Genomic DNA, 57,671 nt, shown 5'->3' on the forward strand with positions numbered 1-57,671 from the left:
CTGCATGAGAGTGATTGTGTAGCGAGTTGATTAAAACAGAATTTGCCTGGCGGCCATAGCGCGGTGGTCCCACCTGATCCCATGCCGAACTCAGAAGTGAAACGCCGTAGCGCCGATGGTAGTGTGGGGTCTCCCCATGCGAGAGTAGGACACTGCCAGGCATCAAATCAAGCCAAGACCCCATGCCGAAAGCGTGGGGTTTTTGCTATGTGCAAAATATAAAGAACATGAGCAAATATCAGTGTGTATGCATAAGTATTTGTGGATTGAGAAAAAAGTAAAAGAGAAAAGGCTACCCTGTGGGTGGCCTTTTTTCTTTTTATACTTCTGATGAGTTAGTTTTAAGCCAGTGATAAATAAATTCAGCGATCTGATCCGGCTGATTAATATCCAATTGTGTTACAAGGGTCTCTATTGGTTTATCACTTGCTAAAGCAATGACATAGCTATCAATCAAACCAGAAAAAGGTTTACCAACCGCTTCTCTATAGAGTGCTATTTTATTGATTGGCTCATGTTTAAAACCTTCAACCAAGATCAAATCAATAGTTGTGGCATCTAACCTGCTGGCAAGGTAGTGGAGATCCAGTGGTTTTTGTTCTGGGGTTTCCGTCATTAATGCCCAACGACAATCGCTAGCGACCAGAGTTTGATGTGCACCAGCCTTACGTAATTCATAGCTATCCTTCCCCGGAGTATCAATTTCCATATTGTGATGAGTATGTTTGATTAAACCGACTCGGATTTGTCGCTGTTGTAGCAAGGGAATCAGGTTCTTAAGTAATGTTGTTTTCCCTGTGCCACTGTACGCAGCGATACCTAATAGTGGCGGTACTTTTTGGCTCATCATTCCCCCTTTTTACCTCGCTCCCATAAATCACAATCTTCTTGGGTATTGAGGTTGCTAAATTGTCGACTTTTCCCGTTGAACATGACGGGTTGAGCCTCGATACTGTCCATAAATATCATTAGCTTGCGATCACCATTAGCCAGATACTGAGCCAGCAGTGGCTGCAAACTCACATGCATTAACGCCAATGTCGGGTGTGCTCGTTCACCATCATGTACGTACGATGCCAATGCCTGCTGTTTGCCTTGCCAAAGTTGAGAGACTAAATTGGTAGGCAGTGCTGGAACGTCACAGGGAGCAAATATAACCCATTCGGTAGCTGAATGGCTTAATCCTGCATGCATACCTGCCAGAGGGCCTACAAAGCCAGTAATGGCATCATTAATAACTTGAATTCCACTCTCTTGATAGCGATCTTGATTGCGATTAGCATTAATCAGAATATCGTTGACTTGGGGTTTTAATCTATCAATTACATATTGATACAACGGTTTATCGTGCAGGAGAATAAGCCCTTTATCGTTTCCTCCCATTCGAGAAGAACGACCTCCTGCAAGAAGAACGCCTGTAATATTGGGCTGCATTTCTATCACTCCGTTGTATTCAATTCGCAGATGAATTGTATCTTTAAATAGGAGGGTAGGTCAGGATTTACTTTTATTGACAATAGGCTCTCTTTCCCTGTGTGAATATCCCTGCTACTTTGTCAGCATATTTTTGAATAGGATAATTTTGTTATGAAATGCCATCGTGTTAATGAACTCATTGAGCTTTTACATCCAGCCTGGCAGCAAGAACCTGATTTAAATTTGGTGCAGTTTTTACAAAAATTGGCAGCTGAAGCGGGTTTTAAAGGTGAATTTTCAGATCTGACCGACGATATTCTTATTTACCACTTAAAAATGCGCGGTTCAGCATCGACAGAAGTGATTCCTGGTCTGAAAAAAGATTATGAAGAGGACTTTAAAACAGCCATCTTGCGCGCGCGTGGCATCATTAAAGATTAGTCATACTCCTGTCTGCGTAGATAGGGGCTTTGATGATACTATTTCTTATTCTCAGCAAGCCGCTGTCACTTATATAGACTGAATGTTGCTATGAACAGCTCTGCTTTTAATTTTCAGACGTTGTCACCTGACTTGATTATGGATGCCCTTGACGGGGCGGGGTTACGCGTGGATTCAGGGTTAACCGCGCTTAATAGCTACGAAAACCGTGTTTATCAGTTTATGGATGAAGGGCGTAAACGATGTGTGGTTAAGTTCTATCGCCCCGAGCGCTGGAGCCGTGAGCAAATTATTGAGGAGCATCAATTCTCGATTGATTTGGCGGAGTCGGAGATCCCGGTGATTGCCCCATTGCTACTTAATGGGGACACCTTACATACTCACGGCGGCTTTTTCTTTACCGTATTTCCAAGTGTTGGTGGGCGTCAGTATGAAGTAGATAACCTTGACCAGTTGGAATGGGTGGGGCGTTATCTAGGGCGGATTCATCAGGTGGGAAGTGACAGACTTTTTGTCGCCCGCCCAACGATAGGTATTGAGGAGTATCTGACAGAGCCACGTCAGTTGTTGGCCAGCAGTGAATTGGTGCCAGTAAAACAGCGAGATAAGTTCCTGGCTGCGACGGATTTACTGATAAGTACCATAAAGCAGTATTGGCATACAGACTGGCAACCATTACGGTTACATGGTGACTGTCATCCAGGTAATATCTTGTGGCGTGACGGGCCGATGTTTGTTGACTTGGATGATGCCCGAAATGGTCCTGCGGTTCAGGATCTTTGGATGTTGCTACATGGGGATCGTCGTGAACAGCTTATCCAGTTAGATATTTTGCTAGAAGCCTATGGTGAATTTGCTGATTTTGATCAGCGAGAACTCGCACTGATTGAACCTTTGCGGGCGATGCGGATGGTTTATTACCTTGCTTGGGTAGCCAGACGTTGGCAAGACCCGGCATTTCCTAGAAGTTTTCCGTGGATGGCGGAGTCTGATTTTTGGTTACAGCAGACTGCATCATTTACAGAGCAGGTTAAGCTGTTGCAGGCACCCCCTTTGCAGCTGATGCCAATGTACTAAAGCGAAGATAATGGAGATTGTTATAGTATGAAAAATGTATGGTTAGCGCTCGTTGGCATGGTGATGGCATTCAGTGTATCGGCGGCACAATTTACCGATGGTACTCAGTACCAGACGTTAAACAAGCCAGTCACTGGCGAGCCTCAGGTTTTAGAGTTTTTCTCATTCTATTGCCCGCACTGCTACCAGTTTGAAGAGATTTACCATGTTCCTCAGACAGTCAAAAAAGCACTGCCTGAAGGGGTCAAAATGACCCGTTATCATGTGGAATTCCTTGGTCCATTGGGTAAAGAACTGACCCAAGCATGGGCAGTTGCAATGGCATTGGGTGTTGAGGAGAAAGTGACTCCACTGATGTTTGAGGGTGTACAGAAAACACAGACCGTACAAACTCCGGATGATATTCGTAATGTATTTATCAAAGCGGGTGTGAGCGGCGAAGACTATGATGCAGCATTAAATAGTTTTGTCGTTAAATCACTGGTGGTTCAGCAGCAAAAAGCCGCTGAAGATTTACAATTACGTGGTGTACCAGCCATGTTTGTTAATGGCAAATATATGATTAAAAACGACGGCATAGATACCAGTTCAATGGATAACTATGTTAAGCAGTATGCTGATGTCGTTAAGTTTTTACTGACTCAAAAGTAATCGCATTAATCATATAAAAAGAGGGGCTGAATTTTATTCGCCCCTTTTTTTTATCAAATATCCGCACTGTCCTAATATGATTATCTTGTTGTCATAAATGCATCGTATTGTCTAATGTGATAGTCATACTGATGAATAATTTATTTTTATTTATTACCGTGTTGTTTATGATTTATTTATCTATTTTACTGATAGGCAAATAGTCATGTTCGTGATGCAAAAAGAGAAAATGAGGTGGGCGTAAGTAATAAAAAATTTGGGAAGATAAATTTACCATAAGTAAAATTTATTTACCTTATGCTGGTAACTGAATAAGTAATATCCACAATTTAGATAAAGAAATAATGACAGTAAAACAAAAAAACAATAACTATAACATACTGATTTTTATGGTTTTAAATATTAAGGATTTGAGAGTCATTTGACAAATATAAAATACACACGTTTTTACGCACAAAGTTATCCACAGGTTAGATCTTGAGGATCTTCATGTAAAATGCTCTCTTTCGCACAAGAATGGACGCTAAAATTCGTCTCTTGCTGCCAGCTATGGCATTCTTAGCGTTAGACCTTGCTGATTAAAGATGAAGAAACTCTATGGCCCAGATTGCAGAAAACCCATTGATCCTCGTTGACGGTTCCTCTTACCTCTATCGTGCTTATCATGCCTTTCCGCCACTCACGAACAGCAGTGGTGAGCCAACTGGCGCCATGTACGGCGTTTTGAACATGTTGCGCAGCCTCTTGCTACAGTATCGCCCAAGCCATGTGGCAGTGGTATTTGATGCTAAAGGCAAAACATTTCGTGATGAACTGTTCGCCGAATATAAATCTCATCGCCCACCGATGCCTGATGATTTACGTGCTCAAATCGAGCCACTTCATCAAATGGTTAAGGCGATGGGGCTGCCTTTATTAGTCGTTTCCGGTGTTGAAGCTGATGATGTTATTGGCACTCTGGCGCAAGAAGCCGAAAAAGCTGGCCATGCGGTATTAATTAGTACCGGTGATAAAGATATGGCGCAATTAGTTACGCCAAACATTACTCTTATCAATACAATGAATAACGCTATTTTAGGGCCACAAGAAGTGTGCGATAAATATGGCGTGCCTCCTGAATTGATTATTGATTTTCTAGCGCTAATGGGGGACTCCTCAGACAATATTCCGGGTGTTCCGGGTGTGGGTGAGAAGACTGCTCAAGCTTTATTACAAGGTTTGGGTGGGTTAGATGCGCTGTTTAGTAATTTGGATAAAATATCCACGCTGACATTCCGTGGCGCTAAAACTATGTCAGCTAAGTTAGAGCAAAATAAAGATGTTGCCTATCTCTCCTATAAATTAGCCACCATTAAAACAGATGTTGAATTAGATGTGACTTGTGACGAACTCACGGTCTCACAACCGGATGATGAGCAATTACATCAGCTCTTCAGCCGTTATGAATTTAAGCGCTGGCTGGCAGATGTTGAAGCCGGTAAGTGGTTGGATGGCAAAAAAGATCGGCCAACGGGGCAGACGAATAATAAATCTTTTATCGCCACAGAACCCGCCGCTGCGGCTGAAGTGACGGCTGTATTGTCACAAGAAAATTATCAAACCATCTTGGATGAAAAGTCGTTAGCTGACTGGATTGAACGGCTTAAAAAAGCAGAAGTTTTCGCTTTTGATACTGAGACTGACGGCCTTGATACTCTCAGTAGCAATTTAATTGGCCTTTCGTTCGCCGTTGCTCCAGGCGAGGCCGCTTATTTGCCTGTCGCACATGATTATCTGGATGCACCTGCACAACTTGATCGTGATTGGGTTCTGGCGCAGCTTAAGCCCTTATTGGAAGACGATAAGGCCCTTAAAGTGGGGCAAAATCTCAAGTTTGACCAAAGTATGTTGGCACGCTATGGCATTGATCTACGTGGTATTGCTTTTGATACGATGCTCGAGTCGTATGTTTTGGACAGTGTCGCGGGCCGACATGATATGGACAGTTTGGCGGAACGCTATCTCAATCATAAAACCATTACCTTCGAAGAGATCGCTGGTAAGGGTAAGAACCAACTGACCTTTAACCAAATTGCATTAGAACAAGCGGGGCCTTACGCGGCAGAAGATGCCGATGTCACGCTACAACTGCATTTGGCGTTGTGGCCTAAACTACAGCAAAGTGACGGTTTGAAGCGGGTATTCCAGGAAATTGAAATGCCACTGCTGCCCGTGTTATCTCGTATTGAGCGCACAGGTGTATTGATTGATCAAAATATTTTGGCGGCCCACTCTAAAGAACTCACTATCCGTCTTGATGAATTGGAGAAACAAGCGCATGAATTGGCTGAAGAGCCGTTTAATCTCGCTTCCCCTAAGCAGTTACAAGTCATTTTGTATGAAAAACAAAAACTGCCAGTTTTGAAAAAAACGCCCGGTGGCGCGGCTTCAACAAATGAAGAAGTGCTGGCCGAACTGGCATTGGACTACCCTCTGCCAAAAGTGATTCTTGAGTATCGTGGTTTAGCAAAACTCAAAAGTACCTATACCGATAAGTTACCACTGATGATTAACCCTGTGTCCGGGCGTGTTCATACCTCTTATCATCAGGCTGTCACGGCAACCGGGCGTTTATCTTCCCGTGACCCTAACTTGCAAAATATTCCGGTGCGAAATGAAGAGGGGCGTCGTATACGTCAGGCTTTTATTGCGCCAAAAGATTACCGCATTATGGCCGCTGACTATTCACAGATTGAACTGCGTATTATGGCCCATTTGTCACAGGATAAAGGTCTGTTGGCAGCTTTTGCGGCCGGAAAAGATATTCACCGTGCAACGGCGGCAGAAGTTTTTGGCCTTCCACTGGATAAAGTGACCAATGAACAGCGCCGCAGTGCTAAGGCCATTAACTTTGGTTTGATTTATGGTATGAGCGCATTTGGTTTGGCGCGGCAGCTGAACATTCCCCGCGGGGAAGCACAACGCTATATGGATCTCTATTTTGAGCGCTACCCGGGTGTGCTGGAGTATATGGAGCGCACACGCAAGCAAGCGGCGGACCAAGGTTACGTCAGCACGCTTGATGGGCGTCGCCTCTATTTACCTGATATTCATTCACGCAATGCGACTCGCCGTAAAGCGGCTGAACGTGAAGCTATCAATGCGCCGATGCAAGGGACTGCTGCTGATATCATCAAGCGCGCCATGATTGCCGTGGATGCTTGGTTACAGCAAGAAGCTGAAGCTAAGGTCCGGGTTATCATGCAGGTACACGATGAATTGGTGTTTGAGGTGCATGAAAGTGTGGTGGAAAGCGCTGAGAAGAAAATCCGTGAATTGATGGAGCAGAGCATGCAATTGGCCGTGCCATTGAAAGTTGATGTCGGTGTTGGCGAGAACTGGGATCAGGCTCACTAGTTGTGCGGGTAAGTGACGATAAATAAAGCACTTTATGTAATTAAGCTACATTTATGGGCGGAAATGCGGGGATGTTGTGCGCTGAATCGTGCCAATTTGTGTAACTATACAACAAAAAATTCTTTTGCCCTGCGAAAAAATGATGTAGAGTTACAGACGTAGGGTACAGAGGTAAGATGTTCTATCTTTCAGACCTTTTACTTCACGTAATCGGATTTGGCTGTATATTAGCCGCCCCAGTCATTTATTGACTGGGGCGTTTTTTATGGGGCTTTTGCTGACAGGTTGGAGGCGGTAGATATACCGAGAAACAGCCCTTACGGGCTGCTTAATGACGAATTTTATTCACCTTCGTCGTCATACTCATCAATCATTACTTCGGGTGGAATTTCACTGAACCAGGTATCCAGTTTCTCCCGTAACTTATCAACACCAATCTTTTTCAGTGATGAGAAAGCTTCAACCTGAATATCCCCCATAAATGGAATGATTGCTTCCCGCACCATGTTCAACTGGGCTTTACGCGCACCTGAAGCCAGTTTGTCTGCTTTGGTCAGTAATAAAAGAACAGGAGTACCGACGGCCACCGCCCAAGTAATCATCTGCTGATCCAAATCTTTCAGCGGATGGCGGATATCCATCAAAACGACTAATCCTTTCAGACAGTTACGTTTCTGTAAATATTCACCCAGTGCCCGTTGCCACTTGATTTTCATCTCTTCCGGAACTTCGGCATAACCATATCCCGGTAAGTCGACCAGGCGTACACCCTCAACGACTTCAAATAAATTAATCAGTTGAGTACGACCCGGTGTTTTACTGGTTCTGGCCAGACTTTTCTGGTTGGTTAATGTATTGAGAGCACTCGATTTACCTGCATTTGAGCGGCCAGCAAATGCCACTTCAATACCTTCATCACGCGGCAGATGGCGAATATCCGGAGCACTGATGACGAAATGAGTCATGTGATAGTTATAGTTTCTGATAGTCAAAATTTGTCGTCTCCGTGAGAGATTGCTTACATGGAGCGATTATAACTGCATCAGGCCGAAAAAAGGGGGTTTATCTTTATTCCCGCCAAACTTGACCCTAAAGAGGGGCTAACGAATCTCTTTTCCTACTTTTTCTTATGAAATTCCAATTTTTGTGAGTTGGTGGTCATTGTCGAGAAAGTTAATGGCATATTATTTATGAACTGTTAAGAAAATCTTTATTAAAAATGCGCTACTATTATTAACGATCAGTTGTTTTGTGATTTGTTATTCTTAATAAAAACAAATAACTGATTATAGTTTTAACAGTGCGGGATGCACTGGCAAGGAGCATCATCACTTAGGAAGAGTGGCCTATGCTTAAGGAATGTAATGGATATACTGTGAGCCAGGGATGAGAGAGGGAGCTTATACACCCAATAGCATTTGAGTTGTAGGTCAGCGGCAACAGAATAGACCCAAGGCGTTGAGATAATGCAATGAATTGGGTGAATGATGGCGGCTAACAACCCTACAACTTGAAAGATAATGGGTATAAAAGGATGTTTATGGACACAGGCCGGAGTGCTGGGTGAGTCGCCTTCAGGGTTGGAGGGATGGCAAGGAAGGCGTGTTGCAGGAGGGAGAAACCGGGACGTTATGTAAGTGCAGGGAGTGCGCTGTAAGGATATCCTTCCGCAGAAGGTGCGAAAAAAGGCGACAGGTTAATCTGCCGCCTTTTTTCTTTCTCTTCTTTCTGCTAGATTCCGGCCCAAATCTATACCCAATAAATTTCAAAATGCGGGAAGGCTACAAGCAAGGGAATCTCGATGAACTTACATGAATAAGTGATTTGGGCGATTGTGTGTTGCGAACACTTCTGCAAGTTGAAAGATGCCGGGTATATACTCAATCCGATCCCATACTCATTTAAGAGCACAGGTTATGAAGCAACCAAATAAAGCACCACGCGCAACTAGCGCGGCCCCGAAAGGCACCGCGACACCAAAGCGCCATAAAAAGACCCGTGTAGAGCTTGATCTTGAAGCACGCGAGCGTAAGCGTCAGAAAAGACACAGCGGCAATCGCTCTGGTGCGAGAACCAATGTTGAGGGTAGCAATAAAAAAGGCCAAACCCAGACTCAAGAGAAAGATCCACGCATTGGCAGCAAAGTGCCTGTACCTTTGGTCGTTGAGAGCAAGGTAAAAGCGAAGCCAACCACTAAGCCAGTAGCGAAAGTCGAAGCCAAGCCACGTCTGACGCCGCAAGAAGAGCTGACTAAGCTGGAAAACGATGAACGTCTGGATGCATTGCTGGATCGTCTGGACAACGACGAAGTATTAAGCAAAGAAGACCAAGCTTATGTGGATCTGACGTTAGACCGTATTGATGCCCTGATGGAGCAGTTGGGTATTGAATTAGGTGATGATGAGGACGACGAAGAGCAAGAAGAAAAACAGGAAGATATTTTAAGATTACTGAAAAGCGGTAATCCAAAAGACGCATTTTAAACCATGAGGTGGGTGATCCCGATAATAGCCCTACTACTAACATGTTATCTATTGTGGTTATTGGGTAAACTATGGCGACTGTCGCAACGTAGGTCACGATTGCGCAGCGCTACTGCGGCCAGACAACGAAAACATCTGCCCCCTAACCGGCCCGGTAAGCGAAAATATCGGAAGGAATGAACATGTCTGAGCACGCTATAGTTTGGGATCTGTCCCTGATTCAAAAATATAATTATTCAGGGCCGCGCTACACTTCGTACCCTACAGCGCTTGAGTTTAGCGAAGATTACAGTGAATCTGCTTTTCAGCAGGCGGTAAAACGTTACCCGCAGCGTCCTTTGTCGCTGTATGTGCATATCCCGTTTTGCCATAAGCTTTGTTACTTCTGTGGCTGCAATAAACTGGTGACGCGCCAGCAACATAAAGCTGATGAATATCTGGCGGTATTGGAGAAAGAGATCCGCCAGCGAGCGGTATTGTTTGCCGGACGTCAGGTTAGCCAGATGCACTGGGGCGGCGGCACGCCAACCTATCTGAATAAAAAACAAATCACTCATTTGATGAACCTGTTGCGTGAGAATTTTGATTTTCTGCCCGGAGCGGAGCAGTCAATTGAAGTTGACCCGCGTGAAATTGAGCTGGATGTGCTTGACCATCTTCGTGCTGAAGGTTTTAACCGCCTAAGCATGGGGGTGCAGGATTTCAATAAAGAAGTTCAACGACTGGTTAATCGTGAGCAAGATGAAGATTTTATCTTTGCACTCATTGCCCGCGCCAAATCCTTGGGTTTTAACTCGACCAATATTGATTTGATTTATGGTTTGCCAAAACAGACACCAGAGAGCTTTGCTTTTACCCTTAAACGGGTCGCAGAACTTAGCCCTGATCGCCTAAGTGTCTTCAATTATGCCCACTTGCCGAGTCTGTTTGCTGCGCAACGTAAAATTAAAGATGCTGATCTTCCCAGTGCCGCACAGCGGTTGGATATTTTGCAGCATACGATCAGTTTTTTAACCGAATCCGGCTATCAGTTTATTGGTATGGATCACTTTGCCCGACCAGATGATGAACTAGCGGTTGCTCAACGCGAGGGGAAATTACATCGTAATTTCCAAGGCTATACCACCCATGGTGAGAGTGACTTACTCGGTTTGGGCGTCTCAGCCATCAGTATGCTGGGTGACAGTTATGCGCAGAACGAAAAAGATTTGAAGACCTATTATGCTGTTGTGGAACAACGTGGCAATGCATTGTGGCGCGGCTTGACCATGACCGAAGATGATTGTTTACGTCGCGATGTGATTAAGACACTGATTTGTAATTTCCAAATCAGTTATCAGCCGATTGAGCAGCATTATGGTATTCGTTTTGCGGATTATTTTGCCGAAGATTTTGAGCTACTGGCACCTTTTGAGCAAGATGGGCTGGTGGAGCGGGATGACAAAGGTATTCGGGTAACACCGCGTGGGCGTTTACTTATTCGTAATATCTGTATGTGTTTCGATATTTATTTACGTAAGCAGGCACGCCGGCAGCAATTCTCCCGCGTGATTTGATGATGTTCACCTCAGTGGCTATACCCGTTATCTTGAAATCTATCGGGTATAGCCACTGAGGGGCACTTAACGTCAGAACGGCTCTATTCTTAACTACTCCATTCCCAATTCTTTCAGCTTACGCGTTAATGTATTGCGACCCCAACCTAACAGCCGAGCAGCTTCCTGCTTGTGGCCTTGAGTGTGGCGTAATGCCGTGGTTAACAGCGTTCGTTCCATTTCGGGTTGCGCTTCGGACAACAAATCCTGATGGCCAGAACGTAGTGCACGATCAGCCCATTGCGCTAGCAGCGTTGCCCAGTTATCTGGCATCCGTTGACCCGAAGCATCTGGTGTACTGGTTTCAAACAGCTCAGTCGGTAAATCCTGAATCAGCACTTCCTGCCCGGCAGCCATGACAGTCAGCCAGCGACAGGTATTTTCGAGTTGTCGCACGTTACCCTGCCAAGGTAGGCGAGTCAGCGCGACTTCCGTTTCAGGGTGCAGATTTTTGGCTTCTACCCCTAGCTCTTTCGCGGCCACTTGCAAGAAATAACGAGCCAGACGCGGAATATCCTCGCGGCGCTCACGCAGTGGTGGCAAATGAACCCGAATCACATTCAGGCGATGGAATAAATCCTCACGGAATTTGCCTTCTTGAACACGCAATTCCAGATTCTGGTGAGTAGCCGCAATGATGCGCACGTCCACTTTGACAGGGGCATATCCCCCAACCCGATAAAATTGGCCGTCAGCCAGCACGCGTAATAGGCGGGTCTGCACATCCAGCGGCATATCGCCGATTTCATCTAAAAACAGTGTGCCACCATCGGCTTGCTCAAATCGGCCTTGGCGCACTTGATTCGCGCCGGTGAAAGCCCCTTTTTCGTGGCCAAACAGCTCCGACTCGATTAAATCTTTCGGAATCGCCGCCATGTTCAATGCGATGAACGGTGCCTTGGCGCGCGGACTATGGCGGTGTAATGCATGGGCCACTAACTCTTTACCGGTGCCTGATTCACCATTGATCAACACGCTGATAGAGGAGCGCGACAAGCGACCAATGATGCGGAAAACATCCTGCATCGCTGGGGCTTCACCAATAATATCAGCAGTCGGGCCACTGGCGGGTTGGGTACGGGCGGGTTGTTGCTGCTCCTGATAATGACTGATTGCTCGCTCAACGAGTGCGACGGCCTCGTCGATATCAAAAGGTTTAGGCAGATAATCAAATGCCCCTTGCTGATAGGCGCTCACTGCAGCGTCTAAATCAGAATGTGCTGTCATTATGATGACCGGAAGCATGGGGTGGCGCTGCTTAATTTGTTTCAGCAGTGCTAATCCGTCCATGCCAGGCATACGGATATCTGATAACAACACATCTGGGGTTTGCGTTGCCAAAGCATCCAATACCTGATTGCCTGTATCGAATGTCGCACAGTTTAGACCCGCTCCAGTCAGTGCGCGCTCAAGCACCCAGCGGATGGAGCTATCGTCATCGACGATCCAGACTATCCCTCGTTGCATAGAAACCTCACTGGCGAATAGGTAGGTAAACCGAGAATTCGGTATGTCCCGGCCAACTGTTAAATTCAATTTTACCCGAATGCTGGTCGATAAGATTACGGGCAATAGATAAGCCAAGTCCGGTGCCACCCTCGCGACCACTGACCATTGGATAGAACACGGTATCTTGTAATTGCGTCGGTACGCCTGGGCCATCGTCTTCAATATCAATTCGGGCAGCTAAACGGTAGCGCATACCATGCAGTGTTATCTGAAATGCCGTACGGGTACGAAGTGTGATAGTGCCACCGGCCTCACCCAAGGCTTGTAAGGCATTGCGGGTGATATTTAGCAGCACTTGTTCAATCTGATCTGGGTCATGAGCCAATTCAGGTAAGCTTGGATCATAGTCGCGGATTAATGTCACGTTATCCGGCTTTTCCAATGAAACTAGCTGGCAAACCCGTTCAGCAACCTGATGGATGCTTTGTGTAACATGCTGACCGGGCCGCTGAGGGCCTAATAAACGGTCAACCAAATTACGTAAGCGGTCAGCTTGCTCGATGATCACTTTGGTATATTCCAGCAGGGCTGGATCGGGTAGCGCTTTTGACAATAATTGTGCCGCACCGCGTAAACCGCCCAACGGGTTCTTAATCTCATGCGCTAATCCACGCACTAAATCACGAGCGGCAACTTGTTGTGCATGCTGCAATTGTTCCTGACTTAACCGGCGCTGATTATCCATCGGTGCCATTTCCAGCAATATAAAGCCGTCCGGCAATGACTGTGCAGTTAGCGATAAAATATGTGCTCGACCATCAACGACTAATGTTACTTCGTTATCCGTAAAACCTTGTCCTGACTCTAGGCTTTCCCTCATAAGGGCAATATTCAGGGAAAAGTAGCCTAATAATTCGGGAAGCGGTGTACCAAAAAGTTTACGAGAACTTTGTGCCAGAAGTTGCTGGGCAGCGGGATTGGCATAATGAATAGCCAGAGAGTCATCCAATAGCAGAATGCTATTAATGAGAGAATTAAGGATCTGCCCAGCATCGGGCAGCGTGCCTGTTGCCATCATGCAGACTCCTGCACACTCTTAGTGCATTTATACCCATCGGTGGGTACATCCTATTGATTCAGTCGCAACTGAGCCAGAGGAATGTGACGAAAATGAAAGGTGGAGAAAAAAGCCCATCGTGAGATGGGCTAAAAGTTTCCACGGCAACAAAAAAAACGACTAACTAAAACTAAACGCTGTAATACAGTTCAAATTCAACTGGGTGCGGAGTCATACGTATGCGGTCCATCTCTTCTTTACGCAGTTCGATGTAAGCATCAATTGCGTCGTCAGTGAACACGCCACCACGGGTCAAGAACTCGCGGTCTTCACTCAGTGCCGCCAGAGCTTCGTCCAGAGAACCTGCAACTTTTGGAATTTCAGCTTCTTCTTCCGGTGGCAGGTCATACAGGTTTTTGTCCATCGCATCACCAGGGTGAATTTTGTTGATGACGCCATCAAGGCCAGCCATCAGCAGTGCTGCGAAGCACAGGTACGGGTTAGCCGCTGGATCCGGGAAGCGCGCTTCAATACGGCGGGCTTTCGGGCTAGCAACCACAGGGATACGGATTGAAGCTGAACGGTTACGTGCTGAGTAAGCCAACATGACCGGTGCTTCGTAGCCTGGGACCAAACGCTTGTAGGAGTTAGTCGTTGGGTTAGCCAAGGCGTTAATGGCTTTTGCATGTTTGATGATGCCGCCGATGTAGAACAGCGCCATTTCAGACAGGCCAGCATATTTGTCACCAGCGAACAGGTTGGTGCCATTTTTGGACAAGGACATATGGCAGTGCATGCCTGAGCCGTTGTCACCAAACATTGGTTTTGGCATAAAGGTCGCCGTTTTACCAAATGCATGGGCTACGTTGTGCACGACATATTTGTAAATCTGAATTTCGTCCGCTTTCTTGGTCATGGTATTGAAGCGGGTTGCTACTTCGTTCTGGCCAGCAGTAGCAACTTCATGGTGATGAGCTTCAACAACCAGACCCATTTCTTCCATGGTTAAACACATGGTAGAACGCAAATCCTGTGAAGAATCGACCGGAGGAACCGGGAAGTAGCCGCCTTTTACTGCTGGACGGTGGCCTTTGTTGCCGCCTTCGTATTTGGTGCTGGAGTTCCATGCACCTTCGATATCATCGATAGCGACGTGGGAACCGCGGATGCTGCTACCAAAACGAACGTCATCGAACAGGAAGAATTCTGGTTCTGGCCCGAACAGCACGGTATCGGCGATACCAGAAGATTTCAGGAAGTCTTCTGCACGTTTGGAGATAGAACGTGGGTCGCGGTCATAACCTTGCATGGTGCCTGGCTCAAGGATGTCACAACGGATAATCAGTGTGGAATCTTCGAAGAACGGATCCATAACAGCGGTGCTGGCGTCTGGCATCAGTACCATGTCGGATTCATTAATGCCTTTCCAGCCACCAATCGAGGAGCCATCAAACATTTTGCCTTCTTCGAAGAAGTCAGCGTTGACCTGATGAGCAGGGATAGTGATGTGCTGTTCTTTCCCTTTAGTATCGGTGAAGCGCAAATCAACAAATTTCACTTCGTGCTCATTCAGCATCGTCAAAACATGTTCAGCGGACATACTTATATCTCCCGGATTTGTCATAGTCGTCGTCGTGGAACGATTACCGTGTATTGCTAAGGTTTATGGTGTTCTGGCATTTTTGCCGGTAAAAACTTTTTGTTTCAATAGCCTGTAACTTCAAAAAAACCTTTTACCTGCAAGGATGCATCACTCAAAACAGTAAACTTGTGACTTTTTATTTCGTACGGTTATTCGTACTGGCGATTCATGCTAAAATACATTGCGAAATCTATGCCAACTTTCCAAATCCCCCGTTTATGCCATATCATAGGGGTCTGCTGATATTCAGTATGCACCAGGATAGTTATATTGCACTATTTTGGTGCTTCATTTGCGCCGTTGGGCACCGTATTGGTGCAAAGAGGGGCCGAGAGGCTATTTTTGCACCGTGAAAGGGATCACAAACTAACCGCCGTTAGGTTGTTTATAAGAGAAGTTTGTGATCTTGTTTAGTCCCTCGCTTAATACGTGTACAATAGCGCGCTATTTCTAAATGCCTGAGGCAAAAAAGCTGTGATCGAGAATCTGCGTAACATCGCCATTATTGCGCACGTTGACCATGGGAAAACTACCCTGGTTGATAAGTTGCTACAACAATCTGGTACTTTCGGTGAACGTACTGAAGCAACTGAACGTGTAATGGACTCCAACGATTTGGAGAAAGAGCGTGGGATAACCATCCTCGCAAAAAACACCGCCATTAATTGGAAAGACTACCGCATCAACATCGTGGATACCCCAGGACACGCCGATTTCGGTGGTGAGGTTGAGCGTGTAATGTCTATGGTTGACTCTGTGCTGCTGGTCGTCGACGCAATGGATGGCCCAATGCCGCAGACCCGTTTCGTGACCAAGAAAGCCTTTGCTAACGGTCTGAAACCTATCGTGGTAATCAACAAAGTTGACCGTCCGGGCGCACGTCCTGACTGGGTTGTCGATCAGGTATTCGACCTGTTCGTAAACTTAGATGCAACTGATGAACAACTGGACTTCCCTATCATTTATGCATCTGCATTAATGGGTATTGCGGGCGAAGACCACAACAATATGGCGGAAGACATGACTCCGCTGTATCAAGCTATCGTTGACCATGTGTCTGCGCCACAAGTTGAGCTTGAAGCACCGTTCCAGATGCAAATTTCTCAGCTGGATTACAACAACTATGTTGGTGTTATCGGCATCGGTCGTATCAAACGCGGTAAAGTTAAGCCAAACCAGCAAGTGACTATCATTGATAGCGAAGGCAAAACGCGTAACGGTAAAGTCGGTAAGGTTCTGACCCACATGGGCCTGGAGCGTATCGAAGCTGCTGTCGCTGAAGCGGGCGATATCGTTGCTATCACCGGTCTGGGCGAGTTGAACATCTCTGACACTGTCTGTGACGTTAATGCTGTTGAAGCATTGCCAGCACTGTCTGTTGATGAACCAACCGTGACCATGTATTTCTGCGTTAACACCTCTCCGTTCTGTGGTAAAGAAGGTAAGTATGTGACTTCACGTCAGATTCTTGACCGTCTGAACAAAGAGCTGATTCATAACGTAGCACTGCGTGTTGAAGAAACTGAAGATGCTGACGCATTCCGCGTATCAGGCCGTGGTGAACTTCACCTGTCGGTTCTGATCGAAAACATGCGCCGTGAAGGTTTCGAGCTGGCTGTATCTCGTCCTAAAGTTATCAACCGTATTATCGACGGTCGTAATCAAGAACCATTTGAAAGCGTAACTCTGGATATCGAAGAGCAGCACCAGGGCGCAGTTATGCAAGCCATGGGTGAGCGTAAAGGTGACGTGAAGGACATGGTTCCAGACGGCAAAGGTCGTATTCGTCTGGATTATATGATCCCAAGCCGTGGCCTGATTGGCTTCCGTACTGAGTTCATGACCATGACTTCTGGTACTGGTCTGTTGTACTCCACATTCAGTCACTATGATGATGTGCGTCCAGGCGATATCGGCCAACGTCAGAACGGCGTACTGATCTCTAACGGTCAGGGTAAAGCTGTTGCGTTCGCATTGTACAAACTGCAAGACCGCGGCAAGTTGTTCATCGGTCATGGTACAGAAGTGTATGAAGGCCAGATTATCGGTATTCACTCACGTTCTAACGACCTGACTGTAAACTGTTTGACGGGTAAGCAGCTGACCAACATGCGTGCATCGGGTACTGACGAAGCAACCACTCTGGTTCCTTTCCTGAAGAAAACTCTGGAACAGGCGCTGGAATTCATCGATGACGATGAATTGGTAGAAGTTACCCCACAATCGATCCGTATCCGTAAGCGTCATTTAACGGAAAACGATCGTAAGCGTGCCGGTCGTGGTCCTAAAGAAGGTTAATTCTTCTTTGTTCCGCTGATACTTAGGGCGCTCAAGGCGCCCTGAGTTCTCTATCCCCTTCGTTCTTGAAGTTGCTGCTGTGCTAGCGGCGTTCAGTCACCCGAATCACTTACTTGAGTCAGCGTATCGGGGCACCATCACTTGCTACCTTGCTGCAACTCCAATGTCTTTGGGGATACTTTCTGTTTCGTCATCCCGGCAAAAATATTATTTTTTCTGCTAACCCCCTCCTTTTTCTTTCTCTCTCTGTTCAGTTTTCTTTTTTCCCGTTACAGTGAAACTCACCATCTAATTGGGAGAGCGCCATGCTGTATATCTTTGATCTAGGGAATGTGATTGTTGATATCGACTTCAAACGCGTGTTGGGTGTTTGGAGTAAATTAAGCAGTGTGCCTTTGGCTACACTGAGTGAGCGTTTTACGATGGGAGAAGTTTTCCAGCAGCATGAGCGTGGTGAAATTAGCGATGAGGACTTTGCCCTCCAACTCAGTGATGAGATGGGGCTATCGCTCAGTTTTGAACAGTTTGCTGAAGGTTGGCAGGCAGTATTCGTGGCTTTACGCCCGGAAGTGATCGCGATAATGCAAAGGCTACGTCAGGAGGGGCATCGGGTCGTAGTGTTATCCAATACAAACCGTCTGCATTGTAATCACTGGCCTCAACACTACCCTGAAGTTGCCGCTGCAGCTGACCATATGTATCTATCGCAAGATTTGGGGATGCGTAAACCAGAAGCAAGAATCTATCAACATGTCCTGAGTGCGGAAAATATTCCAGCAGAACAGGCTGTGTTCTTTGATGATGTTGAAGCAAATATTGTTGCGGCCAGAATCGAGGGCATCACCTCAATCCATGTCACTGACCGAAAGGTTATCCCAGCTTATTTTTCCTGATGAGTTCTTACTCTAATCATTAATGGGTTAGCCTTAAGTTGCTAACCCTTATCACGCTGGCCTCAAAATTGTGCCTAACCGTGTTGACTGAGAGACGAACATGGCGAGTTTTCTACGATCACCACCGTTTAAACCCTGCATAACCTTTGTGCGTATGCTTTATACCCGGATTGATAAAGACGGGTTAACAATGCTGGCTGGACATTTAGCCTATGTATCATTGTTATCTCTGGTGCCACTGATAACGGTTATTTTTGCCCTGTTTGCGGCTTTTCCGATGTTTGCTGATATCAGTATCAAACTGAAAGCCTTTATATTTGCCAATTTTATGCCAGCTACAGGCGACATTATCCAAAACTATCTGGAACAGTTTGTCGCGAACTCAAATCGGATGACAGTAGTAGGCACCTGCGGATTGATTGTCACGGCACTCCTGCTGATTTACTCCGTAGATAGTGTGCTCAATATTATTTGGCGCAGTAAAACCCAGCGTTCACTGGTATTTTCATTTGCGGTTTATTGGATGGTACTCACGTTGGGGCCAATTCTGGTGGGGGCCAGCATGGTTATCAGCTCCTATCTGCTGTCATTGCAGTGGCTGGCAAACGCTCAGGTAGACAGCATGATTGATGAGGTATTGCGGCTGTTTCCGTTGCTCATCTCCTGGGTTTCGTTTTGGTTATTGTACAGTGTGGTGCCAACGGTAAGGGTCCCCGCCCGTGATGCTGTTATTGGTGCACTCGTTGCCGCTTTGCTTTTTGAGTTAGGGAAGAAAGGTTTCACGATGTATATCACGCTATTTCCCTCTTACCAGCTGATTTACGGGGTATTGGCCGTTATTCCCATTTTATTCCTCTGGGTTTATTGGAGCTGGTGCATTGTGTTACTGGGGGCAGAAATTACGGTCACCTTGAGTGAGTATCGAGCACTGCGGCGAGCCCCTAAGACCGAGGAAAGCCAGAGTCAGGAGATGTAAGGCATTATGATTGCGTTGATTCAACGGGCGCTCAGCGCCAATGTCGTGGTTGATGGGAAGATTGTTGGTGAGATTGGCCCAGGGTTGTTGATATTACTCGGTGTTGAACGAGAGGATACCGAGCAAAAAGCACAGCGCTTATGTGAGCGGGTACTTGGATATCGGATTTTTGGCGATGAGAACGACAAAATGAATCTCAACGTCCAAGAGGCGGGGGGAAGTGTGCTGGTGGTTTCACAATTTACACTGGTTGCTGATACCCAAAAGGGGATGAGGCCAAGCTTTTCTCGTGGGGCCGTTCCCGCAGAAGCTGACCGGCTTTATCAGTATTTTGTTGCCCAGTGCCGTGAGCGTGGTGTAAAAACAGAAACGGGGAAATTTGCAGCAGATATGAAAGTCAGTCTGGTTAACGATGGCCCAGTAACTTTCTGGCTGCAAGTTTAGATGCCGAATATTGCCTCAAGATTGAGGGTTATGACATAGATTTTATTGATGATTTTAAAGAGAGAATGCTCCTATGTATCACTTGCGTGTGCCCATAACAGAACAAGAACTCAAAGATTATTATCAATTCCGTTGGGAAATGTTACGCAAGCCGTTGCACCAACCTGTTGGTTCAGAAAAAGATGCCTACGACGCGATGGCCCACCATCAAATGGTCGTAGATGAACAGGGTAAGCCTGTTGCTATTGGTCGTTTGTATATCAATGCTGATAATGAAGCTGCTATTCGTTTTTTGGCGGTCGATCCCGCTGTTCGCGGTAAAGGCTTAGGGACGTTGGTCGCGATGACCTTAGAATCAGTCGCGCGCCAGGAAGGGGTAAAGCGGGTTGTGTGTAGCGCGCGTGAAGATGCCGTTGATTTCTTTGCTAAGTTGGGTTTTGTCAGTCAGGGCGAGATAACTGCCCCACAGACAACACCCGTGCGCCACTTTTTAATGATTAAACCGGTCGTGACGATGGATGACATCCTGCATCGGCCCGATTGGTGTGGTCAATTGCAACAAGCGTGGTATGACCATATCCCACTCAGTGAGAAAATGGGCGTGCGTATCAGCCAATACACTGGCCAGCGATTTGTCACGACAATGCCTGAAGCTGGTAATCAAAATCCTCACCATACCTTATTTGCAGGTAGCCTTTTCTCATTGGCGACGTTAACAGGTTGGGGGTTAATTTGGTTACTGCTGCGTGAGCGTCATTTGGGGGGCACAATTATTCTTGCTGATGCCCACATTCGCTATAAAGCGCCGATTACTGGGCGGCCAAGAGCGGTTGCTGAGCTGAGTTCACTAAGAGGAAGTCTGGATAGGCTGGCGCGTGGCCGTCGTGCTATTGTGCAACTAGATGTAAATTTATTTGGCGATGAAGACACGGGTTCTGTATTTTCTGGAACTTACATGGTCTTGCCCGTCGGTGAAGAAGATGAAGAAGTTAACTGATTTTTATACTGACTCGCTCATTGATAACAGATGAGCGGGTATTTATTTTCATCTGTTACTGTATTTTTAAACAAAATGTGGATTATTCTCTAGATATAATATCCGCGTAATGTTTATTTACGTGTTAAGTCAAATAAAAAAGAAATCTTTAAGAAATATATTCACTCATGTTTTTTATAAAGCGCGGAATAATTGCCAGTGTTATTTGCATAATAATAGCTATTGTAGTCTTCCCGTACACCATCATCACTGATGACTTGTTAATAATACTTGGTATTTTACTTCTTAAGTCCTCTTGTAATAAGCATACCATTATTTAATTGGTTATTGATAGTTTCAATTAAATTTTCAAAAACTGTACGAACAATAGTGCTTACGTAAATAGAGTAAATAATACACTAGACGATAGCCGATGATCGTTATTTAATGGCACAATAATCATTGTTAATTCCGGCTCGATGTTAATTATTCAGCTTTAATGATTATTATATTTCTTGTTATTAATAAGATATAGGAGTAAATAAAATGAATAAAGACTGGCATAGACAAGAAATTCTGGCAGCGATACGCAAGAAGAAAGGCTCTCTCTCTGCTTTATCTAGAGAAAGTGGATTATCACCCGGTACGCTCTCTAATGCACTGACACGCCCATGGCCAAAAGGTGAAATGATTATTGCAAAAGCGATAGGCATTTCTCCCGAAGAAATATGGCCTAGCAGATTTATTGATTATAGTGGATGCACCATTATAAGAAGGATAAGAAAAAATTAAATATTGAAGGAATATATAATGAAAGAAAAGCTATTAAAGTCAATTGAAATGCTAATAAGGTTTTGGGAGAACAGCTCAGAATATTGGGGGGTAAAGGATAATCAATCACGGTTTGTTTATGCAAATCGTAGAGTTAATAAATTATTTAATGTCCCTGATAAATATTGTTTAGAAGGCCGATTAGATGGTGAGATTCCAACCCCCTCAGCCGAGTTTCAAGAAGAATTTCAGGCACATGATCGCAAGGTCGAATTATTGCAAGATCGAGTAACATCCGTTGATATACAGCTATATGATGGCAACTCATATTTTACACCTTACTTCTGTGATAAATACCCACTCATAGATGAAAATGGCGTGTCACAGGGTATAATTTTTCACGGTAGACCTGTAACAGATACGATATTATCCCGTTTAAATAAGATAAAAGTCCCTACATCACTTATTTTTACCCCCCCTTCTGATCTTTTCTCAAAAAGAGAGTGGGAAGTACTATTTTATATTTTGCATTCATTTTCAAGTACAGAGATTGCTAAAAAACTCCATTTATCACCAAGAACCGTGGGTAATATCATCCAAAATATCTATAGAAAATCGGATGTTTCGAGTAAGCGGCAGATGGTCGATTATTGTTATGAAAACAAAATCAATAATTATGTACCTCAAAGTTTTTTTGAATACTCAGGATCCTTCCCACTTATGTAAGGAAAATTTAAAATTAAGAGGACAATACATGGAAAAGTCACTGTTAGACTCGCTTAAAATGCTCATCCCATTCTGGGAAAGTAGCTCAGAAGCTTGGGGAGTAAAGGACAATAAATCTGTATTCATCTATGCAAACGATAGGTTCGGTGAGTTATTAGGTTTGCCGGATAAATTTAATGTTGAAGGGAGATTAGATGGGGAGCTTCCTGCACCAACAGCAGAGTTTCAAGCTGAGTTCCAAGAGCATGACCGCCAAGCCATTTTATCGCAAGAACGCGCAACAACAATTGAAATACACGCTTTTGAACGACGAACTTATTTTCAGCCCTATTTCTGCGATAAATATCCATTAATAGATGAAAATGGCCTATCCCAAGGGCTTATTTTTCATGCCAGACCAGTACAAGATATAATATTGACTCATTTAAATAAAATAAAAGTCCCAACATCTCTTATCTTTACCCCACCATCAGAGTCATTCTCAAAAAGAGAGTGGGAAGTACTTTTTTATATTCTACATTCATTTTCAAGTAGCGAAATTGCTAATAAACTCCATTTGTCATCACGTACTGTCTGTAATATTACCCAAAAAATATACAGTAAAGCGGGTGTGACCAGTAAAAAGCAGCTAGTAGAATATTGCTATGAAAAGAAAATCAATAACTACGTTCCGCAGAGTTTCTTTGAATACTCAGGATCTTTTCCACTGATGTAGGATAAGGCGTATTTTAATTTAGGAGAGAAATATCAATGGATAAGACACTGTTAAACTCTCTCGAAACATTAATACGGTTTTGGGAGAATAGTTCTGAACCATGGGGAGCACGGGATAACCAATCAAGATTTATTTACTCAAATAAGGAGAACAATAAATTAATGGGATTACCTGATAAGTATAGTGTAGAGGGGCAGTTAGATGGCGAGCTTCCTACTCTGATATCGGAGTTTCAAACTGAATTTCAGGCACATGACCGTAAAGTTGAATTATCACAGGATCGAATAACCTCTGCTGAAATTCATAAGTGGTATGGACGTTCCTATTTTCAACCTAAGTTCTGCGATAAATACCCATTGATAGATAAAAATGGAATTTCTCAAGGGGTCATTTTCCATGTACGACCAGTGGAAGATACAATTTTAACGCATTTAGATAAAATAAAAGTACCAACATCACTGATATTTACCCCTCCATCTGATTTGTTCACTAAAAGAGAATGGGAGGTGTTGTTTTATATTTTACATACCTTTTCAAGTAAAGAGATCGCTAAAAAACTCCATTTATCATCACGAACAGTCTGTAACATTACCCAAAAAATATACAGTAAAGCGGGTGTGACCAGTAAAAAGCAGCTAGTAGAATATTGCTATGAAAAGAAAATCAATAACTACGTTCCGCAGAGTTTCTTTGAATACTCAGGATCTTTTCCACTAATGTAGGATTTTTATGCCGATTACGCATATTCTTTCACGCAATCGGCGGTTTTACTCAACACCACGTAGAAGTCAGCTAAAAGAGACTCCGCAAGCCGCTTTATTGCCCCGCTACGCTATGTACTTCACCATGTTGCATCGTTTGATTAACGTGCTGCCCGTGGCTATCTGTGGCTTCTAGAGAGCCACTAACAGTTGGTTTCAACGGTGTATCTGCGACCAAATTACCCTTTATCTGTAATTTCAGATTACCAAGCCCTTGTAGTGGTAATGCTGGCCAGCCCCAGTTTTGCAGAATATTAAGGTCAACGGAACGGCCAGTCAGCGCCAGAGATAAGTTCCGTGCTGGTGTTTGATCAATATCACCACTAGCCTCAAGTAACCCCTCTTTGGTGAAAGCACTTAAATCACTAAATGTAATTTGCTGTTCATTGGCACTCAAAGCAAGTGATGGACGGCGCACATCATTTTTATTAAATGTCGCATTTCCAGCATTCAACATCAGTGAACCAGACCACATACCCCACTGATGATTTTTTGCCAATTGTAAGTTAGATCCTGCGGCATCCAGCGACGTAATCTGGAACGGGAAGTCAGGGCTAATATCAATTAACAAGTTACGGTTAGCACTTAATTTACCAACGTATACCTCTGACAGCCAATTAGGCAGTGTCTGTTGCCATTGCTGTTTCCAATCGGCAGGCAGGGTATAAACCAACGCAACCAGCGTTAATTCATCCAGTTGTAGGCGATGGGTCTCTCGCGCCCAACTCCCCTGAGTTCTTAATAGACCATCCTGCCAGCGGGTTGAAAATTGGTTAATATTCACGCCAGCGGGTGATAAGGTAAATGTCGCAATCGGGTCAATCAGATGAACATTACCTTTAATAATATCACCGGCATTAAAGGACAATTCCCCATCATCACTTTGCCAGTCACCTTGTTTGAAGGTGATATTTTTTAGCATCAAATCTAAATCATTAAATGCCCAGTTTTTCCCTTCAACGCGCGCATCAATTAAATCGAAGCGTTTTAATGTGATTGGTGGCAGTTTTAAAAACGTATTCCAAACATCCTCTAAGGTGGCTGGTGTTTGTAGGCGAATATTACTCAAGCGCAAGCGATCGACTAACCAACTACCGTCAGCCGATTGGCTCGCATTGCCAGTGAGTTCCCCTTGTGCAATATCGGCCCCAAAATTATTCAGCGTAAGTGCATTTTGCTGTATTGAACCTTGCAGATAAAGTTGCTGGGCGGTGATGCCATTAATGTTCAACGAACCCGCACTGAATTGAAATTGGGCATTTTCGCCTAAGCTATTACCCGGCATAGGTTGCCAAGGGACAAGGCCACCATTCACTTGCTGGCCGACAACTTTCCACTGGCCAGTCGCGCTTTTTGGCTCAATTGTGGTATTCAGGGCCATATTAGTCAGCTGTAAAGTATCAGCCTGCAACGGTAATGGTGATGTGCTGTTATTCAGCGTTAAGTTGCCATTTTGCAACGTCAGGCTGAGAAGATGGCGAGGTTCGGTTAGTTGCCGCCAACTCAAACCAAAGAGGGCCTTTTGTGCAACAAGGAAAGGTGGCTGATTGGCGCGGCCCAAAGTGACATCAGTAAAACTGATTTGCCCAGGTTGGGACCATGAGTGATCTATTTTCCCCAGAGAGAGGCGATATTCGCTGTTATCACTAACCCAACGGCTGAACCAGCCAGCAGCCCAACTGGTCTGAAGTAATACGTAACACAGCACTACAGACAGCACCAGTAGCAATAATAACGTTAGCAGCACTTTCCCGAGAAATTTCATCCGGTTTTTCCACGCCTGTCGGTATACGGAACCCTGTTTATGCCGCAAATTGTCCATTAGCTCAATAGACAATCAGTTATCGGAGCATAAAAAAATGGCCGGTATCATTTACGACCGGCCATTTCAGTGATGCGTGAACGAAAAGATTATTTTTCTTGTGGGAAGAGGAGGTTAAGTACAATGGCAGTAATACCACCGGCCGCAATCCCAGAAGAAAGTAAAGTTTTGACCCAGTCAGGAGCAAATTGCAGAATCAATGGCTGTTGTGCCACACCCATGCCAACTGCCAATGATAGCGCCATAATCATAATCGCGCGGCGATTAAGGGTCTCACGTGACACGATACGCACGCCGGAGGCTGCAATGGTGCCGAACATCACGAGAGTTGCGCCGCCCAGTACAGGCTCAGGAATATGTTGCACAAATCCCGCCACTGCTGGGAATAAACCCAGAACAATTAGCATCAGTGCCACAACAAAACCGACATAACGGCTGGCAACCCCAGTCAACTGGATCACGCCATTGTTCTGACCGAAACAGGAGTTAGGGAAGGTGTTGAACACGGCTGATAACATGGAATTCAAGCCATTCGCCAAGACACCGCCTTTCAGGCGCTTCATATACAGCGGGCCATGTACCGGTTGCTCTGATACATCGGAGGTCGCCGTAATGTCTCCAATGGTTTCAAGTGAGGTCACCATGAAGATAAGCATCAGGGGGATCAGCAGATTCCAGTCAAAAGACAGGCCATAATACAGCGGTGTTGGGATAGTAATCAGAGCGGTGTCGACGACTGGGCGACTTTCCGGCAACATGCCCAGCGTCCAAGCCAACAGATACCCCACCGCCATGGCGATAACTAAAGAGGCTACACGCAGATACGGGTTGCGCTGGCGATTGAGTAAAATAATGACTAACAACACTGCGCCGGCTAATAACAGATTTTTCGGGGCACCAAAGGTATGGTCGCTCATCGCACCATAACCACCGCCAATAGATGTTAGCCCAACCTGAATTAATGACAGACCGATAATCATCACTACAATACCGGAAACCAACGGCGTGATAATTCGGCGTGCCAGATGCAGGAAGCGGGAGAGGATGATTTCAGTGCAGGATGCGACCATTAAAGTGCCGAACAACGCAGCCATCATAGTCGGGATATCTGCCCCACCATTTTTTAGTGCCAGTCCCCCCATGATCAGTGGAGAAACAAAGTTAAAGCTCGTGCCCTGAATCGATAACAAACCTGAGCCAACTGGCCCCCAGGTTTTAATTTGTAACAGTGATGCCAGACCGGATGCAAACAGCGACATACTGATAATCCGTTGGGTATCTTCCGCTGGCAATCCCAATGCCTGACAAATCAATAGGCCAGGAGTTATCACTGCGACAAACATGGCTAATAAGTGCTGGCAGGCGGCAAACAGTGTTTGGGCCAGTGGTGGGCGGTCTTCTAAGCGATAAATAAGTTCACTAGGGCGAGTTGTTGCCTGTGATGGCGTATCAAGTTCGGCGGATTGCGTAGACATGGAGTGGCATTCCCGGATCGGCAAAGAGGGCATTTTAATGATCCGCTTCACAAAAGCAATCGGTTGCGCTGTATTTTGTTAAATATTTATCTCTGGCAAGATTCTCTTTTTTTCTATTACAAAACTTGTAATTCGTGGCGTTTTTTTTTCTAATCCCCTTCTACTATTTTGGCGTTTATTAAGGAACCGTCTAACGTCATATTTTTATTCGATATTTTAATCGCATGGAGTACCAAGATGTTTCATCTCGATACCTATGGCACGCTTGTTGCGGCCTGTCTGGTTTTATTGTTAGGCCGAAAGCTCGTAAAAACCGTTCCTTTTCTCAAAAAGTACACTATTCCTGAACCGGTTGCCGGTGGGTTGCTGGTGGCTTTTATGCTGCTATTGATGCAAAAGACCCTCGGTTGGGAAATCAGTTTTGATATGTCGCTGAAAGATCCCTTGATGCTGGCATTCTTTGCAACTATTGGTCTAAATGCCAATCTGGCCAGTTTACGTGCTGGTGGAAAGGCCTTGGGCGTCTTCGTATTTGTCGTCGTCGGTTTACTCTTGATGCAGAACGCGATTGGTATTGCGCTCGCAAAATTGATGGGGTTAGACCCACTGATGGGGTTATTGGCCGGTTCAATTACGTTATCAGGTGGGCACGGCACGGGGGCTGCCTGGAGTAAAGTTTTCGTTGAGCGTTATGGCTTTGAAAATGCAACTGAAGTTGCCATGGCCTGCGCGACCTTTGGTCTCGTGCTGGGCGGATTAATTGGCGGCCCGGTTGCCCGCTATCTGGTCAAGCACTCTTCCACACCAGACGGTACACCGGAAGATAGCGAAGTGCCTTCCGCGTTTGAAAAACCTTCTGCCGGACGCATGATTACCTCGTTGGTATTGGTCGAAACCATCGCCATGATTGCCATTTGCTTAATGGTTGGCCAAGTGATTGCCAGCGGGTTGCAGGGCACAATGTTTGAATTGCCGACCTTTGTCTGTGTGTTATTTGTTGGGGTTATCCTCAGCAACACATTGTCAACAATAGGTTTTTATAAGGTTTTTGATCGCGCGGTATCAATATTAGGTAACGTCAGTTTGTCACTGTTTCTGGCGATGGCACTGATGAGCTTGAAACTGTGGGAGTTGGCCTCGCTGGCACTGCCGATGCTCGTTATCCTGTCGGTTCAGGCATTGGCAATGGCGTTGTACGCTATTTTTGTCACTTATCGGCTGATGGGTAAAAACTATGATGCAGCTGTGTTGGCGGCAGGGCATTGTGGTTTTGGTTTAGGTGCAACCCCCACCGCTATTGCCAATATGCAGGCAATAACTGACCGTTTTGGCCCGTCACATTTAGCTTTTTTGGTGGTACCAATGGTTGGCGCGTTCTTTATTGATATTGTTAACGTGATCGTGATTAAGCTTTATCTGTTGCTACCAATCTTCCCTGCAGTTGTGGGGTAATTGGCACCAAGGGCTGGTTTATTCACCAGCCCTTGACTCATTAATTAAATAGTTAGGCATTGGTATAACGGACTCGCTCCGGCAACCAACGCTCTATCAATGCCCGTGCATGTTCGGGATATTGTTGATGCAGGTGGCGAGCGACCCGCTGCACTTCGGGAATCATTGCCTGATCACGCAGTAAATCAGCCACTTTAAACTCGGCGCTGCCGGTCTGGCGTGTCCCTAATAATTCGCCGGGGCCACGAATTTCCAAATCTCGTTGTGCAATAACAAAGCCATCATTACTGTCACGTAACACTTGTAAACGCATCTGGGCAGTTTTACTCAGCGGCGTTTTGTAGAGCAACACGCAGTGTGAGGCAACAGCTCCACGCCCAACACGGCCTCGTAATTGGTGCAATTGCGCTAATCCTAAGCGTTCTGGGTTGTCGATTATCATCAGGCTGGCATTGGGGACGTCAACTCCAACCTCAATCACCGTGGTGGCAACCAGTAACTGCAATTCACCCTGTTTAAAAGCCTGCATAACAGCCTGTTTTTCTGGCCCTTTCATCCGACCATGAACTAAACCGACCCTAATTTCTGGCAGGGCTACTCTCAACTCTTCACAAGTCACTTCGGCGGCTTGTGCCTCTAACAATTCAGACTCTTCAATCAAGGTGCAAACCCAGTAGGCTTGTCGGCCCTCTTCCAAACACGCATTTTTAACTCGCTGAATAACATCACTACGGCGAGTATCAGGAATGGCCACTGTCGTGACGGGAGTTCTGCCGGGTGGGAGTTCATCAATCACTGACGTGTCGAGGTCTGCATAAGCCGTCATAGCTAACGTTCGCGGAATGGGCGTCGCCGTCATAATCAATTGGTGTGGGTGGAAGCCTTGCTCCTCACCTTTTTCCCATAATGCGAGACGCTGATGAACACCAAAACGATGTTGCTCATCAATAATTACCAGCGCTAATCCGGAAAACTGCACTTGTTCTTGAAACATGGCGTGAGTGCCGACAACCATGGAAACTTGACCGCTGGCGACAGCTTCTTGTTGTGCCAGCCGTGCTTTACCTTTTTGTTTCCCAGCCAACCAGCCAACTTCTAGACCTAATGGTTCAAGCCATTGACGAAAAGTTGACGCGTGTTGCTCCGCCAATAATTCGGTAGGTGCCATCAATGCCACTTGTTTGCCGTGAGCAATTGCCCGTAGAGCCGCCAGTGCAGCAACCAACGTCTTCCCTGACCCCACATCCCCTTGAATCAACCGCATCATGGGGAAGTTATGTGTCATATCTTGCTCGATTTCTGCCACTACCCTCTGTTGGGCGCGGGTTGGCGTGAACGGTAGGGCTGACAGGAAGCGTTGTTTTAGCTGCTCATCTGCTAACAGGGGCAGTGCTCGATAACTTTGCGCACCAGCTCTGACCGCCAGCATACTGAGATTATGGGCCAGTAACTCCTCCATAATCAGCCGCCGTTGGGCAGGGTGCTTGCCTTGCTCTAAATCAAGCAGTTGAATATCGGCTGGTGGACGATGCAGGGTATGAATAGCTTCTGGTAGGCTGATCAGAGAGCGACTCAGCTCAATGGGGAGTAACTCAGCAATAACACAGGTATCCAGCATGGCTAGTGCCTGATCGATCAGTTTACGCAAAGTGGCCTGACGAATCCCTTCCGTTGTGGGATACACGGGGGTTAGTGATTCCTGCAATTCGACGCCAATATTCTCTCCATGCACCCGATATTCAGGGTGAATGATTTCCGGCCCCGTATTACCCCGCTTGGCTTCACCATAGGCAATAACATGCTTGCCCGGAGACAAGCTGTTTTTCATTGCAGCATTGAAGTTGAAAAAACGCAGGGTAAGAACGCCAGTACCGTCGGAGATTTGGCAGGTCATCATTCTTCGACGACCAAAGCTGATATCGGAACGCAAAACCTCACCCTCGACCGTCACTGAAAGTCCGGACATCAGATCACCAATACGGTATAGGCGGGTACGGTCTTCATAACGTAGTGGCAGGTGCAGCAACAGGTCTTGAATGGTTTCCAGACCCATTTTAGCCAGTTTCGCAGCCTGACTTGCGCCAACACCGGAAAGTGTACTGAGGGGTACGGCATCCAGTAGGCGGCCTTTCATTTAAGACTCCGTGGATTGCATGGCTGACCACCATTGCGCATCGGCAATGACCTGACCTTGCTCATCAATATGGGGTCGGGGAAGCCCTTTGCGTTTAGCAACTTGTGCCAACACGGGGTAACCACCTTCAAACAAGAGTCGCTGCTGCTCATCTTCGGGTAAAACACTCTGCGTTCGCTGATACATACCTGCATTTTGCCGTTGCCGCTGTGCCTCATACAAAATCAACGCGGAGGCTACCGACACATTTAGCGATTGAACCATGCCGATCATCGGAATAATGATGTCCTGATCAGCCAGTGCCAGCGCTTCTTGAGATATGCCGGTCTTTTCCTGCCCCATTAAAATACAGGTAGGACGGGTATAGTCGATTTCACGAAAATCAACAGCTTTATCAGAAAGATGAGTGGCTAGAATTTGCATGCCTTGCGATTTTAGATGAACAATGGCATCTGCAATATGAGAATGTGTCTTAACCTGAACCCAGCTATTGCTGCCGGCAGCCGAAGAGAGCCGGGTATACATTTGAGTTGTTGGCCAAATGGCATGTACTTGATGAATTCCGACGGCATCAGCAGTACGAATAATCGCGGATACATTATGGGGTTTATGCACTTGCTCCAGACAGACCGTCAGATCCGGCTGTCTGGTCGCAAGCATTTCACAAATCCGCGCGTAGCGTTGAGGATTCATAGGCGTTAATTACGATTACGGCTGACTTTAACCACATCTGGCATGATACGAATCTTACGCATAATGTTAGCCAGATGGACTCGGTCACGAGTAGTCAGGCGAATGAAGGCGCTGTATACCCGGCCATCTTTCTCTTCAGTATTCAGACTCTGAATATTAGATTCCGCTGCATTAATTGCCGCAGTGAGATTTGCCAGAGCACCTTGCTGGTTGAACATATCGACTTTAATTTCAGCAATAAACTCTTGCTCAGTCTCTTGATCCCATTCAACCGCCATAAACTTCTCTGGTTCTTTTTGGTAACCACGAATATTGCGGCAGGATTCGTGATGGATAACCAAACCTTTACCCGGACTGATATGGGCGATAATTGGGTCACCTGGAATCGGACGGCAGCACTTGGCGAAGGTAATCAGGACGCCATCGGCCCCTTTGATTGCCAGATTACGCGTACCGGAGGAGGTGGTTGCAAGTGTTGATGGGTCACCCAACAGATTTTTAGCCACGACCACACTCATTGCATTGCCTAGACCAATTTCTGCCAGTAAATCATCCAGCGTAGCCAGCTTCATGCGATCCAGCTCTCGCTTGATATTTTCTTCTGAAATATCAGAAAGTTTTCGGCCATTCCCCAAGGCATGATTCAGTAACCGACGGCCAAGGCTGACCGACTCATCACGCTTAAGGTTTTTCAGTAATTGACGAATTTTGGCGCGCGCTTTCGAACTGACGACAAAATTCAGCCAAGCAGCATTTGGGCGCGCACCCGGAGCGGTAATGATCTCCACAGTTTGGCCGCTGCTCAGTGACTGAGAAAGTGGGTATGGCTGACGGTCAACACGAGCGCCTACACAAGCATGGCCGATATCGGTATGCACAGCATAAGCAAAGTCGACAGGCGTTGCGCCAGCAGGTAATTCAACAATGCGTCCTTCCGGGGTGAAAACATAAATCTCATCTGGGAAGAGATCAGATTTTACACTTTCAATAAATTCAAATGAGCTGCCCGCACTTTGCTGAAGTTCCAGCAAACTTTGCATCCAGCGCTGGGCGCGGATTTGTGCGGTAGTACCGGATTCACCTTGCTCTTTATAAGCCCAGTGCGCAGCAACCCCCATTTCGGCCATCTGATCCATATCTTCAGTACGGATTTGCACCTCTACCGGCACCCCATGAGGGCCGATTAATGAGGTATGCAACGATTGATAGCCGTTAGCCTTAGGGATGGCGATATAGTCTTTTACGCGGCCCGGGCGGGGTTTATACAGGCTGTGAGCCTGACCCAGTACACGGTAGCAAGTATCGACTTCTTTAACGATAACTCGAAAAGCATAGATATCCATGATGGAGTGAAAACGCTGCTCCTTCAGGTTCATCTTGCAATAGATGGAATAGAGATGCTTTTCACGACCACTGACCCGACAAGGGATGCCCGCCTCTGTAAGACGCCCTTCAATCTCCGCTAGGATTTTCTGAATCATCTCTTTGCGGTTACCGCGTGCGGCTTTCACCACTTCTTTAATGACACGGTAGCGATTGGGGTAGAGCGCTTCAAAACCCAGCTCTTCGAGCTCGGTTTTTAAATGGTGAATACCTAGCCGGTGGGCAAGGGGGCTATAGATTTCAAGGGTTTCGCGGGCAATACGACGGCGCTTATCCGGGCGTAACGAGCCCAGAGTTCGCATATTGTGTGTGCGGTCAGCCAGCTTGATCAAAATGACGCGGATATCCTGCACCATCGCCATGATCATTTTACGGAAGTTCTCCGCCTGAGCTTCTTTCTTGTCACGAAAATTCAGTTTATCGAGTTTAGAAACACCCTCGACCAGCTCGGCTACGCTTTTCCCAAACAATTGCTCCATATCTTGATATGTCGCAGGGGTATCCTCGATGACGTCATGCAACAGTGCCGCCATTAAGGTTTCGTAATCGAGCCGCATCTCCGCGAGAATACAGGCCACAGCAACCGGGTGAGTGATATAAGGCTCACCACTGGAACGTGTCTGACCCTCGTGAGCATCACGTGCGACAAGATATGCCTGTTTGAGGCGCTTAATCTGCTCCTCTGGCAGGTAACGTTGAATCAGCAGATTCAGGCTTTCAAACAGGTACAAAGCAGACTCGCTGTCTAATTAACGACGACCTTCAGCAATGGCGGTAACCGCTTGGATCTCTGCGGCTTCCTGCTCTTGCTGTTCTTGGCGTTCACGAACATCAAGAATCTGATTAGTAATCAGACCTTCTTCGATTTCACGCAGCGCAATTACAGTAACTTTATCGTTTTCTTCTGGAACCAGTGCGTCTTTGCCGCCGGACTGGATTTGACGTGCCCGACGAGCAGCGACCAACACCAGGTCAAAACGGTTACCAATTTTCTCTACAGCGTCTTGAACAGTTACGCGTGCCATAATTCTGCTACTCCACAGGTGACGAAATGACTGGGCATGATACTGAAACTCTGTTCAGTCTGCCAATAATTTGCTGATTAAAGCGTCATGCCGCTGTTTCTGGCGGCCTAAACGCAGGCGTTCTGCACGAATAATGGTTTTCAAATCAGACAATGCCAGATTGAAATCATCATTCACGATTAAATAATCATATTCTGCGTAATGGGTCATCTCCGCGACAGCTTGCGCCATTCGCTTGGCAATAACCTCTTCGCTATCTTGCCCACGGCCACGTAAACGGCGATCCAATTCTTCTTTGGATGGGGGCAAAATAAAAATACTGCGTGCGGTTGGCATTTTTGCACGAATTTGCTGCGCGCCTTGCCAGTCGATATCTAAAAACACATCGACGCCCGTTGCGAGAACCTGCTCAATGGCTAGACGTGAGGTGCCGTAGTAATTTTCAAATACTTTAGCATGCTCAAGAAAAGCATCGTCATCAATCATCTGGCAAAACTCTTCTTTAGACACAAAGAAGTAATGCTCACCGTGATTCTCCCCTGGACGTTTAGCACGTGTGGTATGAGAAATAGAAACCTGCGTGTCGTACAAAGGTTGTGTTTTCAACAAAGCCTGAATCAGGCTTGATTTCCCGGCCCCACTGGGTGCGGAAACTATATATAGCGTGCCTTGAACCATGATGACGTTTCAGTTGATTAGGTTGATTTATAGAAAGCAGAAGTGTGAATCTCCGCACAGTATACACGGCTGCTACGCGTCATGCAGCGTTACAACGCATTTCACCTGAATGTTTTGTCTATAAACAGTTCGATTTTATGTTTTTGCGGGGAGTGTTGCGTAATTTTAGTCAGTTGCAGCAAGCGTAAAAGTATTGTTGAGCAGTGCACGCATTTAAATCTTTTCACCTTCGACGAACAGAATATTTCGGGTTTTACTGCCGTAGCCAAGGAGGAGGTGTGGATGAATGTACAAAATTTGAAAATACTTATTCTGTTAATGATGGCGTTTATACATTGGGAGGTTAGGGCTGAAGCTGTCTGTCCTCAATGGCCGCAAAGCAGAATATTGCGTGAAATTAATCTATTGGAACAACAGCTAAATAAGTGGGACGTGGCTTATCACCAGCAAGGGGTTAGTTTGCTGGATGACGATATTTACGATCAATTGCGAGATAAATTGCATCAGTGGCAAACGTGTCGTGGGCGACCAGATAAGGCGAATAACATATTAATTCCGGGTAATGGGTCGTTTCCTCATCCTGTTGCTCATACTGGATTAAAAAAACTTAAAAATGAGGCTGCTCTCGTTGACTGGATGTCTGAGAGAAAAAACCTCTGGGTTCAACCCAAGGTTGACGGTGTTGCTGTTACGTTGGAGTACCGCTTTGGAAAACTGACGCAACTTCTGAGTCGAGGGAATGGCCTGCGAGGTCAGAACTGGACTGATAAAGCACCATTTATTCCTGCCATCCCACAATATATCGCCATAGCTCCCCCATTGTTGACTCTGCAAGGAGAGCTATTTCTACTAATGGAGAGTCATCAGCAAGCCCAATCCGGCGGGGTCAATGCCAGGGCATCGGTTGCCGGTGCTCTGATGCGTAAATCTTCATCATCTTTGCTAGATAAGCTGGGTATTTATATTTGGGCCTGGCCGGATGGGCCAAAAAATATGGTAGAGAAAACCACGCTATTGAAAGCTATGGGCTTCCCTCTGGTTGTTCAATACAGCAAACCTGTAGCTTCAAGTCAGGATGTCATTCAATGGCGTGATCACTGGTATCAAACACCATTGCCTTTTGTGACCGATGGCATCGTTATCCGCCAAGAGGAAGAACCGGCTGGTCGCTATTGGCAAGCAGCATCAGGAAACTGGTCAGTGGCATGGAAATACCCACCTTCACAGAAAACTACTGAAATCCAGAATGTTCATTTTACTGTCGGCCGCACGGGTAAAATGACGGTGGTTTTACAGGTTTCCCCTGTGAAAATTGATGATAAATGGATTCGACGAGTAAATATTGGGTCTGTTAGCCGTTGGCAACAGTGGAATATTACTGTTGGGGATCAAGTGACTATTGCATTAGCTGGGCAAGGTATTCCTCGGCTGGACAATGTGGTTTGGCGAGTCAGTCAACGGCATGAGATTGACCCACCTGTCGTGAATGATTTCCATCAATTGAGTTGCTTTCGTTTATTGCCTCCTGAGTGTGAACCACAGTTTCTCGCTCGTCTAACATGGCTTAGTGGTGCCAAGGGGCTGGATATGCGAGGTGTGAGCCGTGGGCTTTGGCGTGAGCTTGTCCAGCATGGATTGGTCAGTGATATGGTCGGATGGTTATCACTGAGCACAGAGCAGATTGCATCGGTTCCGGGGGTTGGCCCTGCACGAGCAGAAAAAATGTATCAACAATTTCAGCGAGCAAAGCAGAAGCCCTTTATTCAGTGGTTGCTTGCTTTGGGGTTTCCACAGGGGATACCCGTGGATTCTCAGTGGGAATCTTTACAGCAACGGAGTATTGCAGAGTGGCAGTTGATTTCAGGAATAGGGGCGGTACGAGCAAAACAAATCAATCAGTTCTTACATCACCCCGAGATACATGTGATAGCCGATTTTTTATCGCAACAGGGTATTGTGGGGTTTCAACCCGAAGCGCCATACCCGTGAACTTGGTTTAGTGTTCCGAATGTTCATACTTGAATACGGGTAAACCAAGTCGGAATCTCAATGCCAGCAAGCGCGCACTTAGCCCAGTAACGAGTGTAATGATAATAACCCAGTTGTGTGAGAGTGGCGTGTATTGCAGGGCAATGTAGATCCAGGCTGCGGCAAACGAGATACCTGCATAGATCTCTTTCTGAAATACCAAAGGGATACAGTTGCAGAACATATCACGCAGGACTCCGCCAAAGACCCCAGTTATCACGGCGGCAATGGCGGCAATGATAGTGCTGTGGCCCATATCAAGGGCAATCTGTGCGCCAATAATAGAAAAGACAATCAACCCGATAGCATCAAGTACAAGAAACAAGTGTCGCAAATGCTTCATTAATGGTGCCATCCAGGTAGTCACGATCGCGGCAATTGCAACAATGACAATGTATTCAGGGTGCTTAACCCAGCCAAGTGGATAGTGGCCTAGCAGCATATCTCTGACTGAACCGCCACCAATGGCAGTTGCAGATGCGATGATAATAACACCAAACATGTCCATTTGACGGCGGCCCGCAGCCAGTGCTCCGGTCATGGCTTCAGCTGTGATACCAATAATATAAAGAACACTGAGTAGCATAGTGGGATAAATTTCTTAAGGGCTGCAAAGGCGGCAGAGTAATCACTCAGTGAGAATGTCGCGACTGAGATTTTCTAAGTTATTCATATCGGATTATTTAATCTAATTGGAATATTAATTATCTCACTGATTTTTATAAATAAAAAAATAAAAATGTCTTTATTTGCCATTAGTAAATCTAGAGTGAAAATTAACGTGGCGATATGTCAGCAATGATTCATTTAAATTTAATCGCACACTAGCCACTTTCGGAGTGTAAAAAGAAATAAGCCAATGCAATTTCTATAATCAGCAACTGAAAAATATAATGCAGTTGAATATTTCTACGATCGTGGCTAGCCAGTAAAACTAAGGCTGCAATAGTTATTAATGCCAAGAAAAGTACAGAATTTACAGCATAAGAAATCTGTTATGGCTAAAAATTCGGCCAGCATTTTATCCATAACGGCAGATTTTTTTCATCTGAAATTCAACCTTCTTGAACATATATATTCTATTCATTCTTTAATCGTGTCCTAAATATTCTACGTGTTTAAATTTTTACTGCATTCCCCCTCATTTATCCACTGGGTGACTCACTATTTATCTGCCAGCTTAAGTTGCCGTCATTAAGGCAAATATAGCATTTCCTCAAGGAGGATAAGGCGATAGCACTATCTGTGTTCAACTAACTCATTGGATGGAATATGAATATGATTAATCTGCCTAGCTGCCGACCTTTTACTGAAGCCGGCCATTTATCTCAAATATCGGCTTATTACGAGGAAGGTCGTAATACCATGTGGATGTTACTACGTGCTCATCCGCGCCCCTGTTTTAACCTAGAATTAATTGAAAATATTATGACATTAGTGCAAGCGGCTAAAGAGTCAAATTTGCCCATTGATTTTTGGGTGACAGGCTCAGTGGTGCCCAATATGTTTAATGTAGGGGGGGATTTAAACTTTTTTGCACAAATGATAAAGAATCGTAAGCGTGAGGCACTCATGGCATATGCCCGTGCTTGTGTCGATTGTGTCCATGCGGCTGCACGTGGGTTTGATACAGGGGCGATATCTATTGCGATGATTGAAGGTAGTGCATTGGGGGGAGGATTTGAAGCGGCATTAGCACATCATTTCGTATTGGCGCAGACGACAGCCAGAATGGGGTTTCCAGAGATAGCATTTAATCTATTCCCTGGCATGGGAGGGTATTCTCTGGTTGCCAGAAAGGCGGGCATGAGAGTCGCGGAGCAATTAATTTGGACGGGGGAATCCCATGCTGCGGAATGGTATGAGAGCCGTGGATTAGTGGATAAGTTATTTCAACCGGGTGATGCTTATCTTGCGACTCGCACTTTTATTGACACAATAAAACCTAAACTAAATGGTATGAGGGCGATGGTTCGTGTTCGTCAGCGTGTTTTGCAATTAACGCGTTCTGAGTTGATGGATATTACTGAGGACTGGGTAGATTCAGCATTTGCTATTGAACCAAAAGATATTGCTTATATTGAAAGGTTAGTGATGTTGCAAGACCGGCATACTTCGGCAATGCCAAAAGCAATGTAGTCTTGTACACCTAATCCAGTAAAAGGTGAGGGTGTTGTGTGACCAGCCAATGCTCCAGTTCATCTGCGGGCATTGGTTTGGCGTAAAGAAAACCCTGTTTTTCATCGATACCAATCGCATCCAAAAATGCTTCTTCTTCTTTCGTTTCTACACCTTCGGCAATAACCTGCATTTTAAGCGCTTCTGCGACAACAATAATGGCTCGTACCAGTGACTGTGAAATGGGATTGTTATCAATATGGCGAACAAAGCTTTGGTCCAATTTAATGGCATCGATGGGGATACGAGCTAGTTGAGAAAGTGAGGAATAGCCCGTACCAAAATCATCCAAATGAACTTGAGCACCTAAATTTCTTAGTTGTTTCATTATGTTGATAGCTGCATCTTCATTATCAATTAAGCAACTTTCGGTTAGTTCAACATCCACCAAGCTCTGTTCTAGATGGCTGGCCTCAAGGGACTCAATAAAACTGGTGACGATCGCTTCATCGATTAATTGGCGAGCAGAAACATTCACGGCAACTCGCAGGTTAATTCCGCGTTTCTTCCAATCGACGGCCTGCTGCATTGATGTTTGTAGTACCCATTTTCCTAAAGGCCTAATCAACCCTGATTCTTCTGCATATGAGATAAACTCCAAAGGTGGAATTAAACCTCTTTCTGGGGATAGCCATCGGACTAATGCTTCAACACTGTGCACTTTTCCTGTTTTGGTGGAAATTTTAGGTTGATAAAAGATTTGTAGCTGATGTTGTTCTAAGCCTTTGCGTAAATTGGTATCCAACCAAACGTATTCTGAGACTTTTTTATTCATCTGCTGTGAGAAAATAGAATAGGTTTGTTTTCCATGCTCTTTCGCGGTGTACATTGCGGTATCTGCGCTGCGGATAATATTTTCCAGTGTGTCGCCATGCTCCGGACATAGCGCTATACCAATTGAGCAGCCGGTATAGACTTCGATTAACCCCACTCGGAAAGGTAATTTCATACGGTTGAGGATACGCTGGGTTGTCTTTTCAAGTGCGTTCATTGTGGCGTTTTCGACCAGTACAATAAACTCATCGCCCCCTAATCGGGCAAGCATTTCACTTTCACCCAGACAACTTAAAATAGCCAGCGAGACATCTTTTAGTAATCGATCACCAAACATATGACCATAATGGTCATTCACTTTTTTGAAGTTATCTAGATCAAGGTAAATAATCCCCACCGAGGTATCTTCGCGAGTTTGAATTGCGCTGTTAATACGTTCATGAATTGCATGGCGGTTGGGTAAACCGGTAATCATATCCGTGTTGGCCAAAATTCTGAGGCGTTCTTGAGCACGTCGTTCTTTGGTAATATCAGTACCGGAGCAGATAAGATAGCGTTCATTTTTCCCACTACCACTGTGTACAAACTTATTACGGAATAAGAAAAGGCGCTTACCTTTTACAGTATTAACCCAACGCTCAACTTCGTAAGATGCACCACGCTGGAAAAAGCCTTCAATATTTTTTCGTGATGATGCCCCTTCTTTAGCTGTCATAAACAAGTCGTAGACATTTTTGCCAATAACATCTTGTTCTTTTTTACCGGTATATTCTTCACTAAGATGGTTAAAACGTTGGACGTAACCATCTTTATCGAGAATAACAATAACTGAATTGGCTTCAGAAACGACTTGTTCCGCAAAAGAAAGGCCCATAACTAAATCACGAGCCACAGACTCAGTATCAGCATAAGCAGAAGCCGTTCCACCCCACTCTTTATCATTAATTTTACGGCCAACGAGATGTAAATGGAGAGGGTGGTCATAAATTTGAATTTCAATGTCTAAACTTGCGGTAATACCCGTTAAGCCCCGGATTTTCATTGTTTGAACAGAATTAAGGGGTATTGCAATGTTTGTTGTCTCTTTATTTGCTGATAATTCTAAAGCCTGGCTATCAAAAGCAAGTCGCCAAAATGGACTATGAGTCCCAAAATAAGTGTTAAGGATCGATGTGTCTTGGTCTTCGAACATATGCGATCCCCTAAAAGTGTATACGTGTCTGTTACTTACCTTAGCCAAAAAATTAGACAGCCTTATCCCTGGCTTGCCCAGTCATGATGGTAATTTTGGTCTCAAGAAACCGACCCCATCGATAGTGCCCAACAAATAAAGTATATGTAATTTCTTCATACCTGATCGTTGATAGTAGCGATAATCATATTAAATGCCCTTTCTACTTTTGGGCTGTGATGAAAGTTAAGCATGAAAAAAATAAAAAACACTAATTTTTTATGTTGTTATGCTCATTTAGGTAAAGTCTTAAAAAGGCTACAGCAAAGAAGATGAAGGTTTAACTCGTACAGGTGTTGAGGGAAAGTGCTGTTTTAGCGGGTTGGCAGTAAAGGTATTTAAGTGATGGGTAATCTGGGTATTCTATTTTGAATAAACATAAGAATACCCAAGACAAGTCATTATCAGGATTTTTCAGCGATTTTCTTCAGGTATTCATTGTTTTTGAAGGCGATCATAATCATCTCAAAACAAATACGAGAAGAAAGACCGCCAGCAATAATGCTGAAAAAGCCCGCGATGATACTAGTCTGTACCATTACAAATACGCCAGAGATAATGATAAGTACCAGTAAAACCCAATATAAACCGGTGAGAATTTTTGGTGTCAGCAGCGCATCAAAAAAAAGTACGTTCTTAAGCATGACAAGTTCCTTTTTATTTAAACGTTAAATTTCCGGCAGCGATTATGCATTAGCTTTAAATGGCTGACTATACGTTTACCCATACAAATGCTATGGGAATGAAATAATAGGACATTTCTCGTACTTTCCTTTATTAAGTAATAAATTTACTTAAAGTTAAGTACTACTCCGACCCCCACCTCTTCTATATTAGCCGCACTTGCCAGTGCTATTTTGGCTTTGAGATCGGTACAGTGACAGGGATATAACGCTTCAGCATTAAGTTGTTGGAAATAGTGAGATGTTCTGTTGAGAATAGATGTTTCTGTATTTAATAAATGAAATCCACCAATAACAGCTCGAACTCGTTTATCACCTGTTATTTTAATAGCATAATCGACAATATTGCAGATGCCAGAATGAGAACAACCGGTGATAATCACAATTCCCGTTGGGCTGGTATAAACTATTGCGCTGTCATCTAGAACAAAATCATCAATTTCATGACCACAACAATCGACTGTTTTCCCAATAGGATATCGCCCTTCAAAATTGTTATTGCGCTCAATCTCACCTAAAAAAAGTAAGTTATCAGTAAGATGGTAAACACCCTTTTGGTTAACCCGCTCGAAAAATGTTGGGTAGCTATCCGCCGGTAAATTAGCACCTATTGATTTATCTTCATGGTATTTAGGTTGAAAAGCATTTGGGTGGGCTACAAGCTTTATTTTCTTGGTACTAGGGTGGTTTATCCGATCAAGATATTGCGCAAGATGAGTTAAGCCCCAAGTGTGATCATTATGGCCATGAGAGATAATTACACTATCAATTTTACTAACATCAATGCCTAAAATCGCCGCATTGTGTAAAAAGACGTCAGAGTAGCCCGTATCAAAAAGAAATGTTTTTCCATCAATTCGAAGGTGATAACAGACACCGGGTTCAGCGGTAAGATATTTATCTATCAGAGTATTGTTATCAACCAAGACGGTTAACTGCATATCTTTTTCCTTGTTGACTCGTATTATCCAATCTTGTGGCTATTTTCGACTATCGAAAAGTAATTTACAGGCTAATCCAGCAAAAACTCCACTCAGCAAATAGTTAGGCCAGCGAGCTGAGTATGCTCTGGTATTAAAATGATTGCGCATATGACTGACCAGTAAGATTAAGCCACCATTAATCACTAAACCTATGGCATTGAGGATGGTCGCCAATAACAACATCTGCATAATAACTGAACCTGATTGCGGGGTGATAAATTGTGGGAATAGCGCTAAGACGAACAACGCCATTTTAGGATTCAGTAAATTAGTAAATAGCCCTTGTCGGAATGCCTTATGCACGGGAGCGGATTGTTGTATTGCTTTACCTGCCGAGTGACGAGAAGACGCTAATGTTTTCCATGCCAGATAAAGTAAATAACACGCACCGAGCATTCGTACTGCATCATAAGCTAAGGGAACGACGACAAAAAGTTGTGAAAGCCCTAATGCTGCAGCCAAGGTATGGCAATAGGTGCCCAGTTGAATACCTGCTAATGAGGCAAAACCTGAGGCTCGTCCTTGGCTGATACTGCGCGATGTGATTAGCAACATATCCGGCCCAGGTGTTGCTGCAAGAGCAATACAAGCCCCGGAAAACAGCAGTAAAGTGGATGTAGCAATCATAATTTCTCTATAGGAGTGGCTGAAAAAGAGTGGTAATGGATTTTATTTGTTCAACATACTCCAGATGACAGAGAGAAAACAGTATATGCACTTTATTGTTTGAAATCAGCCGAGGGCTTGTTGAACACGTGATAAGTCGGTGATAATTATCCTATACCGAAGAGTCACGTAAGTTTGAGGGACGAATGATAAGAAGAGCGATACCTGCGGATATCCCCCGTTTAATCGACATTTGGGAAAGTGCGGTGAGAAAAACGCATCTATTCTTAACTGAAGCAGATATTCAATTTTATTTGCCACAAGTACGGGATATCTATCTACCCGCTTTAGAGGTTTGGCTATTTGAAAATACTGAGGGAACTGTTGGGTTAATTGGTCTTGATGGACGTAAAGTTGAAATGCTGTTTGTTGATCCTGCCCTTCACAGTAGAGGTATTGGTAAAGCTTTATTGGCTCATGCACAACACTTAAAGGGAAAGTTAAGCGTTGATGTTAATGAACAAAACCCTGCCGCATTGGCTTTTTATCTGCATTGTGGATTTGTAAAAATCGGGCGTTCTGAATTAGACGGTCAGGGGAAACCTTTCCCATTGATTCATTTGGCACAGCCAGAATAATAAAACCTCCAGATTTATCTGGGGAAAGTTTATGTGGGTTTCAGGTACAGTTTCTTCACTCCTAAATATCGTACTTGCCAAATAATCGATTACGGCAAAGGTATGGTCGATCAAGGCTGGGGTGCATTATTTATCGGAATTGGATGTGAGTGATTGCGGTAGTAGCACCTTGGATTAGGTTGAGGCGAAAATCGCTAAAAAGATGCAAGAAATGAATGTATCAAGGTACAAACTCATCAGTGCTCGCATGGGCAATAAAGTGATGATGAACTCTAAAGTATATAAATAAGTAGCCCCATAAGATAACCGACATAACATGTTGTGGTGATATAATATGGATGCCATAAAAAAAGCCATTATTTACAATGGCTTTTTTCAATCTAGGGCGATTAAACACGGCTTGATATATTATTCGATATTCTGAATCTGTTTATTATTTTTGATGTAATGCATTGATATTTATTTATTTTTAATTTCATTAAATTTTTTTGGTACGCAGTTTGGTACATATAATTTTATGCTTATAATTACCTGATATTTTTGAAACAATAGAATGGCGATAGCATGAGTAGAAATTATATATCTTTATGAAAAATAAATAATTTATGGAAAGTGACTGCAAAAACACTTTCCATCTTCATGGCCACGTTCATACTAGATAAAGTCTATTCTCCTCCCAGGTTGTATCCCAATAACATTGATCTATATGCCCAATCATAGATAATTTTGATTTCAACTCACAGATACTTTCCTCATTTATATGCCCATCAATATGGAGTTTTTTCCATCCATCGGGATAAAATGTAGATAATATAAAAGCTGTGAATGCCAACGGCGTTAATACACGTTTGACTGGTATTCTCGATTCATTTTCGTAGCCTATATGTAAATGATGGGCTGGATGTGTAATAGCTTTGCGCTGATGTGGATGTTGATCTAATCTTATTGGAGTAAAACTTTTATAGTCAGAAGTGGTTTCAATAAAGCTTTCATAGGAATTTTTGAAATTCTGGGATTGTATGTAACTATTTTGTTCTTCTTCCGTGAATGAATCCCAATCACTACCTAACTCATAATTAATAAAGTCACCTATCGTAGGAATAGATATTGGACTCATTATATATCTGAAGGTGGTTTCTTCAAATAAAATAAGCCCATCATCACTCAGTTTAATGTGAAACCAAAAATTCCTTTTGTATAAGTTCCAATACTCTAAATATGGGAGTCCGCGAGCTTGTGCAACGTAATTGTAAGGTAAGTTCACAGATTCATTAAGATCACTTAGTAAACCGGCATTTTCGACCAGTGATACACAAGCTCTTATGGCTCTAATCTCTCTAAATACGTTCATTTTCTACCTTTTTTACCAGCTTGCTCATCTAGGAGTTTCTGCACATTTTCTAGACTGCCGAATTTTTGCAACATAGCCTCAAGCTCACTTAAGTCTTTTGCGGATGTTCGTTCTCCGTGCTTAATATCATGTTCAATCTGCTGAGCTTCTTTTGCGGTAGGATATGTGAATCTTATATGTGGAACGTTATTTAAAGCCATCTCAATCTCTTTTTTGAGTTGTCTTGTAAGTTCACCGATACCACTTATATATAGCCAACCTTTTGTTCTTGTCATCGCAGTAAATAATAAATTTCTATTTCTTATATTTAAGTTATGACATAAGAAGTCAGTGCCCATGATATATACAGAATAGGCTTCATTTCCTTTTGCTTTGTGAATTGTACTTAATGTTACTCTACCTTTTACCTTGAAATCATGAATTGATATTTTTTCAGCATGAACATTATTTGTATGGATATCTCTCACGGAAAGTACTTTAGTTAGTTTGTTAAAATATGGGTTACAATGGTAATCATCAGCACATATAACTAAAATATCTTCAGGAAGAAGTCCTTCCCTCATGATGTCATTCTCAATTGATGTTGCTACTTTATTAATTTCATCTTCTAAGTCTTTACATTCAAAATTATAACTTAATAGTTCTCTAGTATCTTCATGCGAGAATGTTGGAGAGTTCTTTGTTTCCCTTAAAACATCAACTAATTCTGACTCTTGGAATTCGCCATTCTCTCTTGATAAAACATTATAACCAAGATCTTCCCAATACCCGACACTTTCTATTTTTTGCACTTGATTGCCATAAACGCCTAATCCCAAAGCATGGGCACTAACCAAAATACCTAGAGGTGTTCGATAACAAACCTCAAGAAACTTATCTTTAAGAAACTCAGTGCCGTCGTCAAAGATCTCTTTTGCTGTTGGGCTTTTCTTCTGAAAAATGTTTTGAAAAATATCAGCACCAAAGCAGACTTGTTTATCACGGGCTAATTTTGTACATAGCCTCATAAAGTAAATACCATAGTCTTGGGCTTCATCAACAAATACAAAATCAAATAGAGGTTTTACTTCGACACTTTCAAGTAAGTCTTTACAAGCAAATTCGAATGGGTCCATGCCCCCTCTGCTAGCTGCTTGAGCTGCGGGATAAGTCAAAAAATCATGACCGAAAGCTTGGCATGCTTCATAGTAGACACCAGCATTTGATCTTCCTCCCCAAGAGTGCATTACTGTCAATCTATCGAGGTTCGTGGAATCATCATGAAACTCTCGATAAAATCGTTGGATAAGTCTAATTACATGCTGATAAAGGCTCTTTGTACTAAAAGTATAAAGAATAGTTGCTCTTCGAGTTTCGTCACGTAGCAATGTTTGTGCAACTTTCATTGCGAGAATTACAGTTTTACCAGACCCAGCCAACCCTCTAATACGCTGTGGACCATTAAGTGCAGGAATATATCCTTCTTGTTGATCTTTATCGAACATTAGAATTTTTGACTCAACCCCCATTATTTTTTCGGCTTTTGAACCAGGAGGAAGTTTTTCTATATTCCTGTCTTCAGGTTTTAATAAGCCCTTAGCTCCTTGTATTGTCGAAATAGCTTCGTAGAAAATATTTTCAGCAAAGTCTTTTCTAAACGATTCAATAGAGGCTATTAATTCTCTGGTGGTCGCCACAACAGGGTTTCTTAATGAATCTACTCTAATAGTATTTCCATCAATTAGAGGGGAATATAATAAAGTATTCACGGGTAAGCTAAAAGCGAGCATACCTCTTCTTAAGCGATCATTTTTAAGTAAGCGGGCTGCAACAAAACTTGCAACACGCTCTAAGCTTCGGTCATCTTTATTTAATGCTTCAAAATTATACTCTGTGGCTCCAGATGAATAAAATATTATTACTCCATAAATAGGGCTTATAAGCAGCATTTGTGAAATAACGAGATTGTCATCATCACCTTTGTACATTGGAAAATCGAAGAATAATTCAGCATCGTCAAGTGATAAATCTGATTGTGCTAAAGCCTGATAAAGGTTGTTAACTTCTCGGTTACGTATCTCAAAGCCTTGAGGATTAATGTTCATAAATTTCTCTTTTAAGTCGTTTAATAACCTCAAATTACTCTTTTTCTAATTATCCTTCAATTACCTATATCTATAGAGTTCTTTTTTACATTCATCCACAACGTGTTAATTTTTTTGAAGATACTGTGCCTGATTAGCTCTGCGCGCAATGCTATCCCCGCCACGCCTGCGCGCTTTACAGGCCGCTTTTCATGCAGTTGCATGCACGTCCTCAAACCGCGCCAGCACTGGGGCTGCACAGGGGTTTAAGGGGGATATTCTGCATGCAGATCCATGCACTCTAGGCATGCACGCCCCTTTTTAGTCTCGCCAGCCAGAAATAAAGCCTCAAACGGTGAATGCCATCACTAAATTGCAGACAAAAAAAGCCCCGCACGAGGGCGGGGAAAGGTTGCCATGATTCTGTTATCCGTGTCTGAATGCGTCGCCATATCGTCCTAGGGTATGGCGTTTTACCTGTGGAGGTATCACTACCGGGGCCGGGATTTCCTGCACCGGTGGCCGGGTAATAATTTTGTCGAGGCTTTCAACCGTCTTAAAGGTGCAAGAGCAATCGAGATTCTGGCACTGGTAATAGACTTCCTTGGTCTGTTCCGACAAATAGCGGCTGGAACGAGTATGAGAAGCGTGTCTGCATACCGGGCAACGCATCATGTTGACGACTCCCCTGCAGGGTTTAGTTTTTCGCGTTTTTCTTTTACTTTATTGAATAACCGGGTGCGTTTTATCGGACTATTGTTTAGATCAGAGTCCACATAACCCGGTTGTGGTTGTTGTAGTGTGAGTTCGGCTAATATCGATTCTTTCTCCATATCAAACGAATAGAGTCTCGCTAATGAAAGAAGAGTCGCTGTCAGTGTACCCAGTGCCTTCGCCGGTGATGAGTCTGTGTAGAGTTCGTTCGCAGCTACCATTATTTTCACTGCCCGGATGAGTTCTGGTGACAGAGTTTTCATCGCAGCAGACATTTCCATCCTCGCATATTCCATCAAAGCTACTTTATGCGTGTCTTTATAGGGTCTTGCAGAAGCGCATAATTGTAGTGACGTGTAATCTTTATCCAACTCCAGCTCTTCAATCAGATGCCCGAATTCTTGTGCCAGCTCCCGCTGTGAAATCCGGCGGATATGTTCGTTTTGCAGCTCATCCGTCATTTCACCGCGCAGGCTGCGAAACAGTTTGCGCCAACTGCCGTCAGCCTGTTGGCTCTGGTTTTCGGCGTCGCGCTGCTTTTGCTGACTGCGGGCAATGGACGCAATAATTTCTTCGTAGGTTGCTTCATTCTTCAGGTGTTGGGTTTTGGCTGCTTTATAGCTGTTCAATGCCGGGGTAATGGGGTGTTCTGCTGTCTGGCTCATGGTTGTACTCCGTTCTCATCGGGATGTCGCCATTGTGCAAATCCACACACAACAGCTCAACCGATGCCCGTTGTCTCAGCGCTGGCACAACAACACGCCGTTGTGCCATTCATCGATTACGACACAATAGCGACTCTGATTAACAGGAGAGAATCATGATTAATGTCACCGTTGGAGAGAAGTTTTTCACACTGGAACGCCATGAAGCACAATTCCTTTCGGACGCGCTATTGTCCGCCCTGAGTAACCCCACTGATAAGGCAATTGAGGGATTCAGTCAGCGGGCCGGAACCTTGCAGGTGACCGCTTCACCAGAAGAAATGAAATTTACGGGAAATAAGCAACATTTCAGCCAACAGGCTCCGGCAATACGTACCCACACCTTGACGGATTGCTAACTGACCGGCCAGCCAGAAAGAAGCGCTGAACTGACCTGAATGAGAAACGTTGTATCCCTTTGGGGGTGTAACAGGTGTAACGGGTGTTACAGTATTGATATATCAGCATTTTTCTAAAGTCATCAGGTGTAACACCCGGTGTAACGTGGTGTAACACTGCTGTTATCGTGCCGGTTTGTTACACCTGTTACACCGACAAAAGAAAAAGGTGTAACAGGCTTTTCTCAATGAAATCAGCGTTGTTACACCTGTTACCCTTGTTACACCTTAAAGATAAGACTCACGTAAAGGATTAGCCCACTACCTCGCTGTTAAAGACGTATATCCGTTTGGGATTCATCTCTGGCAGGCGGACGGTGGTTTGTGTCTTCCCGTCTTTTGATACCAGCAGATACCCCGCCGTGACACACAGTTGCGCGACTTTCTTGGCATCAAACCCCTTGCATACCTCTTTCCATCCCGACGGCAACACATAGAACGTGGTGACGGCCTCACGGGTGTTATTGCCCTTGTCCACCTTACGAAAACCCACCATGTTCGAGGGCCGGTTACGCTCGTCATGCCAGTCCGCAAATCGGCTGTACTGATTGGCGGTGAAGAAACTGCGTATCTGCTCAAGGGCGGCGGCGTCTTCCTGATTGGCACTGTGACCGCGTTCCCCTATCCATGCCTGCAAACACACACGGGTGGCCCGCAAGGCTTCCCCCTCCGGCCAACCGGTCAGGCCGCAGCGGGTCGCCATCTCGCCCGCCATCGCAATCAGGGCGAAACGGTTAATGGCCCGGCCTACCTGATTCCCGGCCTCTACAGGCATCAGCTCACGGGTGTAGGTTTTCAGCAGGGCTTTCGCCTGAGTGGTCATGCCGTTAAGGTCTTCGGTCAGCGCCTTGAGCCATGCCCGGAACGGCGTACCGTAGAAACTGGCTGTAGCCCCCTCAAAATGTTCGGCCAGCTCTTTACCACTGCCAAAGCCGTGTAACGCCTCAAAGACGCCAAACTTGCCTGAGTCACTGGGGATTTGGATCATCCGCACTTCCATCCCGGCAAAGGTGCGCTCACCGGCGCGGGCAGCATGTTCGGTCAGTGACAGTTCGCCGGTGGAGAAGAACAACATACGCCACTGTTTGCGGGCGCGCAGCTCGCCGTCAGTCCCGGCCCGGCCTTTGCCCTGTCCGTTTGCCAGCATATAAGCAATATTGCCCGCTTCACGGCCATCCACCTCGCGTATTTCATCGAGCATCATGGCGGCATCGTTGCGACGGCTGGCGGTGCCCTCAAGTGCGTTACCGGTTGAGCGCCATGTGTGCCAGTAATCCGGCCCGCCACACACGGAGGTGGCCGCTTTCATGGTGGTGGTCTTGCCGTCTGTGGATTCGCCTTTCAGGTGATAACCGCCGCCGTCCATCCCCACCAGACGCAACAGCGGAGCCGCAAACGCCAGACTGACCGCAAAGGCCACGCGGGAATTACCGATACAGTAGCGCCCGATATGCTCGCGCCACTCATCAAGGCTGCCCGCTACCCGAAAATCCCGCCCCTGTACGCTGGCCGTCTGCAATATTACCCCGTCGGCCCCCTCACCAATCACCTCGTCCTGCAACACATACACCCCGCCATGCCAGCCGGTTTTGTTCACACAGGTGACTTTGCGCTCTGGCTTACACAGAGAAATATATTCCATCAGCCGGGCGCGGGCCTCGCCGGTGGTGCTGATATACGACAGACCGTTGACCAGCAGCACCCGCCGCAGCTCTTCGCCGCTGCCACTTAACATTTCCATCGGCATCGCCCATTTACGGCAAATCCCATAAGTGTCTTCCCATTCCAGCAGGCGGCCAAAGTTACCGCCGTCCGCATCGCAGGTAATGGCCGACACCTTGAGCGGGTTACAGATTTTGATATTGCGGATTTCCGTATCGCCGTCTGATTTCTGCACCTGCTTATCGAACCACAAATATTCCTGCGTTAGCCGAAAGCCTTGTGGCAATTTGGCCTTGTCTTTCCCCAGTTGCACCAGCTCTTCCCGGAACGCTTCTCTGGCCCGTTCGGTGCCGTTATCCCGCTGATAATCATTCCAGTCGGCTTTAAAGCGGGTCGGGGGGAGCGTCACCCAACCGTCCACGGCTTTCGCTGCTTTCTCCGCCCACACTTTGCCGGTGTTGACCTTGCCATCATCAAAATCATTGTCTCCGGCCAGAATAATGCGCGCTTCTGGCCACTTCGCCCGGATAACCAACGCCACGTTTAGCAGGTTACTGGCGGCAATACCCGCCATCACCACGCCGTCAGTGAGTTGTGCCACGGTCAGGGCGGTAGCATAGCCCTCGGTGATAACGACCTGTGGCGGGCTGTCCAGCTCGGATTCAAGGGCAATAAATGCCCCTTTGAGCACCGTACCCGGCAACAGGCGCTTGTCCCCCAAGGGGGAAACCAGTTGCGCGCCGGTCACGGTGCCACTGATATCGGTCAGCGGCAGCACCAGTGAGCCGGGCGGGAAATCAATCCCGCCGCTTTTCTTCAATTGCGTGGTCAGGCGGTGAGGATGTTCCAACAACCCTTTACCGGTCAGATAGTCACTTTCACCCCGCACACAGCCTGCCAGCAAGGCCGCAACAGTCTCGGCTACCGGTTGTATGGGTTTGGCTGCTTCTTTTCTGGCGGGCGGCTGTTGGCTTTGGGGTAATTGCAGCGCCAGTGCCACCTCATGGGCCGCTTTACCGGCCGTCAACCCGTTGACCAGCTTGACCAAATCCAGCCCGTCACCGGCCCCGCACTGGTTACAAATCCATGTCCCGCGCCCATCCCGATCATCAAAACGAAAACGGTCTGAACCGCCACAGTGCGGACAAGCGCCGTGTTGACCATGGGCCGGAACGGCAATACCCAGCAAGGGCAGGACAACCGGCCAGCGCGTATGGGCGGCGGCGGTAATATCCGATACAAAATTCTGTGCCATCATGTCCCCCTCAGTGCAGTGTGACCGGCATGTTCGCCGTTTTGATGTACGCCCGGCACAGCTCATCCATCATGGTTTCCCCCAACAGCGTCAGGCGGGGGGCCACATTCAGAATGTCCGGCAGCACCATGTCTTCCAGCATGCAGCAGGCGGCTTCCATCCCGCTCTCAGGGCCGTGGCGTGTCATAAAATAGACTTCCACGTTTTCGGCTATCACCATTTGCAGCTCATCAATATTCATGGTGAGCGCGACGCCGTAGGGCACACAGGTATCCAGATAGGCTTGCGCCACGGCACGACGATACAGCGCGGTACGCACTTCGAGGGGAATACAGGAGGTATTATTCAGGTTCATGATTGCACCCCACTGGATAGTAATGCACAGCTTTGAGTGACGGCTATCAGGTCTTCATACAGATAATCGACCATAGCGGAGACTTCTTTCACCGGTAACATGCCGGGAAAGGCGGACGAGTCAAAATGGTTCGCCAGTAAGGCGGCTAATAATGCGCTGGCATTTTTGGCGCGGGTTAATTTAAAAAAATCATCTTCCGGTATTCCGTAGGCCAGATGATTATTCAAAACCTGAGTTTCAGATAAAGGGCGGCCCTGAGCAGCGTTATGCTCATATTGTTGCATTGTCATAATAGAGTCCGTTTTAGAAAGTGAGAATTCGTTACCGCTATTTATGCCGGTTAGAGAAAGTGTGAATAATGTTCCTCGCTCTTTTCCGCTGGGCGGCGTTCTGAATACGGTCTTTTCGGGTAAATATATTTAACGGACTTATGCAGCAATAATCCTTTACTGATATTGAGTGTTGTTATCGGGTCACGTTCTGGCGCATCAGCTATTTTGCTGTACACCTTGGCGAACCACGTTAACGGCATGGAAGAATATCGTGTAGTGAGGTCATAATTAAAAATGACTTCATAACGGAATTCAGGGTTTTGGCGCTGGGTCTGCTCGGAGGCCAGTTTCAGGTTCACGATACGCACCGTCCAGCCCTCTTTGTGGCGATAGCGTTCGCCGTATTCAGGGAGTTCAGTCATGGGAGCCTGCTCTTACCGGCAAACGGCCAGCAAACAGTAAGATATAGTCACCGGCCAACTGGCGGCGGGCGGTGGTCTCATTACAGGCGGTGATCCGCAGCATGAGCGGGCGTATTTTGCGTTGTGTGCGGTTGATTGCCGCAAAGATGTAGGTACACTTTGATGTAGCCATGGCGTTGCTCTCTGTTTCGTTAATGGTTAAGCCTCAATTGGTACTGCGAATACTGATTGAGGCTGCTTTTTTTTTAGGGGACATCATGGTAAGGTGGCCACCTAACGAGTTAACAGTAATCCAATAGGTGGCCACTTGTCAACAGTTACAACAAGAGATAGAAGCCCTAAAGGGGGCGGCCAATCTCCACAGTTCAAAATGCGAATTACGCCTGAGCTTAAAGAACAATTAGAAGCTGAGGCAGGTAAAGATAATGTTAGTCTCGCCAATTGGATAAAAGATCTCGCAAGGCAAGAATTAAAGCGGCGAGGTATCGAACCAAAAGGCTAAACATTATTATTTAGATTTTATTTGTATATTATATTGGCGATCTACTTGGTCGCCTTTATTACATTATTAATGATGTTGTTGTGATTCAATCCATTCCCAAATTTCATCTACTTTCCATGCCGTAATTCTGGTTGATATCTTTACTGGTTTAGGGAATGTACCCGCTGATACCCGTCTCCATAATGTTGCAGGGGAAAACGGTAAGCAGGGCATCAATGCCTTTTGCCGGACAAACCCTGCTGCGGGTAAAGAGCCATGTGTTGTATTTTCATGTCTCATCAATCTTGTAACTCCTTGATGGGTAAGCGATGAGGTGAGATTACCTGACACAATCTTAGTTTTCCATCAAGAATGGAATTCCATTAAATTGATACATTTTCCATTGAAATTTTCACAATTCCATTAAAAAAGCACAAATGGGTTGTTTTTTAATTTATTGAAATATATGAATTAATTATTTTTAGTGCGAATTAGTGAGGTGGGATACAAGTGAATATTAGTGAATGGCAACTGATGGCAATTAAAGGCAATTAAAGGCAATTAAAGGCAACTTTATGATGGATTTTTATGTATCAGCCAAACCTTACTAGATGTTTAGCTGATACATAACTAGTTATATATGGCATTTAAGGCCGATTTAAGTTTTGCTCGAAGAGAGGATGCTCGTAGGCCATTGGTTGAGATATCATTTTCTTGAATATACAGATCAATCATTTCTTTGATATGTTCAACGCAAATAACATCTCCTTTCTTAATCCATTTTGCATTGTTTTGCTCATATTTTTCTTTGGCTAATAAAGTTAATGTTATCCCAAGTAATTTATTTACATTAAATAGCTCCTCATCTTTTTTATATGCACCTCTGTTATTTTTTATTATTTGGAGGCCGAGTTTTTCCGCTTCACCACCAATAAAAGAAAGTAACTTATTGTTTTTATTTATTATTGCAATATTTTGCACAGCCATACTGCATCTTTCAATTATAGCCTCAGGGGTTTCATCGGCATCAAGACAATTATATCCAATTGAGAAAATAAGATCTGATGAAATCTTTTCACTGTCATCTACGGGGTGCGGAGAAGCTATATAATCAGTATATTTTGTTATTCTCTCGATGTTATTAGCTTTGAATACTTCCTCTAAGGTTCTTTTAAGTCTCATTTTTATATGAGAAATAACTTCTAGTTTTTCTGTATCTATATCTCTTTTTAATAAGGTCGGAGATAGCCCAACCAAGCACTTAGCTATTTCATCGATAGTGATTGAGGGGAGAGTTGCAACCCTTTCAAACTCATTCATTTTTTGGAAGCTTTTCATTTGCTATCTCGTTCCTCCGATTCTAATTTCACTAATTTATCTGCCCATAAAGTTAAGGCTTTTCTACGTTCGTCCAAATACTGATGTCTATTATAAATCCCTTCCACCCCTTTAATTCTATGATTTAAACATCTTTCTGCAACGATAGGATCAACGCCTAAAGATGCCAGATGAGTCCGGGCTGTTCGTCGGAAGTCATGAACAGTAAAATTCTCTACACCCTGCATCTGTGTTTTTACTTTGGCTAAGGCTACAGGCAACGTGCTCTCTGCTATGTGGGGAATCATGCGGTTTTGCATTTTTCGGGCAGGCAGAACCCACTCACTACTAAATGACATGTCTTTAAGCTGTTGGAACCATGTTATGGCCACTGGAGGGAGTGGAATATCGATAGCGTCGCCGTTCTTGGTGCCAGTTAGGTGCCATATGGCATTTTCTAAATCAATATCTTCCCACCTAGCTGCACATAGCTCCATCTTCCGGCAGCAGAGTAATAAGAGTAATTTCATTGTTAGCTCATTTTGGATACTGAAACCTTTTGCTAGCCTCATTGCAGCAAATAGCTGCTCTAGCTCACCAGTATCTAAATAGCGCTCTCTGGCCTTTTCCTGCCCGCCAGCATCGGATATATCAAAGGCAGTTGTGGGGTTCACTTCAAGGATGTGGCGCTTAATACCATAGTTAAATATTCGTCGCGTCCAGCGTAGTACATCGTTGGCCACTGTTGGTGCACCTCTGGCGAGGATGTTTTGCAGCATATCGTCAATATGGCGGGGTTTTACTTCATCGGCTTTTAAGTGGCCAATGTTCGGATTAATGTCTTTATCAATCCGACGGCGGAGGATATCAGGGTGTTTCCATCGGCCTAATATCTGGCGTTCAAAGTATTCCGTAGCTAAATGAGAAACCAACAACGCATTCTTATCAGACTCGATCTTTGCTAGTGCATCAGCCTTACGCTCTTTCTTTTCTCCAGCCACGTCGTAACCCAAAGAAACACGAGCCGACAGTAACTTAATTGTTTCACGCGCTTTGGCCAGTGATAGCTCGGCATAAGAACCGATCCACATAGCCCGTGCTTTACCTGCGAAACGGTAGCGGAAACGCCATTTAGGTGAGGCGAAACTCTCTCGGTAGCAAAGATATAGTCCATTGCCGTCTGAGCGGCCCTCAAAGCGTTCTCCAGCCTTTAACCATGCTTTAATTTGTAAATCTGTTAACTTTCCCATGTATCCACGCTGAGCCTTTCCTGTGTACCAAATGTAGATGTACCAAAGAGTGAAATGGTACATAGCTTGGTACATGGATTTAGTGAAATTTCATGGAATGATATGTGATGTGTTGAGATAAAGAAAGCCCGTAAGTTACGGGCTTTAAAGGCATTTTGCGACGTACTGAAATGCGGTGAGAAGTTACTCGATGTTCTGAATCTGTTCGCGCATTTGCTCGATAAGCACTTTCAGCTCAATAGCTGAGTTGGTGACTTCAGCATTAATAGATTTTGATGCCAGAGTATTCGACTCGCGGTTGAACTCCTGCATCATAAAATCAAGGCGACGGCCAACAGCTTCTTTCTTCTTCAGAATATTGTGTGTTTCTTTGACATGCGCTTCCAGACGATCCAGCTCCTCAGCCACATCGACACGCTGTGCCATCAGCACCAATTCTTGTTCTAGGCGGGTATTTTCTAACTGAACTTGCGCTTCTTCGAGCTTGTTCAGCAGTCGCTCACGCTGCCATTGCAAGATATTAGGCATGTGCGCACGAACTTTAACCACTTCTGCACTCACACCGTCGAGACGTTGCTCGATAAGGGCTTTCAGGGCGGCACCTTCGGTTTCGCGAGAAATGATAAAGTCATCAAGTACCACATCCAGCGCCTGCATCAGCTCAGTGCTGATAGCATCCAAATCTTGCTCTTCTGCGGCCATGACTCCCGGCCAACGCAAAATATCAACTGGATTGATTTCACCTTCGTCACTTTGCATTTTGACCCAATTACCGGCTTCAACTAATTGTTTCGCCAATTTTTCATTCAGGATCAAAGAGCTTTGTGCGCTGGCATCAAGTTCAAAACGCAAATTGCACTCAATTTTACCGCGCGTCAAGCGGCCACGGATGCGCTCGCGGATGACAGGTTCTAGGCTGCGGAACTGTTCTGGTAAGCGAATATAAGTTTCTAAGTAGCGTTGGTTAACGGAACGCAGCTCCCAGGCTGCGCTGCCCCATTCGCCCTTAATATCACGCCGGGCGTAGGCGGTCATGCTGCGGATCATTGTTGCGTACCCGTTTTAAAGAAAAGATGCAGGGATTATAGCCTCCGGGGCGCAGGCAGGATAGGCATTACATCACTAAGGCCGTATAATGCGCGACCAATATCGATTTAAAGCCGGAGAAAACCCATGCGCCCAGCAGGCCGAGCAGCACAACAAGTCCGCCCATTGACCCTGACCCGTAATTACACGAAACACGCTGAAGGTTCAGTATTGGTTGAATTTGGCGATACCAAAGTATTGTGCACCGCCACGGTCGAAGAGGGGGTTCCGCGCTTTCTGAAAGGCCAAGGTCAAGGCTGGATAACAGCTGAATATGGTATGTTGCCACGCTCCACCCATAGCCGTAATGCCCGCGAAGCCGCCAAAGGTAAGCAAGGTGGCCGCACTTTAGAAATTCAACGCTTGATTGCCCGCTCTTTGCGTGCGGCCGTTGATTTGAAGAAACTGGGTGAGTTCACTATCACTTTAGACTGTGATGTTTTGCAGGCTGACGGTGGCACACGTACTGCCTCAATCAGTGGTGCTTGTGTAGCGTTGGCTGATGCACTGAATAGTTTGGTGGCTGGCGGTAAATTGAAGGCTAACCCGATGAAAGGGCTGGTAGCCGCAGTTTCTGTTGGTATCGTTAATGGCGAAGCGCTCTGCGATTTGGAATATGTCGAGGATTCTGCAGCAGAAACCGACATGAATGTCGTCATGATGGAAGATGGCCGAATGATCGAGGTGCAAGGCACCGCTGAAGGCGAACCGTTCAGCCATGAAGAATTACTGGCGTTGCTGGATTTGGCCCGAGGAGGGATAGAAACTATCTTCCAGGCGCAGAAAGCGGC

Annotated in this window: 53 protein-coding genes, 1 rRNA gene and 1 pseudogene (1 of these 55 running past the window's edge); 23 read left to right on the forward strand and 32 right to left on the reverse strand. The window is 45.2% G+C overall.

Translation table 11 applies throughout. From position 1 onward, the window contains the following. Positions 1-45: 45 nt before the first annotated feature. Positions 46-161, forward strand: a 5S ribosomal RNA gene (gene rrf / locus HUZ92_RS15905). Positions 162-319: 158 nt separating this feature from the next. On the opposite strand, the gene mobB is transcribed toward rrf, so the two are convergent. Further along, entirely contained in the window at positions 320-847 is a 528-nt protein-coding gene (gene mobB / locus HUZ92_RS15910; RefSeq protein WP_050101141.1) for a molybdopterin-guanine dinucleotide biosynthesis protein MobB, read from the reverse strand. Then, positions 847-1,434 (reverse strand): molybdenum cofactor guanylyltransferase MobA, encoded by a 588-nt coding sequence (gene mobA / locus HUZ92_RS15915; protein WP_174846865.1) that lies wholly within the window; start codon positions 1,432-1,434, stop codon positions 847-849. Before mobA ends, mobB begins: the two co-directional genes overlap by 1 nt. A gap of 153 nt (positions 1,435-1,587) precedes the next feature. Between mobA and HUZ92_RS15920 the strand changes: the two genes are divergently transcribed. From HUZ92_RS15920 to polA, 4 genes are all read left to right on the forward strand, one after another. Beyond that, complete coding sequence (locus HUZ92_RS15920) at positions 1,588-1,857, forward strand: YihD family protein (protein ID WP_050101139.1); 270 nt, start codon at positions 1,588-1,590, stop codon at positions 1,855-1,857. 90 nt (positions 1,858-1,947) lie between these two features. Continuing rightward, positions 1,948-2,934 (forward strand): serine/threonine protein kinase, encoded by a 987-nt coding sequence (locus tag HUZ92_RS15925; RefSeq protein ID WP_145579469.1) that lies wholly within the window; start codon positions 1,948-1,950, stop codon positions 2,932-2,934. Between the two features lie 27 nt (positions 2,935-2,961). Next, the gene (gene dsbA, locus HUZ92_RS15930; RefSeq protein ID WP_050141047.1) at positions 2,962-3,585 is read left to right on the forward strand and encodes a thiol:disulfide interchange protein DsbA; all 624 of its coding nucleotides are present in this window, start codon (positions 2,962-2,964) and stop codon (positions 3,583-3,585) included. A 597-nt stretch (positions 3,586-4,182) separates the two neighbouring features. Then, on the forward strand, positions 4,183-6,981 hold the full coding sequence (polA, locus tag HUZ92_RS15935; RefSeq protein WP_050101136.1) for a DNA polymerase I: 2,799 nt from the start codon (positions 4,183-4,185) through the stop codon (positions 6,979-6,981). A 341-nt stretch (positions 6,982-7,322) separates the two neighbouring features. Here polA and yihA read toward each other — a convergent pair whose 3' ends face one another. Beyond that, a complete protein-coding gene (yihA, locus tag HUZ92_RS15940) occupies positions 7,323-7,973 on the reverse strand; it encodes a ribosome biogenesis GTP-binding protein YihA/YsxC (RefSeq protein ID WP_050101135.1) in 651 nt (216 codons plus the stop codon). Between the two features lie 924 nt (positions 7,974-8,897). Here yihA and yihI point away from each other — a divergent pair. Both yihI and hemN read left to right on the forward strand, forming a co-directional pair. Then, positions 8,898-9,464: a Der GTPase-activating protein YihI gene (gene yihI, locus HUZ92_RS15945; RefSeq protein ID WP_050101133.1), complete on the forward strand. Its 567-nt coding sequence runs from the start codon at positions 8,898-8,900 to the stop codon at positions 9,462-9,464. A 182-nt stretch (positions 9,465-9,646) separates the two neighbouring features. Further along, complete coding sequence (hemN, locus tag HUZ92_RS15950; protein WP_050101132.1) at positions 9,647-11,020, forward strand: oxygen-independent coproporphyrinogen III oxidase; 1,374 nt, start codon at positions 9,647-9,649, stop codon at positions 11,018-11,020. 93 nt (positions 11,021-11,113) lie between these two features. Here hemN and glnG read toward each other — a convergent pair whose 3' ends face one another. The 3 genes from glnG to glnA form a co-directional block, all read right to left on the reverse strand. Beyond that, the gene (glnG, locus tag HUZ92_RS15955) at positions 11,114-12,526 is read right to left on the reverse strand and encodes a nitrogen regulation protein NR(I) (protein ID WP_050101131.1); all 1,413 of its coding nucleotides are present in this window, start codon (positions 12,524-12,526) and stop codon (positions 11,114-11,116) included. A gap of 7 nt (positions 12,527-12,533) precedes the next feature. Beyond that, the gene (gene glnL, locus HUZ92_RS15960; protein WP_050101143.1) at positions 12,534-13,583 is read right to left on the reverse strand and encodes a nitrogen regulation protein NR(II); all 1,050 of its coding nucleotides are present in this window, start codon (positions 13,581-13,583) and stop codon (positions 12,534-12,536) included. Between the two features lie 172 nt (positions 13,584-13,755). Then, entirely contained in the window at positions 13,756-15,165 is a 1,410-nt protein-coding gene (gene glnA / locus HUZ92_RS15965; RefSeq protein ID WP_050101130.1) for a glutamate--ammonia ligase, read from the reverse strand. Positions 15,166-15,681: 516 nt separating this feature from the next. Here glnA and typA point away from each other — a divergent pair. The 9 genes from typA to HUZ92_RS16010 all read left to right on the forward strand — a co-directional run bounded on the left by typA (position 15,682) and on the right by HUZ92_RS16010 (position 23,728). After that, positions 15,682-17,505: a ribosome-dependent GTPase TypA gene (gene typA, locus HUZ92_RS15970; RefSeq protein WP_050101129.1), complete on the forward strand. Its 1,824-nt coding sequence runs from the start codon at positions 15,682-15,684 to the stop codon at positions 17,503-17,505. Positions 17,506-17,810: 305 nt separating this feature from the next. Then, positions 17,811-18,398, forward strand: a complete 588-nt coding sequence (gene yihX, locus HUZ92_RS15975; protein WP_050101128.1) for a glucose-1-phosphatase — start codon at positions 17,811-17,813, stop codon at positions 18,396-18,398. 100 nt (positions 18,399-18,498) lie between these two features. After that, positions 18,499-19,374, forward strand: coding sequence for a virulence factor BrkB family protein (locus HUZ92_RS15980; RefSeq protein WP_050101127.1), 876 nt, complete (start codon positions 18,499-18,501; stop codon positions 19,372-19,374). Positions 19,375-19,380: 6 nt separating this feature from the next. After that, positions 19,381-19,818, forward strand: a complete 438-nt coding sequence (dtd, locus tag HUZ92_RS15985) for a D-aminoacyl-tRNA deacylase (RefSeq protein ID WP_050101126.1) — start codon at positions 19,381-19,383, stop codon at positions 19,816-19,818. Between the two features lie 73 nt (positions 19,819-19,891). Continuing rightward, complete coding sequence (fabY, locus tag HUZ92_RS15990) at positions 19,892-20,815, forward strand: fatty acid biosynthesis protein FabY (protein ID WP_050101125.1); 924 nt, start codon at positions 19,892-19,894, stop codon at positions 20,813-20,815. Between the two features lie 525 nt (positions 20,816-21,340). Beyond that, entirely contained in the window at positions 21,341-21,586 is a 246-nt protein-coding gene (locus tag HUZ92_RS15995; protein WP_050101124.1) for a helix-turn-helix domain-containing protein, read from the forward strand. An 18-nt stretch (positions 21,587-21,604) separates the two neighbouring features. Then, positions 21,605-22,291: a helix-turn-helix transcriptional regulator gene (locus HUZ92_RS16000; protein WP_050141050.1), complete on the forward strand. Its 687-nt coding sequence runs from the start codon at positions 21,605-21,607 to the stop codon at positions 22,289-22,291. A gap of 28 nt (positions 22,292-22,319) precedes the next feature. Next, positions 22,320-23,006 (forward strand): helix-turn-helix transcriptional regulator, encoded by a 687-nt coding sequence (locus HUZ92_RS16005; RefSeq protein WP_050141051.1) that lies wholly within the window; start codon positions 22,320-22,322, stop codon positions 23,004-23,006. Between the two features lie 35 nt (positions 23,007-23,041). Further along, complete coding sequence (locus tag HUZ92_RS16010) at positions 23,042-23,728, forward strand: helix-turn-helix transcriptional regulator (protein ID WP_128451817.1); 687 nt, start codon at positions 23,042-23,044, stop codon at positions 23,726-23,728. A gap of 94 nt (positions 23,729-23,822) precedes the next feature. Here HUZ92_RS16010 and HUZ92_RS16015 read toward each other — a convergent pair whose 3' ends face one another. Together HUZ92_RS16015 and HUZ92_RS16020 are read right to left on the reverse strand one after the other, a co-directional pair. Beyond that, positions 23,823-25,532 carry a translocation/assembly module TamB domain-containing protein gene (locus tag HUZ92_RS16015; RefSeq protein ID WP_050141053.1) on the reverse strand — a complete coding sequence of 570 codons (1,710 nt, stop codon included), beginning with the start codon at positions 25,530-25,532 and terminating at the stop codon, positions 23,823-23,825. 146 nt (positions 25,533-25,678) lie between these two features. Next, the gene (locus HUZ92_RS16020) at positions 25,679-27,064 is read right to left on the reverse strand and encodes a nucleobase:cation symporter-2 family protein (protein WP_050101119.1); all 1,386 of its coding nucleotides are present in this window, start codon (positions 27,062-27,064) and stop codon (positions 25,679-25,681) included. Positions 27,065-27,301: 237 nt separating this feature from the next. Here HUZ92_RS16020 and gltS point away from each other — a divergent pair, with 237 nt between their 5' ends. Continuing rightward, positions 27,302-28,516, forward strand: a complete 1,215-nt coding sequence (gene gltS / locus HUZ92_RS16025; RefSeq protein WP_050101118.1) for a sodium/glutamate symporter — start codon at positions 27,302-27,304, stop codon at positions 28,514-28,516. Between the two features lie 52 nt (positions 28,517-28,568). Here gltS and recG read toward each other — a convergent pair whose 3' ends face one another. Genes recG through gmk form a run of 5 tightly spaced genes read right to left on the reverse strand, consistent with a single transcriptional unit; the run spans position 28,569 to position 34,429 of the window. Continuing rightward, positions 28,569-30,650 carry an ATP-dependent DNA helicase RecG gene (gene recG, locus HUZ92_RS16030; RefSeq protein ID WP_145579468.1) on the reverse strand — a complete coding sequence of 694 codons (2,082 nt, stop codon included), beginning with the start codon at positions 30,648-30,650 and terminating at the stop codon, positions 28,569-28,571. Beyond that, the gene (gene trmH / locus HUZ92_RS16035) at positions 30,651-31,343 is read right to left on the reverse strand and encodes a tRNA (guanosine(18)-2'-O)-methyltransferase TrmH (RefSeq protein WP_050101116.1); all 693 of its coding nucleotides are present in this window, start codon (positions 31,341-31,343) and stop codon (positions 30,651-30,653) included. Between the two features lie 5 nt (positions 31,344-31,348). After that, complete coding sequence (gene spoT, locus HUZ92_RS16040; protein WP_050101115.1) at positions 31,349-33,457, reverse strand: bifunctional GTP diphosphokinase/guanosine-3',5'-bis pyrophosphate 3'-pyrophosphohydrolase; 2,109 nt, start codon at positions 33,455-33,457, stop codon at positions 31,349-31,351. Between the two features lie 18 nt (positions 33,458-33,475). Further along, the gene (rpoZ, locus tag HUZ92_RS16045; protein WP_004392061.1) at positions 33,476-33,751 is read right to left on the reverse strand and encodes a DNA-directed RNA polymerase subunit omega; all 276 of its coding nucleotides are present in this window, start codon (positions 33,749-33,751) and stop codon (positions 33,476-33,478) included. A gap of 54 nt (positions 33,752-33,805) precedes the next feature. Next, a complete protein-coding gene (gene gmk / locus HUZ92_RS16050) occupies positions 33,806-34,429 on the reverse strand; it encodes a guanylate kinase (RefSeq protein ID WP_050101114.1) in 624 nt (207 codons plus the stop codon). Between the two features lie 282 nt (positions 34,430-34,711). Here gmk and ligB point away from each other — a divergent pair, with 282 nt between their 5' ends. Beyond that, a complete protein-coding gene (gene ligB, locus HUZ92_RS16055; RefSeq protein ID WP_145579467.1) occupies positions 34,712-36,418 on the forward strand; it encodes an NAD-dependent DNA ligase LigB in 1,707 nt (568 codons plus the stop codon). Between the two features lie 7 nt (positions 36,419-36,425). Here the strand turns inward: ligB and HUZ92_RS16060 are convergent, their stop codons facing one another. Next, positions 36,426-37,043, reverse strand: coding sequence for a trimeric intracellular cation channel family protein (locus HUZ92_RS16060; RefSeq protein ID WP_050101112.1), 618 nt, complete (start codon positions 37,041-37,043; stop codon positions 36,426-36,428). A 241-nt stretch (positions 37,044-37,284) separates the two neighbouring features. Beyond that, positions 37,285-37,419: pseudogene (locus HUZ92_RS16065) on the reverse strand (Na+ dependent nucleoside transporter N-terminal domain-containing protein); the annotation flags it as partial. Positions 37,420-37,729: 310 nt separating this feature from the next. On the opposite strand from HUZ92_RS16065, the gene HUZ92_RS16070 reads away from it, so the two are divergent. Beyond that, positions 37,730-38,596 carry a crotonase/enoyl-CoA hydratase family protein gene (locus HUZ92_RS16070; RefSeq protein ID WP_050101111.1) on the forward strand — a complete coding sequence of 289 codons (867 nt, stop codon included), beginning with the start codon at positions 37,730-37,732 and terminating at the stop codon, positions 38,594-38,596. A gap of 10 nt (positions 38,597-38,606) precedes the next feature. Here HUZ92_RS16070 and pdeR read toward each other — a convergent pair whose 3' ends face one another. The 4 genes from pdeR to HUZ92_RS16090 form a co-directional block, all read right to left on the reverse strand. Further along, a complete protein-coding gene (gene pdeR, locus HUZ92_RS16075; RefSeq protein ID WP_050101110.1) occupies positions 38,607-40,601 on the reverse strand; it encodes a cyclic di-GMP phosphodiesterase in 1,995 nt (664 codons plus the stop codon). Between the two features lie 443 nt (positions 40,602-41,044). Continuing rightward, positions 41,045-41,284: a DUF4282 domain-containing protein gene (locus tag HUZ92_RS16080; RefSeq protein ID WP_050101109.1), complete on the reverse strand. Its 240-nt coding sequence runs from the start codon at positions 41,282-41,284 to the stop codon at positions 41,045-41,047. A 146-nt stretch (positions 41,285-41,430) separates the two neighbouring features. After that, on the reverse strand, positions 41,431-42,264 hold the full coding sequence (locus tag HUZ92_RS16085) for an MBL fold metallo-hydrolase (RefSeq protein ID WP_050101108.1): 834 nt from the start codon (positions 42,262-42,264) through the stop codon (positions 41,431-41,433). A 39-nt stretch (positions 42,265-42,303) separates the two neighbouring features. Further along, the gene (locus HUZ92_RS16090) at positions 42,304-42,933 is read right to left on the reverse strand and encodes a LysE family translocator (protein ID WP_050101107.1); all 630 of its coding nucleotides are present in this window, start codon (positions 42,931-42,933) and stop codon (positions 42,304-42,306) included. 185 nt (positions 42,934-43,118) lie between these two features. On the opposite strand from HUZ92_RS16090, the gene HUZ92_RS16095 reads away from it, so the two are divergent. Further along, positions 43,119-43,550 (forward strand): GNAT family N-acetyltransferase, encoded by a 432-nt coding sequence (locus tag HUZ92_RS16095; RefSeq protein WP_050101106.1) that lies wholly within the window; start codon positions 43,119-43,121, stop codon positions 43,548-43,550. Positions 43,551-44,199: 649 nt separating this feature from the next. Here HUZ92_RS16095 and HUZ92_RS16100 read toward each other — a convergent pair. The 4 genes from HUZ92_RS16100 to HUZ92_RS16115 all read right to left on the reverse strand — a co-directional run bounded on the left by HUZ92_RS16100 (position 44,200) and on the right by HUZ92_RS16115 (position 48,343). Then, positions 44,200-44,901 (reverse strand): DUF2290 domain-containing protein, encoded by a 702-nt coding sequence (locus HUZ92_RS16100; RefSeq protein ID WP_049610053.1) that lies wholly within the window; start codon positions 44,899-44,901, stop codon positions 44,200-44,202. Beyond that, the gene (locus HUZ92_RS16105) at positions 44,898-46,985 is read right to left on the reverse strand and encodes a DEAD/DEAH box helicase (protein ID WP_005273467.1); all 2,088 of its coding nucleotides are present in this window, start codon (positions 46,983-46,985) and stop codon (positions 44,898-44,900) included. Before HUZ92_RS16105 ends, HUZ92_RS16100 begins: the two co-directional genes overlap by 4 nt. 405 nt (positions 46,986-47,390) lie before the next feature. Beyond that, positions 47,391-47,639, reverse strand: a complete 249-nt coding sequence (locus tag HUZ92_RS16110; protein ID WP_072085430.1) for an ogr/Delta-like zinc finger family protein — start codon at positions 47,637-47,639, stop codon at positions 47,391-47,393. Continuing rightward, entirely contained in the window at positions 47,636-48,343 is a 708-nt protein-coding gene (locus HUZ92_RS16115) for an aldehyde dehydrogenase (RefSeq protein WP_145579466.1), read from the reverse strand. Before HUZ92_RS16115 ends, HUZ92_RS16110 begins: the two co-directional genes overlap by 4 nt. A 155-nt stretch (positions 48,344-48,498) precedes the next feature. On the opposite strand from HUZ92_RS16115, the gene HUZ92_RS16120 reads away from it, so the two are divergent. Further along, a complete protein-coding gene (locus HUZ92_RS16120) occupies positions 48,499-48,741 on the forward strand; it encodes a hypothetical protein (RefSeq protein ID WP_145579465.1) in 243 nt (80 codons plus the stop codon). Between the two features lie 292 nt (positions 48,742-49,033). Here HUZ92_RS16120 and HUZ92_RS16125 read toward each other — a convergent pair whose 3' ends face one another. The 5 genes from HUZ92_RS16125 to HUZ92_RS16145 are packed head-to-tail and all read right to left on the reverse strand — an operon-like array spanning position 49,034 to position 52,918. Next, a complete protein-coding gene (locus HUZ92_RS16125) occupies positions 49,034-51,697 on the reverse strand; it encodes a TOPRIM and DUF927 domain-containing protein (protein ID WP_145554450.1) in 2,664 nt (887 codons plus the stop codon). Positions 51,698-51,707: 10 nt separating this feature from the next. Further along, complete coding sequence (locus HUZ92_RS16130) at positions 51,708-52,052, reverse strand: DUF5375 family protein (RefSeq protein WP_145579464.1); 345 nt, start codon at positions 52,050-52,052, stop codon at positions 51,708-51,710. Then, positions 52,049-52,342 (reverse strand): hypothetical protein, encoded by a 294-nt coding sequence (locus HUZ92_RS16135; protein ID WP_025380026.1) that lies wholly within the window; start codon positions 52,340-52,342, stop codon positions 52,049-52,051. The genes HUZ92_RS16130 and HUZ92_RS16135 overlap by 4 nt, the downstream gene beginning before the upstream one ends. Positions 52,343-52,392: 50 nt before the next feature. After that, complete coding sequence (locus HUZ92_RS16140) at positions 52,393-52,746, reverse strand: hypothetical protein (RefSeq protein WP_145554448.1); 354 nt, start codon at positions 52,744-52,746, stop codon at positions 52,393-52,395. Continuing rightward, positions 52,739-52,918, reverse strand: a complete 180-nt coding sequence (locus HUZ92_RS16145; RefSeq protein ID WP_049610073.1) for a host cell division inhibitor Icd-like protein — start codon at positions 52,916-52,918, stop codon at positions 52,739-52,741. Before HUZ92_RS16145 ends, HUZ92_RS16140 begins: the two co-directional genes overlap by 8 nt. Before the next feature lie 135 nt (positions 52,919-53,053). On the opposite strand from HUZ92_RS16145, the gene HUZ92_RS16150 reads away from it, so the two are divergent. Continuing rightward, positions 53,054-53,248 carry a toxin-antitoxin system HicB family antitoxin gene (locus HUZ92_RS16150; protein WP_025380023.1) on the forward strand — a complete coding sequence of 65 codons (195 nt, stop codon included), beginning with the start codon at positions 53,054-53,056 and terminating at the stop codon, positions 53,246-53,248. A gap of 66 nt (positions 53,249-53,314) precedes the next feature. Here the strand turns inward: HUZ92_RS16150 and HUZ92_RS20910 are convergent, their stop codons facing one another. The 4 genes from HUZ92_RS20910 to HUZ92_RS16170 all read right to left on the reverse strand — a co-directional run bounded on the left by HUZ92_RS20910 (position 53,315) and on the right by HUZ92_RS16170 (position 56,841). Further along, entirely contained in the window at positions 53,315-53,527 is a 213-nt protein-coding gene (locus HUZ92_RS20910) for a helix-turn-helix transcriptional regulator (protein ID WP_050879328.1), read from the reverse strand. Between the two features lie 330 nt (positions 53,528-53,857). Next, positions 53,858-54,565 (reverse strand): hypothetical protein, encoded by a 708-nt coding sequence (locus HUZ92_RS16160; RefSeq protein WP_049610086.1) that lies wholly within the window; start codon positions 54,563-54,565, stop codon positions 53,858-53,860. Further along, a complete protein-coding gene (locus tag HUZ92_RS16165) occupies positions 54,562-55,794 on the reverse strand; it encodes a tyrosine-type recombinase/integrase (RefSeq protein ID WP_049610195.1) in 1,233 nt (410 codons plus the stop codon). Before HUZ92_RS16165 ends, HUZ92_RS16160 begins: the two co-directional genes overlap by 4 nt. A gap of 183 nt (positions 55,795-55,977) precedes the next feature. Beyond that, positions 55,978-56,841: a YicC/YloC family endoribonuclease gene (locus HUZ92_RS16170; protein ID WP_050101105.1), complete on the reverse strand. Its 864-nt coding sequence runs from the start codon at positions 56,839-56,841 to the stop codon at positions 55,978-55,980. A gap of 126 nt (positions 56,842-56,967) precedes the next feature. Between HUZ92_RS16170 and rph the strand changes: the two genes are divergently transcribed. After that, on the forward strand, positions 56,968-57,671 hold the 5' portion of the coding sequence (gene rph, locus HUZ92_RS16175; RefSeq protein WP_050101104.1) for a ribonuclease PH. It continues 13 nt past the right edge of the window; the window shows 704 of its 717 coding nt (coding positions 1-704); it begins with the start codon at positions 56,968-56,970; its stop codon lies off the right edge, out of view.

This window comes from Yersinia vastinensis (assembly GCF_902726565.1).
GTDB lineage: Bacteria > Pseudomonadota > Gammaproteobacteria > Enterobacterales > Enterobacteriaceae > Yersinia > Yersinia vastinensis.

Bases quoted from the DNA above. Each gene is read 5' to 3' on its own strand.
- HUZ92_RS16115 (WP_145579466.1), bottom strand. From the start codon at position 48,343: ATGAGCCAGACAGCAGAACACCCCATTACCCCGGCATTGAACAGCTAT.
- gmk (WP_050101114.1), bottom strand. From the start codon at position 34,429: ATGGTTCAAGGCACGCTATATATAGTTTCCGCACCCAGTGGGGCCGGG.
- HUZ92_RS16060 (WP_050101112.1), bottom strand. From the start codon at position 37,043: ATGCTACTCAGTGTTCTTTATATTATTGGTATCACAGCTGAAGCCATG.
- HUZ92_RS16100 (WP_049610053.1), bottom strand. From the start codon at position 44,901: ATGAACGTATTTAGAGAGATTAGAGCCATAAGAGCTTGTGTATCACTG.
- HUZ92_RS16125 (WP_145554450.1), bottom strand. From the start codon at position 51,697: ATGGCACAGAATTTTGTATCGGATATTACCGCCGCCGCCCATACGCGC.
- HUZ92_RS16000 (WP_050141050.1), top strand. From the start codon at position 21,605: ATGAAAGAAAAGCTATTAAAGTCAATTGAAATGCTAATAAGGTTTTGG.
- polA (WP_050101136.1), top strand. From the start codon at position 4,183: ATGGCCCAGATTGCAGAAAACCCATTGATCCTCGTTGACGGTTCCTCT.
- glnL (WP_050101143.1), bottom strand. From the start codon at position 13,583: ATGGCAACAGGCACGCTGCCCGATGCTGGGCAGATCCTTAATTCTCTC.
- fabY (WP_050101125.1), top strand. From the start codon at position 19,892: ATGTATCACTTGCGTGTGCCCATAACAGAACAAGAACTCAAAGATTAT.
- HUZ92_RS16165 (WP_049610195.1), bottom strand. From the start codon at position 55,794: ATGGGAAAGTTAACAGATTTACAAATTAAAGCATGGTTAAAGGCTGGA.
- HUZ92_RS16135 (WP_025380026.1), bottom strand. From the start codon at position 52,342: ATGACAATGCAACAATATGAGCATAACGCTGCTCAGGGCCGCCCTTTA.
- yihI (WP_050101133.1), top strand. From the start codon at position 8,898: ATGAAGCAACCAAATAAAGCACCACGCGCAACTAGCGCGGCCCCGAAA.
- yihX (WP_050101128.1), top strand. From the start codon at position 17,811: ATGCTGTATATCTTTGATCTAGGGAATGTGATTGTTGATATCGACTTC.
- HUZ92_RS16020 (WP_050101119.1), bottom strand. From the start codon at position 27,064: ATGTCTACGCAATCCGCCGAACTTGATACGCCATCACAGGCAACAACT.
- mobA (WP_174846865.1), bottom strand. From the start codon at position 1,434: ATGCAGCCCAATATTACAGGCGTTCTTCTTGCAGGAGGTCGTTCTTCT.
- HUZ92_RS16015 (WP_050141053.1), bottom strand. From the start codon at position 25,532: ATGAAATTTCTCGGGAAAGTGCTGCTAACGTTATTATTGCTACTGGTG.
- HUZ92_RS16085 (WP_050101108.1), bottom strand. From the start codon at position 42,264: ATGCAGTTAACCGTCTTGGTTGATAACAATACTCTGATAGATAAATAT.
- glnA (WP_050101130.1), bottom strand. From the start codon at position 15,165: ATGTCCGCTGAACATGTTTTGACGATGCTGAATGAGCACGAAGTGAAA.
- trmH (WP_050101116.1), bottom strand. From the start codon at position 31,343: ATGAATCCTCAACGCTACGCGCGGATTTGTGAAATGCTTGCGACCAGA.
- dsbA (WP_050141047.1), top strand. From the start codon at position 2,962: ATGAAAAATGTATGGTTAGCGCTCGTTGGCATGGTGATGGCATTCAGT.
- pdeR (WP_050101110.1), bottom strand. From the start codon at position 40,601: ATGTTCGAAGACCAAGACACATCGATCCTTAACACTTATTTTGGGACT.
- HUZ92_RS16110 (WP_072085430.1), bottom strand. From the start codon at position 47,639: ATGATGCGTTGCCCGGTATGCAGACACGCTTCTCATACTCGTTCCAGC.
- HUZ92_RS16095 (WP_050101106.1), top strand. From the start codon at position 43,119: ATGATAAGAAGAGCGATACCTGCGGATATCCCCCGTTTAATCGACATT.
- HUZ92_RS16145 (WP_049610073.1), bottom strand. From the start codon at position 52,918: ATGGCTACATCAAAGTGTACCTACATCTTTGCGGCAATCAACCGCACA.
- HUZ92_RS16070 (WP_050101111.1), top strand. From the start codon at position 37,730: ATGAATATGATTAATCTGCCTAGCTGCCGACCTTTTACTGAAGCCGGC.
- HUZ92_RS16090 (WP_050101107.1), bottom strand. From the start codon at position 42,933: ATGATTGCTACATCCACTTTACTGCTGTTTTCCGGGGCTTGTATTGCT.
- mobB (WP_050101141.1), bottom strand. From the start codon at position 847: ATGAGCCAAAAAGTACCGCCACTATTAGGTATCGCTGCGTACAGTGGC.
- HUZ92_RS16010 (WP_128451817.1), top strand. From the start codon at position 23,042: ATGGATAAGACACTGTTAAACTCTCTCGAAACATTAATACGGTTTTGG.
- recG (WP_145579468.1), bottom strand. From the start codon at position 30,650: ATGAAAGGCCGCCTACTGGATGCCGTACCCCTCAGTACACTTTCCGGT.
- HUZ92_RS20910 (WP_050879328.1), bottom strand. From the start codon at position 53,527: ATGAGACATGAAAATACAACACATGGCTCTTTACCCGCAGCAGGGTTT.
- HUZ92_RS15995 (WP_050101124.1), top strand. From the start codon at position 21,341: ATGAATAAAGACTGGCATAGACAAGAAATTCTGGCAGCGATACGCAAG.
- HUZ92_RS16105 (WP_005273467.1), bottom strand. From the start codon at position 46,985: ATGAACATTAATCCTCAAGGCTTTGAGATACGTAACCGAGAAGTTAAC.
- HUZ92_RS16140 (WP_145554448.1), bottom strand. From the start codon at position 52,746: ATGACTGAACTCCCTGAATACGGCGAACGCTATCGCCACAAAGAGGGC.
- HUZ92_RS16005 (WP_050141051.1), top strand. From the start codon at position 22,320: ATGGAAAAGTCACTGTTAGACTCGCTTAAAATGCTCATCCCATTCTGG.
- HUZ92_RS16080 (WP_050101109.1), bottom strand. From the start codon at position 41,284: ATGCTTAAGAACGTACTTTTTTTTGATGCGCTGCTGACACCAAAAATT.
- HUZ92_RS15980 (WP_050101127.1), top strand. From the start codon at position 18,499: ATGGCGAGTTTTCTACGATCACCACCGTTTAAACCCTGCATAACCTTT.
- glnG (WP_050101131.1), bottom strand. From the start codon at position 12,526: ATGCAACGAGGGATAGTCTGGATCGTCGATGACGATAGCTCCATCCGC.
- HUZ92_RS16120 (WP_145579465.1), top strand. From the start codon at position 48,499: ATGATTAATGTCACCGTTGGAGAGAAGTTTTTCACACTGGAACGCCAT.
- HUZ92_RS15925 (WP_145579469.1), top strand. From the start codon at position 1,948: ATGAACAGCTCTGCTTTTAATTTTCAGACGTTGTCACCTGACTTGATT.
- ligB (WP_145579467.1), top strand. From the start codon at position 34,712: ATGAATGTACAAAATTTGAAAATACTTATTCTGTTAATGATGGCGTTT.
- HUZ92_RS16160 (WP_049610086.1), bottom strand. From the start codon at position 54,565: ATGAAAAGCTTCCAAAAAATGAATGAGTTTGAAAGGGTTGCAACTCTC.
- hemN (WP_050101132.1), top strand. From the start codon at position 9,647: ATGTCTGAGCACGCTATAGTTTGGGATCTGTCCCTGATTCAAAAATAT.
- gltS (WP_050101118.1), top strand. From the start codon at position 27,302: ATGTTTCATCTCGATACCTATGGCACGCTTGTTGCGGCCTGTCTGGTT.
- HUZ92_RS16130 (WP_145579464.1), bottom strand. From the start codon at position 52,052: ATGAACCTGAATAATACCTCCTGTATTCCCCTCGAAGTGCGTACCGCG.
- HUZ92_RS15920 (WP_050101139.1), top strand. From the start codon at position 1,588: ATGAAATGCCATCGTGTTAATGAACTCATTGAGCTTTTACATCCAGCC.
- HUZ92_RS16170 (WP_050101105.1), bottom strand. From the start codon at position 56,841: ATGATCCGCAGCATGACCGCCTACGCCCGGCGTGATATTAAGGGCGAA.
- dtd (WP_050101126.1), top strand. From the start codon at position 19,381: ATGATTGCGTTGATTCAACGGGCGCTCAGCGCCAATGTCGTGGTTGAT.
- rpoZ (WP_004392061.1), bottom strand. From the start codon at position 33,751: ATGGCACGCGTAACTGTTCAAGACGCTGTAGAGAAAATTGGTAACCGT.